Genomic DNA, 57,671 nt, shown 5'->3' with positions numbered 1-57,671 from the left:
TCAGTTGCTGGAGTGATCGGGTTTGTAGGTTTAATCGTTCCTCATCTTGTTCGTTTATTAGTAGGTTCAGATTATCGATTGATTTTACCGTTATCTGTTGTGTTTGGTGCTATTTATGTACTATGGGCGGATACGATTGCAAGGATGCTGCTTAGTCCGCAGGAGATTCCGCTCGGTGTGATCACTGCTCTTATAGGTGCCCCGTTTTTTGCTTATTTGTTATCTAAAAACAAGAAAGCTTCCAATACATAAAGTGCTTTGGAGTGAAACTGAAGGTAAAACAAAGAAACTTTTAGTAATATTAGGAAATAAAAAATCATCTAATGCTATAATGAGAGGGACTAGAAGGTAAAAAAATCATGATCCAAGTGAAATTAGTAAGTAAATCGTATGATAGCAGTCATGTTATCCAAAATATTTCATTCCATGTTAAAAAGGGAGAGAGCTTTGGCATCATCGGACCGAATGGAAGTGGTAAATCTACCTTGCTCAAGTTATGTTCTGGGATTGAAAAGGCAGAAGGAGGAACCATTCAATTTGCTAACAAAGAAATACATACATATTCAAGAAAGCATTTAGCTAAATGGGTTGCAGTTTTACAACAAGAAGCTTTACCTCCAGTGGGGTTTTCAGTTCGTGAAGTTGTTGAAATGGGAAGATATCCTTATCAAAATTGGATGGGAACAGAAGAGAAAGATCCAGAGCATCTGATCGTTGACATTCTGGAAAAGTTAGAAATTAAAGCTTTGCAAAACCGTTCCTTGGAACAGCTTAGTGGTGGAGAACGGCAAAGAGTGGCATTGGGCAAGGTGATGGCACAGCAGCCTCAAATTTTAATGCTGGATGAACCAACTACTTATTTGGATATTGGGCATCAACTGCAGATGATGGAATACATCCGTGAATGGCAGCAACAAATTGGTTTAACTGTAATTTCTGTTTTGCATGATCTAAATTTAGCTGCAATGTATTGTGACCGGTTATTGTTATTACATGAGGGAAGGTTAGTTAAAGTAGGGACAGCCGCTGAAATTATAAATCAAGAGTTGATTTCACAGGTTTATGGTACTGAACCTACCATCATTTCCCATCCACAGTTAAAAGTACCGCAAATATTGTTGAATTCCGATAGAGTACCTACAACAGTGAATGAGTGAACATGTGCTTTTCATTTTTAAGTAAATCATATTAATAATAGAGGTGAGTAAAATGCATCAACTAAATCAAGTTATCCAAGAAATTAAACCGTTGAATGAAAATGCTATTTTAAAAACATTAAATCATTTAAATCAATTAACCAAACCGCCTGGAAGTTTAGGTAGATTAGAAGACTTAGCGAAACAGATTTCTGGAATTAGTCATGAGACGGTACCTGATTTAAGTAAAAAAGCAGTTGTAGTGATGGCAGCGGATCATGGTGTATGTGAAGAAGGCATCAGCGCATTTCCACAAGAGGTTACTCCCCAAATGGTTTACAATTTCTTGAATAGTGGTGCGGCGATCAATGTGCTGGCAAGACAAGCAAATGCAGAAGTATTTTGTGTCGATATCGGTGTAAAAGGAAAACTTGACCACCCTAATCTTATTCAAAAAAAAGTGAAACCTGGCACGGATAATATGGCAAAACAGGCTGCAATGAGTATAGATGAGGCCTTACAAGCAGTCTTAGTAGGTGTAGAAGTAGTTGAAGAGCTGGTGGAAAAAGGATATAAAGTGGTTGCAACTGGAGAAATGGGCATAGGGAATACAACAGCGAGTGCAGCCATATTAACTGCTTTAACATCTCTAGAGATTGAGCATGCAGTAGGTAGAGGTACAGGAATTAATGATGAGATGTGGAAACATAAGCAAAATGTAGTGAAGAGTGCACTTGAAATCAACCAACCTAATCCAAAGAATGCATTAGATGTACTTGCAAAAGTGGGTGGATTAGAAATTGCAGGTTTAGTCGGCGTAATTTTAGGTGCTGCTAAAGCTCGTATTCCTGTTGTTATTGATGGATTCATTTCATCTGCAGCTGCATTGGTAGCTTATAAACTATGTTCAACTTCAGTTCAATTTATGATTCCTTCACATTTATCTCAGGAGCATGGTCATCAATTTATGCTGCAAGAGATGGGGCTAACGCCAATGCTGCATTTGGACATGAGATTAGGGGAAGGAACGGGTGCAGCTTTATGTTTCCAATTAATAGATGCTTCTCTTAACATCATGTCTGAAATGGCAACGTTTGAAAGTGCAGGTGTATCTGGAGCAACTGAGGAAGAAGTTGAATGAAGATTTTAGTGACAGGTGGGGCAAGAAGCGGAAAGAGTTCATTTGCAGAAAAGTACGCCACTACTTTTGCTGGTAGAGGAATTTATATTGCCACCTCAGAGGTACACGATCAAGAGATGAGAGATAGAGTAGATTTGCATCAATTAAAGAGGGGACAATATGCTTTTTCTTGGCAAACAATAGAGGAGCCTTACGATGTAAATGAATGTATTGATTCTATAGATGAAGATTTCGGTACAAACGTTATACTTATTGATTGTTTAACTCTATGGTTATCTAATTGGCTGTTGCGAGTTGAATACGATCAAAATACAGTTATGACTAGTCTTGAAGGTGAAAACGGGGAAAAAGAGTCTTATTCGGAAGTGCAGAAGAAAGTAATTGCAAAAATAGAACAATTAGTTGCTTCATTAAAAAGGTTTGATGGAACCATATTATTAGTTACCAATGAAGTTGGAAATGGAATTGTTCCTGAATATCCATTAGGGCGGATATATAGGGATTTATCCGGTATTATGAATCAAAAAATAGCGGAAGTATGCGATCAGGTGTTTTTAGTAACCGCAGGCATTCCAGTTGAGCTGAAAAGTAAACAGTTTTGCTTTAAGGAAGGCTAGTGATTCTCTCATTTTCCCATAAGGAGTGAAGCAAGTGTTATTTTATTCAATAGAAGAGATCCTTTGGATATTAGCTGCGGCTATGATTGTTGATTGGGTAATCGGTGATCCAGAGCGACTTCCTCATCCAGTTATCCTTATGGGAAAGGCAATTCAGTTAATAGAAAAACGTTCGTATAAACAGAACAAACGTAGAGGGATTGGGTTGTTAATATGCGTGTTGTTCTTATCCTTTTCTATAACTTTGATTATCACAGTTGGGCTTCATTATATCCATCCATGGTTAGGATATATTGCGAATGTATGGCTTATTTCTACTACCATTGCAATGAAGGGATTAAAAGAAGCAGCTTTGCTTGTATATGCTCCTTTACAACAGGCTGATTTATCTGAAGCACGTAAATACGTAGGGTACATCGTAGGAAGAGATACAACGAACTTATCCGAGTCGGAAATCACAAGGGCAACAGTAGAGACCGTTTCTGAAAATATAGTGGATGCTGTGATCTCACCATTATTTTATGCTCTATTTGGAGCTGCCCCCTTAGCTATGCTGTATCGTGCAACGAACACACTAGATTCAATGGTAGGTTATAAAAATGATAAGTATCAACACTATGGTTGGGCATCAGCTCGTTTTGATGATGTTTTGAATTGGATTCCAGCTAGGTTGACAGGTCTATTGATCGTGATCGTTTCCTTTCTTCATAAAAAGCTGGATAGTGAAAGGTCTTGGAAATCTATTCGAACGTTTGCACACCATCATCCTAGTCCCAACAGTGGTATACCAGAGTCTGCAGTAGCTGGAGCACTGGGAATACAATTGGGAGGAGTAAATGTATATGGAGGTATCATCAGTGAACGAGCTAGAATGGGTGTAGCTTTACGCAAGTTGGAATGTGATGATATTTTACATTCTATTCAGATCCTTTATGGTGTGAGTTTATTATGTGTAGGGGGAATTTTGTGCGGACTCTTGTTCATATATCTATAAGCTGGTTTTATGCCTTTATAAGTTCCCTTCAGTTTTTAACTAGATTACCTATACCTATAAACATTCCTTATGAGCGTAAAATCATTCAAAGAAGTGTTGTTTATTATCCTATCGCTGGATTGATCATTGGATTGTTTTTACTCATCTTGTCTAAATATCTCCCCCACGTACTTCCAGCTGCACCTGCTGCTGTATTCATATGCATATTTTGGATCATCAGTTCTGGAGGACTACATATGGACGGATTAATGGATACCGCAGACGGAATCTTAAGCTATCGTTCGAAGGATAAAATGTTAGAAATAATGAAGGATAGCCGGGTTGGAGCGATGGGCGTTATCGTATTTGTGTGTTCCCTTTTTTTTAAAACAGCACTTCTATTCTCTTTACTAGATAGTGACCCTCAGACAGCTTTACTAACATATTTGATTTTTATTCCTATTTGGAGTCGTTTAATGATGGTTTGGGCTGCGAGGTTATATCCTTATGCAAGACAAGAAAAAGGGTTTGGTACAGAAGTTAGTCGTATTCCTTTTTCATATGCTGTTTTAGCAACCGGCAATGCTTTGATGAGTTCGTTATTTATGTATGGTTTGTTGATAAAAGATGTGTCTTGGTCAGAAGATTTCATCATCATGCTCTTTTTATTTCTAATTTCGGGGATTACGATGTGGGGAATAGCTCATGTTCTAAATCGCAAGCTGGGTGGATTAACAGGGGATACATATGGAGCAATTAATGAATTAGTAGAGATTGTGCTTTTAATGAGTTTAGTGATTTATGGTCACGCATTTATGAATGGATAGTTATTAAAAAGGTTAGTTTACTTCAGAGAACGGATTGTCTCTACTCGTTGTTAAAATCAAAAATATCTTTATTTAGTAGTAAGGTATATTCTTGATTTTAAATGCGATCGTTGTACTTCTCCGACAATTCCTTTCTCTTCCGCAAACTTTTTGAAAGAAGAGGAGCAAAGTCATGCTTGAAAGATACGGACATGGTGGAGACTTAATTACAGCTGAGGAAACTTATGGATTAGCAAAAGAGCAATTTATTGATTTCAGTTCTAACATGAATCCCTTGGGGAGTCCTGACTGTGTAGAAACCATTTTAACAAATACATGGAAGGAATTAGTACATTATCCTGACCCCGCAGTACGTAAGCTTCGTCATGCAATAGCAGAATGTTATCAAATACCAATGGATAGCATTTTAGTAGGGAACGGGGCAGCAGAGTTAATAGATTTAACGGTGAGATTTCTCCAACCTGAAATGACAGCTTTAGCTAGACCCTGTTTTTCAGAGTATGACGAAGCGGTTTCGAAAATACAAGGGAAGACACTGGATATCTATTTAAAGGAAGAAAATCAATTTGAACTACAAACATCTGACATAGTAAAAGCTGCAGATCAATGTGATCTTTTCTTTTTAGGACACCCTAACAACCCGACAGGTAAATTAATTTCACAGCCTGTTTTACATTCCTTACTGGACACGAATCAACCTGTTGTCTTAGATGAAGCTTTTATAGATTTTGTACCATTTGAAAAACAAGTGAGCCTCATGAATCAAGCGTATCAGAGCAATAATCTTTTTGTGATTCGCTCAATGACCAAGTTTTTTGCCATTCCGGGTATTCGTTTAGGATTTATGATAGCACATCCTAATTGGATTAGAAAAATCCAATCTCTGCAGGTGCAATGGAGTGTTAATGCACTGGCTCAATCGATTGGGGCTTCAGTATTGCATGATCATGCTTATATAAAAAGGACTAAAAACTGGCTGGTACAGGAACGGAGTTGGTTTGAAAGCCAACTATCTGATCTGGGATTAAAGGTGTATTCAAGTGATACGAATTACTTGTTGGTTCAACTTCCTCCTTCAATCCATGTGAAAAAGCTACAAGAGCAATTAGCTCACAGAGGCATTTTAATACGTGATGCTTCTTTATTTAAGGGATTAAATACTTCCTTTTTTAGAATTGCTATTCGTTTGCGTGAACAAAATGAAATGTTTATATCTAAAATCAAGCAGGTGTTCATATGAAAAAATTAGCAAGTACGATTATGCTGCAAGGTACTGCATCAGATGTAGGGAAAAGTATACTAACTGCGGCATTGTGCCGTATTTTTTATCAAGATGGAAACAACGTGGCTCCGTTTAAATCACAAAATATGTCTCTCAATTCATATGTTACATTAGATGGAAAAGAAATTGGACGTGCACAGGGGATGCAGGCGGATGCTTGTTTCACTGTGGCCACTACGGACATGAACCCAATCTTGTTAAAACCAAAACAGGATATGGTGTCACAGGTTGTTGTACACGGTAAGCCTTATAAAGACTTAGATGCAAGAAGTTACAGAGAACTTTATTTACATACTGCCGAAGGCATTGTGAAGGAATCATTGCTTCATTTGAGAGAGAAATATGATTTGATTGCCATTGAAGGCGCTGGCAGTCCAGCTGAAGTCAATTTAAAAGATAGTGATATTGTAAATATGCGGTTGGCTAAATGGGCAGAAGCGCCAGTTATTCTTGTAGCGGATATAGACCGCGGTGGCGTGTTTGCCTCTATCGTAGGCACCTTAGAAATTTTAACCCCTGAGGAAAGAGATAGAGTATGTGGGTTTATCATTAACAAATTCCGCGGAGACGTCTCATTATTACAACCTGGCATTGATTGGTTGGAAGAACGTACAGGAAAACCAGTGTTAGGTGTCATTCCATTTCTGCATCATATAGGGCTAGAGGATGAGGATGGAGCTTCATTGGATACTAAAATAAAATCAACTGTAAAAGGAGAACATCAACTCGATATTGCAGTTATAAAATTACCAAGAATCTCTAATTTTACTGATTTTGATCCACTGCTTGATGAGCTAGATGTACATTTAAGATACGTTTCAAACTTAGAGGAGTGGGGTAACCCAGATGTGGTCATTATTCCAGGTAGTAAAAATACAATGCAGGACCTGCTCTTTTTACGTGAATTTGGTATAGAGGATAAAATATTGGAATATGTAGAACAAGGTGGCTTTCTTTTAGGCATATGCGCTGGATATCAAATGTTGGGGAAAAGATTGTTAGATCCTAATTTCTATGAATCAGATGTCTCCGAAATAGAGGGATTAGGTTTATTTCCAATGGAAACTACTTTTGTAGAAACGAAACGAACAGAAAGAGTGGAAGGGAACGCTTTGATTTTCACATCCATGTTAGGGGAGCAAGAGCACTCTGGAGAAAATGTAATCTCTAATGATGTTGAAGGGTATGAGATTCATATGGGCATCACACGATTTTTACAACCTGTTCAACATGCATTTGAAATTCGTTTAACTGGACACAAGGATCATTCCTTTCATAATGATGGAGTTTTGTCTGAGAATGAGAGAGTGATGGGCACGTATATCCATGGCATATTAGATAATGATATATTGCGTAGAAGCTGGTTGAATCGAGTAAGATGGAATAAAGGATGGGAAGCTAAAGAGGTCGAAAGTTCCTATCGTAATCAAAGAGAAGAGGCATTTGAAAGACTTGCAGAACATGTTCGGAAGTATTTAGATATGAAAAAGGTTTATCAAATCATTGAGGAGGGGTCTAAATGAACATTTATACAAGAACAGGTGATGAAGGGAAAACGGGTGTCATTGGGGGCAGAGTAGATAAGGATAATATTAGAGTTGAAGCTTATGGAACGGTGGATGAATTGAACTGCTTTGTGGGAAGCGCCATTAGTTTGATGGATGAAGAAAAATATGCAGACATGATACCTCATGTATTGCAAATTCAACATGAGCTTTTTGATTGTGCTTCAGACTTAGCCATTTATAAACCAGGTATTCGAGAATTTAAAGTCAAGAAAGAAATGGTAGAGCAGTTAGAAAAATGGATTGATTTGTATGATGAGGAAACACCAGATATTACTCGGTTTGTATTGCCTGGGGGAAGTGCTGTATCTTCAGCCTTGCATGTTTGCCGTACAGTGTGTCGCCGTGCAGAACGTCGGATTGTTTCCTTAGCAAAAGAACAAGAGATTAATCCTGAAGTAAGAAAGTACTTAAACCGTCTATCCGATTTGTTTTTTACGATTGCAAGAACTGCCAACGTTCGGGAAGGACAATCGGATGTAGAATACATTCGAAGTGCAGAGGTGTTTCGCAAGAGAAAATAGTCCACGGTATTATACAACTTACTCAATACTAGTTCGAACAGGTGTTTGTTTTTCTCGTGTCTCGTGTTATAATAATAGTCAGCAACCTCACTATTCTATATTGTTATATTGATGTGGGGAAGCTACTGTATTGAACATATCTATACTTGAAAGAGGAGTATAATTCATATTTCTCTTTTTGTTTCATTTGTTATGTGAAAAAAATCACAATTATAACAAGAACACGCTTATATAAATCTAGAAATCTTAAAGGAGAGTGGGCACAATGGAACCTGCAATTCATGTACAGTTAATGCAATGGGAATCCATGAGAAGTTATTCAGTAAGTTTTATTAAGGAATTAAGTGATGCTGATTTGGATCAAACTCTTCCCAGAAAAGGTCTAAATACACTACGAAATCATTTCGAAGAAATGGTTGAAGTTCAGAAAGATTTCGTTGATGCAATATCTAGTTCTGAAATCAACTGAAAGAAGTTTTGGATGATGTTAATGATCACAATGATGTAGTTTGGTTTGGAGTGAAACGCCTCTTATCATCTTTCCTCGATGATAGGTCATGAAGCTATGAACATAGGACAAGTTATTGCTTTTTGTTCAGTATTAAAAATTAATATACCAGAGCATGTAAACCGTAGCTGGGCTTTATCAGTCTTATAAAAGAATAAGAAAGGGCTGTAAAAATTATGATGTCTTCCTCCCTAAATACTTATGTTATCAATGAGGTTAAAATACAATTAAAGGGTCTGTCTAAAGAATCTGGTTTAACAACTGGTAAGGTTAGATCGGTTTCAGCTCGTGTCTTTAAACAAATACAAGATAAATCCATTGAAAATGTATTTACTTTATGTGAAAGATTGTTAGGTGAAAGAAAATGGGAATATGGAATAATTGCTTATGACTGGGCTTTTAGAGTGAGGGATCAATATAGAAATAGTACTTTTATTATTTTTGAGAACTGGCTGAAAACATATGTAACAGGTTGGGGAGACTGTGATGATTTTTGTACTCATGCATTTGGAGATTTGCTCAGTAGGTATAACTGCTTATTTCCTAAAGTGTTAAGATGGACTGATCATCCAGATTTCTGGGTAAGGAGAGCATCCGCAATTATCCTTATATATCCAATCAAAAAAATGAAATATCATGAATTAAAACCATTTGCAATTGCAGATAGATTAATGAACGATGATCATCACTTAGTATTAAAAGGATATGGATGGATGTTGAAGATACTTTCAGCCTCACAGCCCGAAGAGGTATATCATTATTTAATAAAAAATAAAGAGTTAATGCCAAGAATTTCATTTCGATACGCAATAGAAAAACTTGATAATAATTTAAAATTATCTCTAAAGATATAAAAAATTTCAGTGAAAGAAAGGTTCACTTTATGATGATTATCGACGGATATAAGCTGATGTGGTATCCTTAGCTCTGTACGTCAATTATTCAATATAACATAGAATAAACTGGTAATGCAGAGGTGTTTCGCAAGAGAAAATGAACTATTATAAACCAATTACATACATTGTACAACCTGAAGAAAATGGTTGGATTTTAAAAAGTGTATTAAGAGAAAAACTAAATATTTCAAGAAGACTGTTGTCCCGCATTAAGCTGACTGAAAAAGGGGTTATGGTGAATGGAAAAAGGGAATTCATCAGCATTAAGGTGTTCACTGGTGATCGTATAGAAATTCATATGGAGCAGGAGACTTCTGAATATATTGAGCCTCAGAATATTCCTTTGGATATTTTATTCGAAGATGATTATTTGTTGATTGTAAATAAACAGTCAGGCATCATCGTACACCCAACTCATGGACATTACGCAAATACACTTGCAAACGGAGTTGTATATCATTGGATGCAAAAAGGGGAGAATTATCGGTTTAGACCGATTCATCGTCTGGATGAGGAAACCTCAGGTGTACTAGCCATTGCTAAAAATCCTTATGTACACCAACAAATTTCCGAACAAATGATAAATAATCAAGTGAAAAAAGAATATGTTGCCATCGTAAATGGCCATTTACCAGATTTAGAAGGTACTGTGAATGCACCCATCGACAGAGACCCTGAACACCGACATTTAAGAATTGTGACAGAAGAGGGTTATTCGGCTGTTACCCATTATAAAGTGGAAGAGAAATATAAATCTGCATCCTTGGTAAGGTTATGGCTGGAAACTGGTCGTACACATCAGATTAGAGTACATATGAAGCATCTAGGGTGTCCTCTAATGGGAGATAAAATGTATGGAGAACAAAACGAGACCATGCCTAAAGTGGATCGGCAAGCATTACATGCCGCAAAATTAGGTTTTTTCCATCCTAATTCAAGAGAGTATACTGAGTTTACTGCACCTTTGCCAAGTGATATGCAGAGTACAATAGGATGTTTGAAAAGAGAATAGTGCAATATAAAATAAACCCGTAAACAGGACCATGAAATCCTATTTACGGGTACAGCCTGATTTCCCTGATAGGGTCTTCTAACGATTTATTCAATAAGGTAATCCTCATCATTAATGATAAAGGTATGCTTAACATCAATACCGATTGATGATAGGGTTGCATTGAAGGTAAGTGTATAAAAATTTGGATCTCTTTGTAGTTCATATTGCAGGCTATCCTCATGTTGTATAGTTGTTATGTTAAAATAATCATCGAAAGAAGATGTCACATAATAATCATTAACTTGATTGAAAAATAAATCAAAAATACCTGCTGAATGTTCTTCACTGTAATATTGGTTGAAAGCATTCATGATTTCATCTTTCCCATCTTCATCAATATTATATGCTTGTAAGGCACTAAACAATGTAAGTCGCCAATGATATAAATCTACAAACCACTGTATTATTTTTTCCTGATCCCCGCTCTCTATTAGCTCTTTGGTTAATAATTCAGGTCGTTCCATTGTATTCAAAATGATCTTGGTTTCATCTTGAGAAAGATAAAAGTTTGGGAAAAAGTAACTAGTAGTAGAGAGAAGATAATGATCCTCATCTACAAAATACATGATTTCAACATCTGTTGCCGTGTTAAAAGCAAAGGTCGTTGCATTAAAGACGAACTTATAGTTATAAGAAGTATTTAAGGTGTATTGAATGTTAGTTAAGCTTGTTGGATTGTAATAATCATCAAAGTCAGTTGTCAAATAATAACCAGCCTTATTGTAAAATAAACTCTTAAACACTTTTTTTGAATAATCATAGGTATAGTATTGTTTAAAAGCTTCTATAAGAGTTTCCTTGCCTTGACTATCAATGGCGTATGGAGATAGGACATCATGTATGTTCATTTTCCACTTTTCTAATTCTAAAAACCATTGAGTAATTTTGTCGTCATCCCCGTCCTCTAAAAGCTCCTTAGTTAATAATTCAGGTTTTTCAATTCCATTCACAAGGATATGTACAAATTCTGATGAAAGGATATTTTTAGTATGATCATTTGAAATCAGTTTGGTGGTATTTAATTTAATTTTGTTGTGTTCACCTATCCACTCTACGTCCACATTTAAAGCTTCACTAATCGCTCGCAGAGGCAAATAAGTCGTATTGTTATAGGAGATAGGATAAATGGCTTCTCCATCGGTCGTTGGTACCCAATCTTTATTATCAATCTTAAAGGATATGGATTTGTTTAAATATGCTTTAACTTGTTCATTACTGGGTTCTGCTTGTGCCCCCATATGAATAAATAAAATGCTAACCAAGATGAAACTGAGAAAAATACTGGTCAATTTTTTCATAAAAAGATCACCTCTCCAATCTCTTAAATAACAAAAATTTGCGATCAATCAAAGGTTGATGAATTAAAAATTGCTAATCGCATGAATGAGGAAGTTTTGATTATTAATGATAAAGATTCTATTCACACTTCCTGGGTTATTTGGATCAACAGTGGTTGGTCCTTCATATATGAATGGATCAGTAGATGTTCCACTAATGAACAAATCATAGTAGTATGAACCACTGAGAAGTTCTACGCGTACATCATTCACGTTTGGGTCTTTTAGTAGTTTTTCAACTTCTATCGAAGGAAAAGCATGCATTGGGTAAGAATCATAATAATTGCCTTCAACTGAATAAACTGGAGAATAATAAACATTAAATATCATTTCTGCGAATGAATCCTTGTAATATTGTTTCAACACTTCAATGACAATCTCCTTGGATTCACTGTCTATCGGAGATGCGTTCAACGATTTGAAAATTTCAAATGTTGATCGTTCCAGCTTAGAGAACCATTCAAGAATTTGCTCTTGATCTTTGCTTAGTAATAATTCTTTAGTTAATATAGCAGGTTTTTCGACATTATTTATAAGATTCTTGACTTCTTCTTTAGTAAGTATTATTGCAGGGGTATCTTGCTTTTCTTCAAAAGGTATAACGTTATAAGCGATAGGATGAATTTCTCCCCCTTTTGCACTAAAAGTAAAAATGAGGCTAAATAGAGTTAAACAAAAGATCGTATTCGTAATTTTTTTCATAAATTTCTGTCTCCTATCTTATTAAAAGAATTACTAGTATTTTACGTAATAATGTCCCTCTATATGATGAATTGAACGCGACAAAAAAGACGCATCCAATAATGGAATACGTCGTCTCAACTTCAAGAATGATATATGAATCATTACAATGCTTCTGCTTCGTCTATGACCTCTTTAGCAATTTGCAAAGCATTTAAAACTCTAGGGAACCCAACATATGGAATGCAATGAATGATAATTCCAAATATTTCTTTTGGAGTGATTCCTACGTTTAATGCTGCTTTGAAATGGAATTTAAGCTGATTTGCGGTATCTCCTAATGTAATTAAGCAGCTAATCGTGATCATTTCCTGTTGCTTTTTGTTAAGTTCGCTTCTAGAGTATATTTCACCAAAACCAAATTGAACCACATATTTATGAATATCGGGATGCAATTCTTGAATGGCTTCTACAGCATGAATACCATCGGCTCCAGCAATTTCTTTTATATTTGACATTCCTTTATCAAATGACACGATTTAACTTCACCTCTTATGATTATCTTTTTGATAGCTTTAACCTCTTTTTAAAGTAGGTGGAATTTCGTTAGGATCAACAATAAGTTCAACTACAGAACAGGAGAAATAATGGAGTGCATCTTGAATAGCAGATTTAACTTCTTGGAGATTTGTACAGCGAAATGCTTTTGCTCCTAGGGATTCAGCAAACTGTTTAACATCTACTGGTGTTTCAAATACGGTTCCATCTGTTCTGCCTAAATGATGCGACATCCCTTTATTCACCATGTCTAAACATCCATTGTTGAACACGATGTATGTAATGTTTACATTTTCGTTTACTGCTGCAGAAATTTCTGCTCCATGCATCATGAAACAACCGTCACCTGTAATACAGACAACATTTTCATTTGCTGCAGCCAACTTAGCTCCAAGAGCATAACTAATGGAATGACCCATCGCTCCAAAAACATCATCAAAATAAAAAGCACTTCCCTCTGAAAGCTCAAGATGTTTTATAGCATAAAAACTATGACTACCATCATCTGCAAAAAACACCGTTTTTTTGGGGATATATTTTTGCATTTCTAGGATAGCAGCTTTGGATGTCATAAATACTCCATTTTGTTGAATGGGTTCAGTCTGCATTTGGGCACATTGATCCTCTAGTTCGACTGAGGCTGCTACTTCGGCCATAGGAACTTGTTTCAGAAAATTAGAGGGAATTCGTGACTCTTTAAGTATGTATTTTATATTTGTCCGAATGTCCCCTCGTATACCTAAAGTAGGGACTTGAATTGTTTTACCCATAAATGTTCCCTCATAATCAAAGTGAATGACCTGTTTAGGCTGCATCTTTGGAGTAAATCCAGCAAGAGACATATCAGACAACTTACTTCCTATGACAATGAGTAAGTCAATTCCTGCTAACATGTACTCATCAGCTTGTGAACTTCCACCCAAACCAAATCCTCCTAAATTTAAAGGATGGTCTGTAGGGAGAGTGCCCTTGCCCCCTGGTGTTGTTATAACAGGGAGTTGATATATTTCAACAAACTGTTTAATTTCATCGTAAGCATTACTTAAGTGAACTCCTTTTCCTAATAGTACAACAGGGAGAATGCTTTTTCGGATAAGGGGTACGACTTTATCTATATGTGGTGATAGAAGTGAAGCTTGATCCACAGCAGGTAATTCAAATGGGGTGATTTTTTCAGTTAAAACATCGAGGGGAATAGACAAGTGAACAGGTCCCATTGGTCCTTGCAGTGCTTTAGTTACAGCGTGTGATAGATGAGTATGTAATAAATCGGCTCTCTCAATCCGTGAACTGAATAGTGTAACGGGTTCAAACATTTTAGTCACATCTGTTCCAAATGCAGTCGAGTCTTGCCCTTGTGCTTTTCCCGTATTTTTCATGGATGGGTGTCCTGTAATGAAAAGTACAGGTGCATGATATGTTTTGGCCTGTGCTGCTGAAGTAAGTAAATTTGTTGCACCTGGACCACTTGTTCCAATTGCAACACCCATTGTTTTTTTTCTTAACGCATATCCTGCCGCGGCAAATCCTGCACCAGATTCATGTCTGCATAAAACAAAACGAATTCCTTGATCTTCTGCTTCTAATATAAGCGGAACAACAGCTTTCCCCGGAATACCAAATATGTGAGTAATGCCTGCTTTACGGAGATTACTAACTAAAATGGATACTATACTTTTCACCATGAGCCTCCTTTACTGCTCCTAGGGAAGATTAATGTAAATGTGGTTCCCTTTCCGAGCTTAGATAACACGTCTATTTTTGCATTATGATTGTTTAAAATACGATAAGAAATAGACAATCCAAGACCTAATCCACTATCCTTTGTTGAAAAGAAGGGATTTAAGATTTGATTAATCTCCTTATCAGCAATCCCCTTTCCTTCATCTACTACATCTATAATAACGGAGTCTTGTTTTTCTTTAACTATAATTTGAATCGTCCCGTTTTGATCCATAGCTTCAATTGCATTCTGAATGAGATTAATAAAGACTTGTTTTATTTGAGCAGAATCGATAAGCAGATTTACCTCATGATCAAGCAATTTCTCTTCAATAGCAATGTTTTTTAAAATAGCCTGGCTTCTCATTATTTTTACTGTATCTTGAATTAATGTCTGAATATCAACTAGACGAAACTCTGGACTAGAAGGTTTGGCCATCAGGACAAATTGAGATACCATTTCATTCAAAGAAGATAGTTCATCAGAAATAATATTAATGTATCTTTCATCTGCCTCGTCTTCTGTATATTTTTGTTTTAATAAATGTGTAAATCCCATGATGGAGGTTAGAGGGTTTCTGATTTCATGAGCTAGTCCAGCTGCTAATTTACCTATTGCAGAAAATTTCTCTGATAAAATAACTTGTTTTTCTAAGTTGTACTTTTCTGTAATATCTCGTATATTTGCAAATGAACCTATAAGCTCATTATTGTCATCATATATTGGTAGTGCATCCAAAAGACATATTTTTGTATTACAATGTTGCGAATCAAAATAAATTTTATGATCCTGTACAATGGTTTCATTTTCTAATACATCATATAAATACTTACCAAAAGGATCTAAATCAAAAATCGAGTTCTCTAATAAATCCTCTTTACTGCGATTAAACAATTCTTGAACAAAATGATTGATTTCAGTAATTCTGCCGTACTTATTTGTAATAATGACACCATCTCTAATCGTATTGATTGTGATGTTATGGAAAAGATTCAGCTGATCATTTTTCTTTTTTAAGAGTAGCTCTCTTTCGATAGAGTCAACGATAGATGATAGCAAGGGAATTAAATAAGGATTATGTCGATCGATAGTAGTCATAATGGATATAGTACCAGATAAAAAATGAGATTCTGAAAAATAAAAAGGAACAGAATAACATGCAGTTTGGTGCAGCGCATGATGAAAATGTCCAGATCCAACGATCTGTACAGGATGTTTTTTGTTTAATGCAACATCCACAGAGTTTGTACCCATTTCTTTATCACATAAACAAACACCGTTTGTTATTCCAATATTATTAATGATGGATTTGAAAGACACATCTCCAAACATATCTAATATATACCCTTCATCATCTGTAATCACAATCAGCATATAATTTTCTTTTAGAGGGCCAATAATTTTCATCACATAAAAACTCATAATAGATAATATTTCTTCATAAGTTGCTTTTTTCTGTTTTAGCTGTTCATTTGATAATTTTGTTTTGCTTTTTGGCATTTTATTTGGATCCATTCCTTGTTCACGACATTTATTTTTTGATTCCGTTAAGTAGTATGGTTCATTCTCCATAAAATCACCTTTGTTGTAAAAAATTTGAAAAGTACTCACTAACATATTTCAACAATCATTGATAAAATCCTTCCTTTTTAATTATAAATATTTCTTATAGGACAAAAAAATATAAAAATAAACAAAATAATACCATTTTAAAATAAGAGGGGTTTTATTCATTGCACTTGACTTTACTATTTTTTTATTTGACAATTTATGAATAACCTCTAGTACAAACGATATATAAGGAGAGAATATAAATGTCACTAAAAGTTTATGAATATTCAAGATGTGGAACATGTCGCAAAGCGATTAAATGGTTTAAAGAAAAAAATTTAGACGTTCACTTAATACCAATAGTTGAGGAACCTCCATCAGCCTCAGAAATTTCTGATTTGATTGAAACAAGTGGATTAGATATTAAAAAGTTTTTTAATACCTCTGGTCAAGTTTATAAAGAAATGAGCTTAAAGGATAAACTTCCATCTATGTCTACTGAGGAAAAAATAGATTTGTTGGCTTCTAATGGGAAATTACTTAAACGTCCCATTGTAACAGATGGTGATAAAGTAACGGTTGGTTTTAAGGAAGAAACATATGATGAAGTATGGGGCATGAAATAAATCTTATTATTGATTGGTAGGTGTTGAAGTGTTGGATGCTCAAAATCAGAATGGAAGCCATAAAAAAAACAAACAAAATCCAATGTGGTTTTTGGGTGCAATAGGAGTATTCTTATTAGGTGCAGGAAAAAATATTTTAGTTGTTTTAAAATCAGTTAAATTTGCTGGACCTTTATTATCTATGCTTATTTCTGTAGGTGCCTATGCAGTGATCTTTCCTCTTGAATTTGCAGTTGGACTCGTTTTGATGTTATTAATTCATGAGTTAGGTCATGTAATAGCAGCAAAGCAGAAAGGTTTACCTGTATCTGCACCGTTTTTTATTCCTTTTTTAGGAGCATTGATTTCTATGAAAAGAAATCCAAGAGATGCTGTGACGGAGGCTTATATAGCCATAGGTGGTCCTGTTCTAGGGACAGCAGGTGCTGTTGCTGCATTTTTAATAGGATTGAATCTGGGTGGTGAATGGGGACAGTTGCTCCTTGTTATAGCCTATGTAGGATTTTTATTAAACTTGGTAAATTTACTGCCAATACATCCTTTGGATGGTGGTCGGATTTCCACAGCTGTAACTAGGTGGTTATGGTTGGTTGGTTTAATCGGAGGGCTAATCGTCATCATTTATTTCTTGCGAAGTCCTTTGTTCTTTATTATATGGGTATTATTTGCGTGGGAGTTATTCCAAAAGTATGTGAAAAGAAAAGGAAAAGGTAAAAAACTTGAGATTGGCGCTAAGCTTGAAATACCAGTTGAAACTTTGTTACAGCAAGGTTTTATAATTCCGTCTGGTTCAGAGCAATTCAATAATATATTATCTATCATTAAAAAAGAGCTGACTTTCAGTACATACTCAATACTGGATGGACAACAAAAGCTCAAATTAATTTGGGAAGAGTTAGATTTAAAGCAAACGATAGATCTTCCAATGCAAGGAATCATTCATAAGGTAGATGTCTCTCAAATTGAAACCGTTCAAAAGGAGTCAGGGAGATTTATAAAGATTCATTGTGTCATAGATCTCGAACAATTCGAGCCAGATAATTATTATAATGTGCCTAATGCAACAAGATGGAGATATGGTTTGGCTTACGGAGCTTTAGCAGTCTTTTTAGGATACATGTTATATATGACTTCTGTAGTAGGACAACAAACATTATCTAACTTATAGAGGATGTTCAAAAAGACCGAGATAATCATTTTTTGGGAACTCTTTGAACAATTAATTAGAGAAATCGAGGATAGATATATGAGAATTACAGGATCAAATCGGCTGAATAATTTAGGATCCGCTATATTTTCTGAATTAGCTGAGTGGAAAAAAGAAGTCATAGAATCAGGGGTGAATGTGATAGACCTAGGAATAGGCAGTCCTGATCTCCCACCTTCGAAAAAAGTGATTCAGAAATTGCATAAGGCAATTGACAATCCAAATGATTATGGCTATCCAACTTCTGAAGGGAGTTTAGCCTTTAGAAAGGCCGTATCCAACTGGTATCGTTATCGTTTTAATGTGAAACTGAATGCTGAATCTGAAGTCCTGACACTTATGGGTTCACAAGATGGATTGGCTCATTTGGCAATGTCCATTTGCAATCCTGGTGATATCGTATTAGTTCCTGATCCTGGTTATCCCATATACAGTGCGAGTTTGGAATTAGCAGGGGTTAAACCATATTTGGTTCCTCTTAAAGAGGAACATGATTTTTTACCTCAGTTAGATGAAATACCTGATCATATTTTAAAACAAGCTAAGTTTATGATATTAAATTATCCTAGTAATCCAATATCTGCAGTAGCTGATCGATCATTTTTTGAAAAATGGATTAAATGGTCGAAAAAACATGAAATTGTTGCAGTTCATGATTTAGCATATTCAGAAATGGCATTTGATGGATTTAAACCAAGCAGTGTACTTGAAGTAGAAGGTGCTAAAGAAATTGCTGTCGAATTCCATTCCATGTCAAAAGCGTTTAATATGGCTGGTTGTAGGATTGGTTACCTAGTAGGTCATGCTGATGTAATAAGTGCTCTAAGAATGATCAAATCTAACATTGATTATGGTGTGTTTCTTCCTATTCAGAAAGCGGCAATTACAGCATTGGAAGAGGATATGGAAAGCGATCATTCAGTTGCTCGAGTCTATGAAAATCGTAGAAATTTGATGGTAGAAGGTTTACGTGATATAGGTTGGAATGTTAAAAAGCCTAAAGCATCCATGTTTATTTGGGCTAAAATCCCTCAAGGTTGGACTTCTCGACAAATTTCCCAGGAAATACTATTCTCTGAAGGTGTAGTTGTCATTCCAGGTGATGCTTTTGGGAAAGAAGGGGAAGGGTATGTTCGTATTGCTTTGGTGCATGAAGAGAAAGTTTTAATAGAAGCGGTTGAGAGAATTGGTCGTTTTTTTAAAGAAAATGTTTGTAAATAATGTAGGAATTTCTATCGCAATATTGGTATTCAATTCTTATGATTTTAAAATTGATTAATTCATCCTTGAATTAATACTAGCCCTTTGTCTTCTTTTTAAGGCTTGCCAATCGGTATTTTCATGTTGTTTTGTCTAAAGGACATGAACACGAATAATAATCCGTTCATTGCTAGTAGAATAACCAATAAAATAGTTAGTAATGCAACATCGGCAGCAAATACTTTAATTGCATGCCATGGAACTCCAACGCCATAAATTAATAAGGGAATAATAGCAATAGACAGTAGTAATAGAATTATTCCTGTAACGCGCAATCCCATCACATTACGAACTTTTCCTATTCTAAACTTTATTAGGAAATAGATGAACATTACAATGAATTGAATATACATAAAATGATTATTGAAACCAGTTGAATCATAGATGTAAGTGGAGTTACAGCTACTGGTTCTTCTCCATTTAATATGTTCATAATACTTTCTTTAAGGGTTGCAAGTGCTACTTCCTCTAGAAAATGGTTTTTATTAGTTAAAATTACTCCGCCCCAGCCAGTATCTGGCATAAAAAACATCTCTGACCTTGAATCAGGGGTTGAACCAGAATGCCATATCATTTTGTTTATAGAATCTGGATTTGTTATTCTTAATCCAAAACCATAATACCGATTTTCAGAGGTTTGAATAAGAGGTGATAAATATAATTTCATGTTTTGATCAGATATCAGATTGTTACTGCTTTGTTGACTTATAAATTTGATATATTTGATCATATCTTCAGCACTTGCAGATATGTATCCGTAAGGAGCTCCAGAATCATCATATGTTATTGAACTTTTTCTAGGAAATCCTATCCAAGATTGATAACCAGTTAAATATCCTTTTCTATATGCTGATTCACTGTCAGCTGCAGAATTCTGCATATCTAATGGTGCAAACACTTGTTGTTCCATGTACTCAGAAAATTTTTGATTTGTAATTTCTTCAATAAGTGCACCTAGAATTAAATAGTTTGCATCACTATATTGATATTTTTCACCTGGTAAACTGTTTATATTAACATTTGAAAGTTTTTTTACCTGATTCTTAATCGCATTGAATTCTTTAGATCCTTGATCTGCTAAAAGTAATCCTGTATAAGTACTAATCCCGCTTGTATGTGAAAGTAAATGTTTAATTGTAATTTGAGAGGATTCTTGTTTGTTTTTAAGAGTAAACTATGGAATATGCTCTTGGACTGGGTCTTCAAGCTTAACCATTCCTTCTTCAATTAACTTTATGATGCCTAAACCTGTTAAAGATTTACTTATAGATCCTATAGTAAAGGGAGTTTCGATCGATACCTTTTGATTTGTGATGATAGGATAAATATAGTAAATGAAAATAGTAGTAAAGATACTATTATATATTTTGTCAAAGGTGTTATGATTCTCATGATTTGATTTCTCTTGTTTAAGTTTATTGTGTTCTGTATTTTTATACCACTGGTAGATTGATAGCATGCTCCTATTCTTTTTTATGTATTATTTCATCTCCTTTTCATTAATTTTGAAAATAAAAGAAGCAATTATCGGTATAGATATACTATAGAATTGAATAGGAATAGTCAATATCTTCCTTGAAAAGAATATTGATCCCATTAATTGTTTTTTTTTAAAGATTCTCTCCTATATAGGTGGTATCTTCCAAACGCGTGGAGTAGAGTCTATTCATCTGATTTCTCGATGTTTAAGATTTGCTTAAACAAGTTCTGTATGTTACATATTTAATCATATCATTTGGTATTTTTTAGACAGTAACCGAGGATATTCAGCCTTCCGTTATGTAATGAATTTATGTTATTCTTATTAAATATTAGAAACCAATTCTAGTAGAAAAAAAGGAGAATAAGATGGTAGGAGATAGCAGCAAAGAAGAAAATTCTATTTTAATTATTGATAGTTTTGCTTTATTATTTCGAGGGTTTTATGCTACAGCAGTGACTGGAAACTATATGAAAACCTCTCAAGGTCTTTATACGAACGGTATTTATCAATTTACTAGATATATGTTAGATGCTATTGAGCGATTTGAACCTACTCATGTAATCTGTGCTTTTGATATGGGAGAAAAAACGTTTCGTAATGAAATGTATTCAGATTATAAAGCAAATAGAGGAGCGCCACCTGATGAATTAATCCCACAATTTGACAAGTTATGGGAATTAGTAGAGGCGTTTGAAATTCCTTGTGTTGGGAAGGTAGGTTATGAAGCAGATGATATGATCGGCTCTATAGCAAAACATTATTCTGAACAAGGGATAAATGTAAATATACTAACAGGAGATAAAGATACATTACAATTAATTAATGAAAAAACAAATGTAACACTTATGAAAAAAGGGTTTGGTAATTATTTAACGATTGGTCTTGAAAACTTTAAAGAAGAAACAGGAGTCTCTTATCCATATCAAATTATTGAAATGAAAGCTTTGATGGGGGATGCTTCTGACAATATACCAGGATGTCCAAAAGTAGGACCAAAAACTGCGATCAAATTAATAGATGAGTTCGAAAACGTAGATCAACTGTTTGCAAATATAGAACAAGTAAAAGGAAAGTTGCAAGAAAGATTAATAGAAAATAAAGAATTAATCTATTTGTCAAAGGATCTGGCAACGATTCATACTGACATTGAATTTCAATGTGATTTAGAAGAATGCAACTATCAGATAAACAAAGAGAAACTGCTTCAGAAATTAGAGGAGTTTGAATTTAGATCTCTTATTAGAAAGTTTGCAGTATAGGGAAATTATCTAAGGTTATTTTCGGAGATGTCAGCTCTCCGTAAGCTGACAACTCGATTTTCTATCTGCTCTATAGAGGGCTGATTAAAATTATGCTAGGTGCATGTGACAAACACCTGCACCAATCATCATTGGCTGTTAAGTTAGTCTTCCCTATCTTGGGATTTTTCATCATGTGTAACGTGTGCTGGTGGGTCTTGACGTGGAAGTCCGGCGTGAAGTTCTCTATTTTCATAAGTGAATCGATTGGGTGGTCGCTGATTTGCTCTCCATGGAGAGCTTTTTCCTAAGGATTCGCTTAATAAATCCATACCGTAAGCACCTTCGGGAAATTCTTCAGCGGTTAGATCATTACGCTGGGATTCCACCGTTTTTAAATCAGTAAAATCACTTCTTCTTTCTTTTTGAAATGGTTTGTTGTTTTTGTTGTTGTTTTCCATAATATAAAACCTCCTAAGGAAGGGTGTGAATGACACACTTATATTTCCCTAGGAGGTTTGTTATTAGTCTTAAATATCGGAAAAATGCACGACACCTAATATTTGATCTAGAAAGGCATAGAGTGCCTTCGCCTCATCTTCACTTAATTTATATACATATTCTAAGTAACCTTCTTCTTCTAAATCGTCAGGTCCTAGAATAGCAGTTTTACCTGATTGTAAATCTGTAACTAATTTCTTTCCATAAAAACGTCCAGTGGTTGTAATTGCTAAATCAAAGCGTCGCAAGCTTTCCTCTCCAACAAATGTAACAAAACGTGTTGTTGTTTCTTCTGTACTATCTGATAAAAAGTCAAATGTGATATCAGACATGAAATCACCTCTTTTTTGTGTATATCTCTTTACATTATAACATATTATACGAATGCTAACGGTTTAAGAATCATGAATATAAAGATGATTAATATAAGTGCTATTGCAAAATAAAACAAGAAGTTGACCTTACTTCTTATTTGAATGATATCCTGAGGGATTGTAGTTTCATTTTTATGCTTTGGATCAAATAACCATAATGCTATTTTTTTCTGTTTCGGTGCAATAAAACCAAGTAGAATCACTTGAGCAGCAACGTACAAAATCAATGAACCAAACAACCATAATTGATAAAATGAACCGTAATCACTTAAAAGTATCAGTAAAATCCCAGTTAATACTGCAGTTAATCCTCCTGTTTTAGGGAACAAAAGCAGTTTTTTTGCTGTTTTCATAGAAAAACGTAGATTCTCTATTCCTTGATTTTTCCTTAACAAAATGGGGATGAAAAAGATGGGTCCTACACCTATAACAGCCGATAATACATGTACTAATATTAATAATTCCATTTTTATTTCCTCCGTAGTGTATTTTATATGTCTTAACTCGCTGAATATTTCTAATTAACTAAATCCTAATGAAAAACAGAATGTTTTTCAATAAAAATCATATTTAAGTCCTATTGAATGCAATATGAAACTCATGTATGATATGAATTATCAATGATAAAACATGAGGAAGCACCTCTTTTACAAATTTTGTAGAAGAGGTGCTTTTTTTTTATTTCATTACTAAATAGGTTGGAAAGGAAGTATGTATATGTATGAAAAATTAGTCTACATGAATACTTTGAAAAAGGAGAACGAAGAAATTAATGCGGTTGTGATAGCTCAAGTATATGTATTTAAACTTAAATCTTCTTGGCAAATGAATTGGAAGATGATAAGTGGTGATGGGGAGATGATCAAAGATTTAACGCTTGAAAAAAAACGTTTAGTTGATATCGCAAAAACATTAAGATCAGAGCTACAACAGCATATTGAATCAGGTTACCTTCCTTTATTTTCTGATTATTATCATCATTCAGATTCACTTTCTCCAAAAAATAAAAAAACTCAACTATTATATTTTTACAGCGAGCAAATGACGAATGATGAATTGTTTGAGCAGCTGCGTGGATGGAGGAGAGAGGAGTCAGATAAATTAGACAAACCTCCCTTTATTATTGCTTCTAATCGAGTATTAAAAATGTTAAGTTCCTTTGTACCAAAAACAAAGGAAGAGCTGATGCAGATACCTGGATTTGCGTCAGCTAAAACCGAACAATATGGCGATCCCATTTTAAATATTACAAAACAATTTGAACGTTCAACTTCCTTCCCTCTTACTTGGGTTGAAAATCATATAAATATGGAGCAATTTGATGATTGGTTGTATAAAAATCAAATGATGAAAAAACAAATTTAGCTGAATTAAAAATTTGAAATAAATAGGGTAGCAAGACCAAAATATACAACCAATGAAAAAATATCATTCAATGTTGTAATCAGTGGTCCAGAAGCAATAGCAGGATCGACCTTAAACTGATATAAAATTAAAGGAATGATTGTACCAGCCAATGTACCAATAATTAGTGTTAGAAATAGGGATGAGCTTATAACAAAACTAAGTATTAGACTTCCTTGCCAAATAAAAGAGATTGCAAAAATTAATATGCCACATACAGTACCAATGATAAGACCAACACCGATTTCTCGAATTAACAATTTGAAAAAGGATGTTTTATCCATATGCTGGGTTACTAAACCTCGAACTGCAATAGCTAATGATTGAGTCCCTGTATTTCCTGTCATTCCAGCAATCATAGGCATAAAAAAAGCTAGTGCAACTACAGTTTCCAACGTGGATTGAAAGCTATAAATGACGGTACCCGATATTAATCCAACAAATAATAAAAGAACCAACCATGGAAGTCGACGAAGTGAAGCAGAAAACACTCCAGTGTTGAAATCTATAGATTTACTGCTTGCAGATAGTTTTTGAATGTCCTCATTCGCCTCGGTGATCATGACATCAATAACATCATCTACTGTAATGATACCAGCTAGTCTGTGTTCTTCGTCTACAACCGGGACGGCAATAAAGTCGTATCTTTCAATAATGGTAGCCACATGCTCTTGGTCCATTGTAATCGGTACAGAAATGACTCTGTTATACATGATATCTTGCACTGTGTCTTGAATATCAGCCAGAAGTAAATCTCTATAAGAAACTACTCCAACTAATTTTTTCTGTTCATCCAACACATATAGGTAATAAATATTTTCAGCAATCTGAGCAAATGCTTTTATTTTATCTATGGCTTCACGAACAGAATAATAACTGCGAATCCACACGAATCTATTTGTCATGATTCCCCCTGCAGTTTCAGGCGGGTATTGCATTAAATCTTGCACTGTTTTGGATTCTTCTTTTTGCATAGAAGACAAAAATTCAGCCATTTTCTCTTCCGACAGCTCATTTAACAAATCGGCAAGATCGTCATTTTCCATTAAATCCATCACTTTTGATGATTTTTCTATGCCTAGTGCTTGTAATATTTCTAATTGTAGTTCGCTTTCCAATTCTTGTATAAGGACGGCTAGATGTTTTGGAGATAAACACAGTATAAATTTTATTCTGTGTTTATCTGGTAAAGCTTTATACAATTCAGCAATATCATAAGGTTGAAGCTCATCAAATAAATGTTGAACTTCTTCTTTTTTATAGTCTTTTATATATTTAATTACTGTTAAAAGCACATTTTCCATTTGTGAATGGTTCATATGTAAATCACCTAAATTCATTAATATATATTGTAAATTGCCCCATTATGAACAATAGCATAAACAAAAATTTAAAGAAATGAAATTTAACTCAATTTAATACATTATATTTATTTTTTTTCTTCTTGACTCTAATTCTTTTTTCAATTAAAGTAATAATAATTAAATAATCGTGAAACTCTTATCAAGAGCAGGTGGAGGGACTGGCCCAATGAAACCCGGCAACCGGCAATTAATTATTGCACGGTGCTAAATCTTGCAGAAGCAATTATGTGCTTCTGAGAGATGAGAGAGGATATCATTTTATGAATGATTATAAAACCTTTCTCAGTGAGAAAGGTTTTTTTCGATAATCTGACTCTGATGAAGTTTTATGGTTAAATACTTTCATTTAAAGGAGTGAAGTTGAGATGCCTGTTAAGATTCCTGATCATCTCCCTGCAAAAGAAGTACTGAATAAAGAGAATATATTTGTGATGGATGAATCTAGAGCGTTTCATCAAGATATACGTCCATTAAGGGTGATCATGTTAAATTTAATGCCTACGAAGGAAACAACCGAAACTCAGATCCTAAGATTGCTAAGTAATACACCACTTCAAGTCGAATTTGCACTTATTCATCCAAAAACACATGAAAGTAAAAATACATCAAAAGAACATTTAAAACAATTTTATAAAACTTTTGAAGAGATTAGGCACTTGCGTTTTGACGGTATGATTATAACAGGTGCCCCTGTTGAAACGCTGGAATTTGAAGATGTGAATTATTGGGAAGAATTAAAGGACATTATGGATTGGTCTAAAGATCACGTTACTTCAACGCTACACATTTGTTGGGCTTCACAAGCAGGATTGTTCCATCACTTTGGTGTTCCTAAGTATTTACTAGAAGATAAAATATTCGGAGTATTCCAACATCAAACGAATGTACAGAATGTAAAATTATTCAGAGGGTTTGATGAAATATTTAATGCACCTCAATCTAGACATACAGAGGTCCGCAGAGAAGACATTGAAAAACATGAAAATTTGGAAGTCTTATCTGAATCTGAGGAAGCAGGAGTTTATATCGTTGCTACTAAAGATGGAAAACAGATCTTTGTGACTGGCCATGCCGAATATGATTCAGAAACTTTAAAATGGGAGTACGATCGAGATATTAATAAAGGGATGCAGTGTGCCGTTCCTAAAAACTATTTTCCAAAAGATGATCCAGAACGAAAACCTTATAATACATGGAGAGCACATGGAAGCTTGCTCTTCTCAAATTGGTTGAATTATTATGTATATCAAGAAACAACCTTTGATTGGGTTATTTAAAAAGGAGGAAACTTATTATGAGAATAGAAAGTCGATTAGCTCAAATAGGGTCGCAAGCTGACCCTAAAACAGGAGCTGTCAATTATCCAATATATCATGCAACGGCTTTTAGGCATCCTAAATTAGGTGAAAGCACTGGTTTTGACTATGCAAGAACCAAAAGTCCTACCCGTACCATCTTAGAAGATGCAATTGCTGAATTAGAAAGCGGAGATGCAGGGTTTGCTTGCAGTTCAGGTATGGCTGCACTTCAGACAATATTTGCTTTGTTTTCACAAGGAGATCACTTGATTGTTTCATTAGATCTTTATGGTGGAACTTATAGATTATTAGAGCAAACCATGTCACGATTCGGAGTTATCTCAAGTTATGTTGACACAAATGATATCGAAGAGATGGAGAAGTTAATCACTCCAAATACAAAAGCGATTTTAATTGAAACGCCAACCAATCCATTAATGATGGTGACAGATCTTGAAAAAGTAAGCAGATGGGCTAAAACTAAAAACTTGCTAACGATCGTAGATAACACTTTGCTTTCACCTTATTTTCAACGGCCAATTGAATTAGGTGCAGACATTATTATACATAGTGCCTCTAAATATCTAGGTGGTCACAATGATGTAATAGCGGGATTAATTGTTACTAAAGGTGAAGAATTGTCGGAGAAGATGTTTGAATTACACAACTCCATCGGGGCTATTCTAGGTCCTCAGGATTGTTGGTTGTTGATGAGAGGGATGAAAACACTTGCTTTACGTATGGAAAGACATCAAGAAAATGCAACGAAAATAGCGGAGTATTTGCTTGAGCATCCAATGGTTGACGAGGTATTTTATCCAGCATTACCTTCACACCCTGGTCATGAAGTACAAAACAAACAATCCTCAGGCAACACCGGTATTTTTTCATTTAAAATGAAGGACGCTCGAACTATAGAACCTATTTTACGCCATATTAAAATTATTGCTTTTGCTGAAAGCTTAGGAGGAGTTGAATCATTAATGACATATCCTTCTGTTCAGACGCATGCAGATATTCCGAAGGAAATACGAGAAAAAGTCGGTGTAGATGATCGTTTGCTGCGTTATTCTGTTGGGATAGAACATGTTGAAGATTTAATAACGGATCTATCTCAAGCTTTTGAAAAAGCACGTATAGAGCTTGAAGGGAGATAATTTAGATGTCTGATAATAACCACAATAATCAAAGTAAAAAGTTTGCCACTAAGGTTATTCATTTTGGCGGAGAAATTGACAAACAAACAGGTGCATCTAGTGTACCTCTATATCAGGCCTCTACCTTTCATCATTTTTCTCTAGAGGATCTTCCTGATTATGATTATACGAGATCTGGAAATCCGACTCGTCAAATGTTAGAGGATTATATCGCTACTTTAGAAGATGGAATTAGAGGATTTGCTTTTGCATCAGGAATGGCAGCAATCTCATCTGCATTCATGCTTTTATCCAGTGGGGATCACGTCATTGTTACAGAGGATGTTTATGGTGGAACTTATCGTTTGCTAACAAGCATATTAAACCGAATGAATATTGAAACTACATTTGTAGATATGACTCAATTTGAGCAAGTAAAAGGCGCTTTAAAAGCCAACACAAAAGCTGTCTTTATGGAAACACCATCGAATCCTACTTTAAAGATTACAGACATTGGGCAAATTACGGATTGGGCTAAAGACCATAATTTGCTTACGATGGTAGACAATACGTTTATGACCCCATATCACCAACGTCCAATTGAATTAGGGGTGGATATTGTATTACATAGTGCAACTAAATTTTTAGGTGGACACAGTGATGTAGTTGCAGGTTTAGCGGTGGTTGCGACTGATGAGTTAGGAACAAAGATGAAACAAATTCAAAACGGTTTGGGTAATATTCTAGGTGTTCATGATTCTTGGCTGTTAATGAGAGGAATGAAAACATTACAGGCAAGAATGGAGCATTCTGAAAAGGGAGCTATCCGATTAGCAGAGTGGTTGTCAAACCATCCAAAAATAAAGAAAGTGTATTATCCGGGGTTAGAGAATCATCCGGGTAAAGAAATACATGAAAAGCAATCACGTGGTTACGGTGCAGTCGTATCCTTTGATGTTGAGTCTGGTACTGAAGCAAAAGGATTATTGTCTAGAGTGAAAATACCTCTAGTTGCGGTGAGTTTAGGAGCAGTGGAAAGTATATTGTCTTACCCAGCTATGATGTCACATGCCGCAATGCCTAGAGAAGTGCGTCTGGAACGTGGGATAACAGATGGAACATTACGTTATTCAGTAGGTTTGGAAGACATAGAGGATATTATTCAGGATTTAGAACAAGCACTTTATTGATAAATTAATCACGATTGAACATTCCGTAAAACTTCCTCTTCTACAAGAGGAAGTAGCGGAATGCAATCATCCACAATATGGTTTACATCTGAGTTCAGGTCACAATCTGTTTGTCATTAACTGCTACATCCTAAATTTCACTCATTTGCAATCACTTCGATTGATCATTCTGAAATCAATTCATCCACGAACTGGTAATTTCTGTTCTAGTACATCCATGTTTTTTATTTTTCTTTTTGTAATTTCAATAATTCATCTAATTTCTTAACAATTTCATTATTTGACTGTTCCATATGGTGAAAAAAATGTCTTTTTTGATTCATTAATTTAAGCTGTCCAATCAGATAAAAAACAAGTAGTGGATAAACAAAGATGAGGAAAAAAATGTCCATATTAAAAACGCTCCTACTCCATTATTTAAATAATAAGGAGAATTATACTAAAAATGAAAACAAAAAACTAGCATACAGTCATTCACAAGACTGCAAACTAGCTAATCAATTTTCCTTGTTTGAAATATATTATTAACTTTAGATACTGAGCGATTACTATTACTCCGTAACAAATTCTTTCTTCATTTTGTTATCTTTTCCTCTTTTCCAAATTGTAATGGATTTCTTTTTATCTCGTTTAATACGTCCATTTCCTACGCTAAGAGCCACAAATATACCTAGAGCAATAATACTCAAGCCTGTAAGAAATACAAAAGAAAATGATTGTGACCATGCCGTTTTAATCGCAAGTATGACCCCATTTAATGTTTCTTCTGGAATTGGAAATAATTCTTTAAGTTCATCAGGAGTTGCAATTAATATTCCGAACAATTGATTAGGTTCATCACCTATAGCAGTTAAAGTGGAAGTGACGTTGGAGTCTGTTTGCTGGCTCGTAACTTCCGTCATTCTGTCCCTCAACGTGTTATTCATCACAACATTAAATATTGTGACTCCAATGGTACCTCCAATAGATCTGAAAAATGTAGAGGCAGATGTTACAGCACCAAGTTTATCCCTTGGAAAAGCATTTTGAACAGCAATCATCAATGTTGGCATAACTAGCCCCATTCCAAATCCCATAATCATCATAAAACCATATGCTGTCTGCATAGTTGATTCCAATCCCATCGTGCTCATTAGGAAAAAACCAATACTTGTGATAATCATTCCTATAGTAAGGTTTGTTCTATATTGTATTCGTAACAACAATCTTCCACCTATGACACTGGCCACAATTAATGAAATCATCATCGGTGTCATTGTAGACCCAGCCTGTGTTGGTGATACGCCTAAGATGGCTTGCATAAACATCGGAACAAACATAATTGCGCCAAACATACCTAAACCTAATAGGAATCCTAGTCCGTTCGTTGCTGCAAAAACTCTATTTTTAAACAGACTAAGGTCCAGAATCGGCTCATCTGTTTTTCGCTCAATGAAAATGAAAAAAGTTAATAATAATAAAGAAATTCCAAAGATAAGATAACTAAAGAGGGACTGCCAAGCAAATTTATCTCCTCCAAATGTTAATCCAAGTAATAATAAAGTAAGTGCCGGGATTAATGTCATAATGCCAAAGAAATCAATATTTAATTCTTTACGTTTTATAAAACCAAATAAAATAAATATGATGAGTGGGATCCCAAATAACAAATAACTTTCTATTGAAATCCATTTAAAAGTGTCACCGCCAAGAATTAATCCGATTATAAACATGATACCAGCAGTAACTAAAGAGATTTTGCTTAATCGTCCTATAGATAATTTTTTTGATTGTTTTATCATTTCATTTTTCATACCTATAAAAATTAATGCAGCAGATAATATACCAAAAGGAACATTAATTAAAAAGATCCAATGCCAGCTGATTGTATCAACAAAAAAACCACCAACCAAAGGACCTATGACCGAACTTAAACCAAAAATGGCCCCAAAAACACCTTGCCACTTCGCACGTTGTTCAGCCGTAAATATATCTCCAACAATGGTTTGAGATAATGGCATAATCATTCCCCCACCTATTCCTTGTATACCCCGAAAAATGATTAGCTGCTCCATCGTAGTTGCGGTTGCACATAATGCAGAACCTAAGATGAAAATAAACATTCCAGTTAAGTATAAATAACGTCTGCCAAATAAATCAGATATTTTTCCAACGATTGGTATAACGGCTGTAGATGTAATTAAATAAGCCGTGGTTACCCATGCAAAAATCTCAAAGCCATTTAACTCTCCAATAATGGTTGGCATGGCTGTTCCAACTACTGTTTGTTCAAGAGCGCTAAAAAACATACCAATCATAAGGCCTAAAAGAACAATTTTTGTATTAATTTGTTTTTCTTGTACCATCTTAAGTCTTCTCCTTCTGTAAATCATATTTGTAATGACTGATAAGTCATATTATAATAAAACCAATAAGTCATAATAATTAATGACCACGTAGACACATTATATATAAAACCTAGTGACAGGTCAATTGGAAAACAAATATAATAAAACTAACTTATTTTTTTATAAAAGGATGTTTTTTATGAATGAAAAGAAAAAGAACATTATGGAATCAGCGATGATCTTAATTTCTCAAAAAGGGTATCACGCAACATCTATGAAAGAGATTGCTGATCATATTGGAATGGCTAAAGGTTCTATATACAATTATTTTGATTCTAAGGAAGATTTGATGATATCGCTGCTTCGATATTACTTTGATCCCATGTATGAAAAAGTTGAAAAAGTACGGGAAAATGAATGCAATCTTTCACCAAAGGAAATGTTTACAAGACAAATGATGGTTCAAATTGAACAGCAGTCAAAATACAAAGAATTTATTAAAATGATTATGAGAGAGCAGGTTTCTCAGATTAATGATGAAATTAAAGAATTTATGTTTAAAATTAGAGCAAAAACTATAAATTGGGCTACGAATCATGTTATTGAGATTTATGGTGACAACATTAAGAAATACGCTTATGATCTTGCAACGATATTAATTGGCATGATGAGAGAATTTATGATATACATCATTATTGATAAAAAGAATATTGAAATAGAGCGTCTTCCTAACCTTTTAATTTCTGTATTAGATCAAGCCGTAGACAGTTTTAAAGCTAATGATCATGTTCCTTTTCTATCTGAAGATATTATGGAAAACTATATTCATATGGAAAAAGAATTGAAAAAAGCTGCAATAATAAAAATCAAAAGTATTATAAACGAAATCAAATTACACACTTCAAAGCTTGATTTAAATATGAATTTAAAGGCAAAAGTTAGTTCTTCCTTGGAAGCTATTACTGAGGAGATAGAGCAAGAAGATCCTCGTTTGGTTGTTATAGAAGGATTAATGTTATATTTGCACAATACTGGAGTTTCTGAATTAGAAGACTTTTTAAAGGAAATAAATTCAGCGTTAATTTCTTTAAATTAATCTTTTCCAAATCAACCAAAACGTTCTTCTTTCGAAAATAATGACGCCCTATATATTTTGTGATATATTTTGTAGATAGGGGAGTGAACGTTATGAGTCAAATAGATCAAATTTTAAATAAAGCATTATCAGGTGAGAGGTTAACACTAGAGGATGGTGTGACTTTATTTGAATCCGATGAAATAGAAAAAATTGGACAAGCAGCGAATAAAAAAATGCTTCAATTTCATCCAGATCCAATCACTACTTTTGTCATTGGTAGAAATATAAACTATACAAATTTTTGCGATGTGTATTGTAAGTTTTGTGCTTTTTACCGACCACCTGGTCATGAGGATGGTTATGTACTTCCAAACGAAACGATCTTTCAAAAAATACAAGAAACCATAGACGTTGGTGGTACAGAGGTTTTGATGCAGGGCGGAGTAAATCCAGACCTTCCTTTTGATTATTATTTAAATTTATTACGAGAAATTAAACAAAGGTTTAAAATCCATATGCATTCACTTTCAACTGTTGAAGTTCGAAAAATGCATGAGATGTCAGGGTTACCTTACGAAGAAGTGCTTAGAAAGTTAAATGAAGCAGGTTTGGACTCCCTTCCTGGAGCAGGTGCAGAAATGCTGATTGATCGTATCCGCAACAAGGTAAGTCGGTTAAAAGGTTCTTGGCGTGAATGGATGGATATTCATCAAGCTGCCCATATGGTAGGTATGAATACTACAGGAACTATGGTTATTGGTTTTGGAGAAACAATGGAAGAACGTGTGCTGCATATGCTTAGAATTAGAGATGCACAGGATGATTGTATTCAAAATAAATGGGATTCAGCTGGATTTTTAGCGTTTATCATTTGGACGTTCCAACCGGAAAATACGAATTATAAACAAGAGAAAGCAACACCTGAGGATTATTTGAAAACATTAGCGATTAGTCGTTTAATGATTGACAACATACCGAACTTCCAAGCATCTTGGGTAACACTTGGTGCAGAAATCGGTAAAAAATCACTTGAATACGGCTGTAATGATTTTGGCAGTACAATGATGGAAGAAAATGTGGTATCTGCTGCAGGTACAACACATAAGGTGAACATTGAGACTATCTTAAAGTTAATTCGTGAAGCAGGTAAAGTTCCTGCACAAAGAAATACAGCTTATGAAACTTTACGTGTATTTAATGAAGGATCAAATATAGAAAAAGATTTTATTATGCAGAATTAGAATACATCAAATTTAAATTAAGATGCACCTCAATTGTTAGGCGAAAGGCCTAACCGTTGGAGGTGTATTTTTTAATTCTATAATATGATTTACAATAAATTATCTTTGTGGTTTATGTAAGGGTATTTATTGGTATTCCTTTTTTCGTATATCTGCTTTAGCTGAAACATATACTTTAGATGGCGGTTATTCGTGTGAAAGGAGTGTGAATATGAATCTAATTACAATTAGTATGGATCATTTTTCTGAAGAGGAAATTCGACAATGTTTATCAATGTTGCAATCAAACATCACCTTTCTACATAAAAAAAATAAACTTAAAAAACAAGTTTTTAAAATGAATAAAAATGATAGCAACCTAATCTGTACTGGAGTTCTACCACAATTTCAACTAACTAAACATGCAGCTTTGTTATATCAATCTGTAAGCAAAACATTTTCCGAATTCATTTTAACACACTTACAAAATAAGTTGATTCACAATTTGATTAAAAAGGAGCATCCTCATTTTAATCAAATTGAAATCTCAAGATTAAGTGAATATTGTACTGAGTTATTAAATGAACCATCACAATCATCCAATTTTATTCAAAAAAAACAACAAAAAATAGAAAAATTATTTTATCAATATGTAGAAAATAATACGTGGATTAATTTAGATGGTTTTATTCGGTTCAGACTCCAATTTTATCTTCAAGAACTTAATGAAGTGGTTGAATATGCCATTGAAGAGTATATTAGTGATCAACAATATAAAGATTTTATGACTTTATTAAAAACATTTGTATCCTCACAAGAACACAAAATACCAACAGTTCATATTATTCATAATGGAGAAAACGATTTTTTAGTTCTTGATGAGCAGTTAAAATGCATCGATGTGGATGGCAGCGCGGATTCAAATGATGGAATTCAAGATAAAAATTTTGATGATCTTATCATTACGAAATTAGTATCTATTTCACCTCAAAAAATAATCATTCATACTCGAAAGCCTGAGATGCAAGTGATTCACGTTATTCAACAAATTTTTGAAAAGCGGACTTTTATTTGCAAATACTGCAATGTCTGTGAAAAGATACTTTCTAACTACAGAAAAGCTGAAAAATGAGATGAGTTAGCCAAAATAACACTTGACAAAAAGAATGGCTCTAATATAATACAATTATAAAAGTTAAAAGTTAAAAGTTAAAAGTTAAAAGTTAAAAGTTAAATACATTTAAAAATAAAAGCAATGATCAAAGACACGAATCACATTTTAGAACTGATCAGAGAGAGGAAACAAGGCTGAGATTTCCTCCAGAATCCAATGTGATTTACCACTTTGCAGCTGTGAGAATGAACGTGTTTAGAGACTCATAAGAGTTTTTGTTACATAAAGTAGTTCACACCGAGTTATTCACGTTATGAATATAATGAAGGATCGATTGAAGGATCGGTTGCAGTAGGGTGGAACCACGAGATAAACGCACTCGTCCCTTTTTGGGATCAGTGCGTTTTTAGTTTGCAAAAAAATGGAGGATAAAACCAAATGTCAGTACAAATTACTTTTCCTGATGGTGCTAGTCGTTCATATGATAATGGAATTAATATCGAAGAGATTGCTGCATCCATCAGTCCAGGTTTAAGAAAGAAAGCCGTTGCAGGTAAAGTAGACGGTCAAGTTGTAGATTTAAGTTTTAGTTTAAATGAAGATGCAAAGATTGAAATTGTGACACTGGATAGTGAGGAAGGTCTCGAAGTTTACCGTCACAGTACAGCTCACTTAATGGCGCAAGCAATCAAAAGAATATATGGTGAGAAAAATGTAAAGTTAGGGATTGGTCCAGTCATAGAAAATGGTTTTTATTATGATATCGATCTTAAACACTCCATTACTCCGGAAGATTTGAGCAAAATTGAGAAAGAAATGAAAAAAATCATTAATGAGAATTTAAAAATCTCTAGAAGAGTAGTAAGCAGAGAAGAAGCACTAAAGATATATACTGAGCTTGAAGATCCATTAAAATTAGAATTAATTCAAGATTTGCCTGAAGACTCTACAATTACAATATATGATCAAGGTGAGTTTTTTGATTTATGTAGGGGACCTCATTTGCCGTCAACAGGTAAAATAAAAGCATATAAGTTGCTCAGCGTAGCTGGTGCTTATTGGCGAGGAGATTCTAAAAACAAAATGCTTCAGCGTATATATGGGACAGCATTTCCTAAAAAAGCTGAATTGGATGAGCATTTGCATTTATTAGAGGAAGCAAAAAAACGTGATCATCGTAAATTAGGAAAACAGTTTAAAATGTTTACTTTTTCACAAGAAGTTGGACAAGGGTTACCGTTGTGGCTCCCTAATGGTGCAAAGTTAAGAAGAACTTTAGAAAGATACATCGTCGATTTGGAAGAAAGATTAGGTTATAATCACGTATATACTCCTGTATTAGCTAATGTTGACTTATATAAAACATCAGGACATTGGGAGCATTATCATGAAGATATGTTTCCAAAAATGGAACTTGATAATGAAGAGTTAGTGTTAAGACCTATGAACTGTCCTCATCACATGATGGTATTTAAAGATGAAATGCGCAGTTATCGTGACCTGCCTTTACGTATTGCAGAGTTGGGTACAATGCACAGATATGAAATGTCTGGTGCATTAACAGGATTGCACCGTGTTAGAGCAATGACTTTAAATGATGCACATATTTTCTGTCGACCTGATCAAATTAAAGAAGAGTTTGCCAGAGTGATTCAATTGATAACTCAGGTATATAAAGATATCGGAATAAACGATTATCGCTTCAGACTTTCATATCGTGATCCAGAAGATAAAGAAAAATATTTTCCTGATGACAACATGTGGGAACTTTCTCAAAGAATGCTTAGGGAAGTAGCAGAGGAGTTAGAGCTTGAGTTCTTTGAAGCTGAAGGTGAAGCTGCATTTTATGGTCCAAAGCTGGATGTGCAAATTAAAACAGCACTTGGCAAAGAAGAGACTTTATCCACGGCTCAGATTGATTTCCTATTGCCTGAAAGATTTGAACTTGAATATATAGCAGAAGATGGAAATAAACATCGTCCTGTTGTTATTCACAGAGGAATTATTAGTACTATGGAAAGAATGACTGCTTTCTTATTGGAAAACTTCGCAGGTGATTTGCCAACATGGTTAGCGCCTGTACAAGCCAAAGTGATTCCAGTTTCAAATTCTTATGATGATTATGCAAAGGAGGTAGCTGAAAAACTGCAGCTTGGAGGAATCCGAGTAGAGTCTGATTTAAGAAATGAAAAACTAGGTTATAAAATTAGAGAAGCTCAGCTTGAAAAAGTGAAATATATGTTCGTTGTAGGAGAGAATGAGAAAAATTCAGAAAGTGTATCCGTGCGTATTCGTGGTAAAGGCGACGTAGGAGCAAAATCAATAACAGAAGTGATCCAACAAATCACAGAAGAGGTCAATAACAAGGTGATTAACTAAATTAGATCTTTTGTGATAGCAAGTTTCTCTTTATAAGCAGTAACGGTTCAGAATATGACCGTTACTGCTTTTTTTGCGAGTTCTTATCACAAGGGTATCTTTTATTCCATAGGGTATATATTTTATTATTTTTGGAAAGCCTCCTATACTAGGGGAGGTTTTTAAAAATGTTTTTGAAAAAGTATCGTTTAAAATTGATTTCCATTTTACTTTTACCTGTTTTTACGCTTATCATAGCGACATTCATTACTCAGATAGTGGAAAAGGATGAAATTCAAATTACTGAAGTATTAAAATATGAAAGATCTTATACAAGTGTACCTGCAGATATAAATATAGAGTCGATAAAGTATGAAAGTAATAAAGAAAGTTTAACTTCTGATCACGGTATGGATATCATTGATGTTGAACAACTAAAGACAGTGAAGAAAGCCAGTTTAAAAAATGAACATGAGCAGGTTAAACAACCAACTAAAACAATGAGTAAGAATCAATCCGTTAAACATTCGATTGAGGGATTGGATGAAAACCAAATACGTCAAAATTATAAAGCTGTGGAAGTGATTGCAACAGGATATTATGCAGGGGTTGAATCGACTGGAAAAACGCCTGAACATCCAGAGTATGGAATTACTTATTCTGGTGTTAAGGTTCAAAGAGCTCCAGATTCAATATCCACAATTGCAGCGGATTTGAATTTATTTCCATTAGGTACAGTGCTGTATATCCCGGGATATGGTTACGGAATTGTTGCCGATATTGGCTCAGCTATTAAAGGAAATGTAATAGATTTATATTTCAACTCAAAAGAAGATGTTTATAATTTATGGGGTAAGAAAAAGTTAGATGTTTTTATTATTGAAGAAGGGAACGGTCAAATCACAGAGGCTATCCTAAGACAAAAAATGGAATTTTTTAGAAGTTAATTATCAAATAGCTACCCGCAAAATTTAAATGCATAAAATGTTTTTTATGTGAAATAATACTATCGTGTTCGAAGAAAGTATTGTGGCGGGAGGTGAATTCAAGTGGCTAAAAATAGAAACAACAAAAATAATCCAAACAATCAAAATAACCAGCAATATAATGCTGAATTTGCAGAAGAAGTAACTGCTAAGAATACTAAAAGAGCAGGTCAAAATGCAAGAAATCAAGAAGCAAATAAGTAAATGTATTTCATTCGAAAGGGAAGTGGTTTGCATATTAGCAAATCACTTTCTTTTTCATAACATAAGAATTTATGATTACAAATTCAATGTTTAATGAAGGACTCGATGGACTGGAGGCTGAATGAATTGAAACAAATTAAATCTGAGATTGAGAACAAAGAAGATTTATTTTCAAACCTATATAAAGGACTAAAAACGTTAGATTTTTCTCTTGGTGCGAATTGGGATTACGAACATGGATATTTTGATCGTGCTTTGGACGAAAAGTCACAGGTTTGGCTGCGTATTCCATTTCAAGTGACAAGTGGACAGTTGGATGGAGAGATTATGAATCAATCAACAATGATTCAACTAGGTACCCCCTTTGCACTCAAACATGTATATAATGAAGGGACAGATCCAAATGCACATATGCAAGTGTATGCATCCTTAATCAATCAATTTCAAACTCCTCTAGACAAAGATGCTGAATTAGAGCAGGAATGGATCGCAAAAGCGGAGGAACTAATCAAAAAAGTAGAGCTTCAAATATAATTCACCCCAAAAATTGAATACAACCATACATAAGAAAATGTACTACATTCCCCCATGAATTACTTTTTAATTCTATTTTATTTATTTTTAAGGTTTATTTAATGTTTATGATGCATGATATAGATAACAATAAATGATATAATGATTTTTCGTCATTATTCATATATAAATCTTAAATGCTCTGAGGGAGGTTTTCTTATGGATGATAAGAACAAAGGTACTAATAATGAAAGTGATTTTTTCAACGATGATAAAACGAAAGAAAATACGAAACAAGATAAATCGAAAACGAATCAAAGTGAATATTATTCATATGGTTCTTTTAAACCAACAGAACCGTCAAAGGAAGCTGAATACACATCCTATTCATCTCATTTAGGAGAATCTTCAGATGTTGAAATCAACAAACCTAAAGAAGTTTCTATTTACGGAAATCAAGTACAAAACGATATACCTAATAAAGAATACACTCAGCAAGAATGGACTTATTCAACTAGAAAAAAACGATCTTCATTCAAAAGTATGTTTGCTGCATTTATGTCAGGGGTACTTATTGTTGGTGGTCTCATGGTTGCTTCAGATAAATTGAATCTTTTCTCTTCAGATAATCCTCCTCCTGATCAAGCAGTATCACAAAATATAGTGTCAGCTATTGGGAGTGAAAGTCAGGCTTCAATAGATTTTGAGAATAGACCAGATAATATAGCAGATATTGTGGAGCAAGCATCGCCTGCCGTTGTTAAGATTGAAACCTATACAACACAAAGTAGTAATAGTATAAATCGCAATGAAGATATATTCAGATATTTTTTTGGAGATGAATTGAATTCAACACCTGATGGTGGACCAGAACCTTCAGGCTTAGGTTCGGGTTTTATATTTGATGAAGAAGGATATATTTTAACGAATGAACATGTTGTTTCAGGTTCTGATGAAATATATGTTGAGCTTGAAGGTTATGAGGAAAAGTTTAAAGCTGAGCTGCTAGGTTCTTCATATGATTTAGACCTTGCTGTATTAAAAATCGAAGGTAGCGAAACTTTTCCGACTCTGGAAATAGGAAACTCTGATGAATTAAGAGTAGGGGATTGGGTAACTGCTATAGGGAATCCAGTTGGGTTTGATCATTCAGTGAGTGTTGGTGTGCTTAGTGCCAATGAAAGAGAGATTTCAATACCAGACTCTCAAGGTACTAGAACCTATGAGCACTTATTGCAAACCGATGCTTCCATCAATCCAGGTAATTCAGGAGGACCATTAATTGATTTGAACGGTGAGGTAATTGGCATTAATACTGCTGTTAGTACAGATGCACAGGGTATTGGATTTGCAATACCTACAAGCACAATTGATGAAGTTTTGGATGATTTGAAGAATAATGTAACCATTCCAAAACCATATATTGGTGTTGGGTTAAACAATATTAATGATGATATTCAACGTGGATTAAATTTAGAAAGTAAAGATGGTGTACACATCAACCAAGTTGAGAGACAAAGCCCAGCCCACCTTGCAGGACTGCAACCTAACGATGTCATCATTGAATTTAATGGAGAGAGCATTAAAAATGCGGATGATCTCATAGGAAAAGTGAAAGAAACCGAAGTTGGTGAGTCAGTAAATTTAACATTTATAAGACAAGGTAAAACCTTTGACACAATCATTACCATTGGTGATAGAAATGCTGATTAAACTTTAATCTAATGAATAGAATATTAACATCTTAGAAAGTAGAGGATAAGCAGTGCTGTACACTATGCACAAACAAATTCTCTACTTTCTTCTTGTACTCTAAATTAAACCTAAATTTGAAGTTGAGGAGAGCAAAATATGAGAAAAAAGATATTAATCATAGATGATGATGAAAAAATTACTTCTATGTTGAAAAGAAATCTTGCATTTGAAGGTTATTTGATACAAACTGCAAATCATGTGAATGATGGTTTAATGATATTAAGAGATGAAGAGCCTGATCTTCTTATTTTAGATGTTATGATGCCTGTCATGGATGGATGGGAGGTTTGCAGCAGGATTCGAGAGGGAGGCAGTCAACTGCCAATTCTGATGTTAACAGCAAAGGATGAAGTGAGTGACCGTGTTAAAGGTTTGGATACTGGAGCTGATGATTATTTAGTTAAACCATTTGCACTAGAGGAGCTGTTGGCTAGGGTTAGGGCATTGCTTCGCAGAAACCAAATTACTGCAGAAGAAGATAAACAACAGCTCAATTTTGAGGATGTTGTTCTCGATATTGATACTAGGGAAGTTTTTCGTAATGGTAGATCCATTGAACTAACAACAAAAGAGTTTGAATTAATGCATTTGTTTTTAAGCAATCCTAACAAAGTACTATCTCGTGATGTCATAATGGATAAAATCTGGGGTTATGATTATAGCGGTGAATCCAATGTAATAGAGGTTTACATCGCCTTGCTTAGACAAAAAACAGAAGAAGAGGGAGAAAAAAGAATCATTCACACCAAAAGAGGCGCTGGTTATGTCTTAAGATAGAGGGTGGATTTTTTAAAACAGAGGTGAAACTTGATGTCAATTCGATTGCGGTTAACTTTATGGTATACAGGAATTCTCGCAGTAATGATTATTGTTTTAGGTATTGTATTATTTTTAGTATTAGAGAACAATTTATTTAATTCGGAAAAAGATAACTTAAAAACACAAGGGGATGAGGTCTATAAAGAAATGCTTGAGAGTTTAGATCGAACTTTTTATTTGAGACCTGATGGAACACTGGGATACCAGTATGAATTGCCTAATTTGAATTTTTTAAGTACTTCTTATTTTTTACAGGTAGTGAACAAATACGGGGAGCTTGAGGATAAATCCTTTGCTCTTTTTGATTATGAAATTCCAATGGATGAAGAGACATTTGATGCTGTTTTAAATGGAAATCAAGTCATAAAAACTACCAACATTAATAATGTATCCTTATTAACACTTTACAAACCAATTATTCTACAGAATGAAGTGGTTGGCGTCTTGCAGGTAGCCACTATTATAGATGATATTTATACTTACTTAAATACTTTCCAATGGATTTATATATTTTCAAGTTTAATATTGATAGGGATAGCGGCTACTGTTGGATTATTTATGGCGCGTAAAACATTAAAACCCATTGAAAATGTGATTCTAGCTGCAAATCAAATCGAAAAAAGCACGGACCTTGACAATCGTATTTTATATGAAGGTCCTAATGATGAGATAGGTCGCCTGATTCATACGATCAATGGAATGTTGTCACGGATACAAATTATTTATGCTGAGTTGGAGGATGCTTATCGTCTACAACGAAGATTTGTTTCGGATGCCTCTCATGAATTGAGGACTCCTTTAACAACAATCAGAGGGAATATAGAGTTTTTAGAAAAAATGTGGCAGTCAAATAATGAACATAAGATGTCAGAACAAGAAAAAATGAATTTAACAAAAGAATCTGTAATTGACATTTCCTCTGAAGCGGAAAGAATGAGTCTTCTTGTGAATGATTTACTTTCTCTTGCTAGAGCAGATGCAGGTTATGAGATGGAAAAAGAAAATATTTCTATTAAACCAATTATTGAGCAGGTAATTAGAAAGGCTCAGTATTTACCGAAAAGCGTTGATTTTATAGTCGATGATCTGGAACTATTAAAAGATATTCAAGTGTTTGGAAATAACGAATATTTGCAGCAAATGCTGTTTATTTTTATTGAAAATGCTTTTAAATATACTGAGAAAGGTTATGTAGAGTTAAAGGTGAAAACAGTTGAGAATCAAGTGGGTATCGAAATTACAGACACTGGAATAGGGATGAAAAAAGAAGATATCCCTCATATTTTCAATCGATTCTATCGTGCAGATGTGTCAAGAGGGATCAAACCTGGTACAGGTTTAGGATTATCGATTGCAAAGTGGATTATTGAAGAGCATAGTGGCTCTGTAGAAGTTCTAACAAGTTTAGAATCGGGTACAACCTTTATTATTTGGATCCCATTGGTTGAATAGATCACTCTGGTAAATAAGGCATATTCATTTCTAAAAAGAAAAAAGTGTTATAATGAGATTAAGAACTTATGTATTTTATTTTATCTGAGGTGATTTTAATGGATGTAATCAAAATCTCTCCTAGAGGTTATTGTTACGGTGTAGTTGATGCTATGGTTCTTGCCATGCAAACTGCCAAAAACTTAGATTTACCAAGACCTATATATATATTGGGGATGATTGTCCACAATCGACATGTTACAGATGCTTTCTTAGATGAAGGTATCATTACACTCGATGGGGAAAATCGTTTGGAGATTTTAGAAAAAGTAGATAAAGGGACTGTAATTTTTACGGCTCATGGTGTTTCGCCAGAAGTTCGTAAAAAAACCAGAGCAAGAGGACTTACGGTTGTAGATGCGACTTGTCCAGATGTGACGAGAACACATGATTTAATAAGAGAAAAAACAGCGGAAGGTTATAAAGTGATTTACATTGGGAAAAAAGGTCATCCTGAACCAGAAGGCGCAATGGGAATCGCTCCTGATCACGTAACTTTAATAGAAAAAGTAGAAGAAATAGATCATTTAAATATAAATACAGAACGAATTATTATTACGAATCAGACCACAATGAGTCAATGGGATATCAAACATATTATTAATCGATTAATTGAAAAATATCCATCCGCTGAAATCCATAATGAAATTTGTTTGGCTACTCAAGTAAGGCAAGAAGCAGTCGCTGATCAAGCAAGGGATGCAGATTTATTGATTGTTGTGGGTGATCCGAGAAGTAATAATTCTAATCGTTTAGCACAAGTTTCCCAAGAAATATCAGGAGTTAAAGCATATAGAATTGCAGATATATCAGAGATTAAACAGGAATGGCTGAAACATATTAGAAATGTAGCTGTAACGTCAGGAGCTTCTACTCCAACGTTGATTACGAAAGAAGTTATCGAATACTTGGAACAATATGATCCAGCAGATGAACAAACTTGGGAGATCCAAAGAACGATTAAAAGAGATAAATTATTGCCTAAAGCAAAGATTAAAACAGCTAAATAAAGAAAGTCTAACTTTCAGACGAGAGGTGTAATACTAACAATAATGTTTACATCTAAGTTCAGGTCACGTCCTGTGACCAACGATGCATCAGTACATCCTGTACTAGTCTGAAAGTTAGCTAATATAGCATGTAGAAGGTGAAAAACCATTTTATTCAAATCACTTGACTATCAAGGGAAAATAATATATAGTAACTTTAACACTTAAAAGCGTATAAGCGTTGAAGCACGTTAGTGCTTTAGTAAATAAAAGTAAATCATATTAAATTGGAGAGTGGAAATCATGATCGTTATCACATCAAATAAAATTAGTGAAGATCGTCTTAGTGAAATTGTAGGACATATTGAAACACAAGGGGTAAAAACACATATTTCAAAAGGAACGGATCGCACTGTTATTGGAATCGTTGGGAAAGCAGATCCAACATTAGCAGAGCAAATTCGTCAAATGAAGGACGTAGAAGATGTAATTAAAATTACTAAATCATATAAACTTGCAAGTCGTGACTTCCAGCCTAATGATACGATCATCGATATCAAAGGTGTTAAAATTGGTGGAGAAAACTTAGTCATCATGGGTGGTCCATGTGCGGTTGAATCTGCTCAGCAAATGGATGAAATTGCCGCGATTGTAAAAGCATCAGGAGGACAAGTACTTCGTGGTGGAGCGTTCAAACCTAGAACAGGTCCTTACAGCTTCCAAGGTGTTGGAGTAGAAGGATTAGAAATGATGGCAGAAGCAGGTAGAAAACATGATCTATTAACGATTACAGAAGTTATGACTCCAGAATATGTCGACGTGATTGCAGAGCATGCAGATATTTTACAAATTGGTACTCGCAATATGCAAAACTTTGATTTATTACGTAAACTAGGAGAAATTGATACTCCTGTACTATTAAAAAGAGGATTTTCTGCAACATATGATGAGTTATTAAATGCAGCGGAATATATTTTAGCAGGTGGAAACCCGAACGTTATGTTATGTGAGCGAGGAATCCGTACGTTTGAAACATACACAAGAAACACACTTGATTTGACTGCAATTCCAGTATTGCAGCAGCTAAGTCATTTGCCTGTTATTTCTGACCCAAGTCATGGTACAGGACGTAGAGAATTAGTAGAAACGATGTCTAAAGCTTCTGTAGCTGCAGGAGCAAATGGTTTAATTGTCGAAATGCATACAGATCCTGATAACTCAATGACAGGTGATGGAGTGCAATCCTTATTCCCTGATCAATTTGCTTCACTGTTACAAGATATTGAAAAACTAGCTCCACTAATGGGGAAAAAGTTTGATACTAAAAAAGAATTAGTTTTAAAATAATAAATATAGTTTTTTTAAAAAGCGCCCTATAGAGTAGACTATTTGATGTCTATCTTCTGTAGGGCGCTTTATGTAGTGAAGTTTCAGAATCTAACAATTCTAACTACATGATACTAGTTGATCATTTTTGTTTTTGATCACTTCCTTATCCAATGTGAGCAGCATAAATGATATGTCTGTGGAAATAAAAACCAAAGCTATGAAATAAATGTGAGCATATCTGACATTAATATTAAAAATACCTTACATGGCTATTGACTATAGTAGTGCCAAGTTTTATAATAACGATAGCATAAAAACTTGAACGTTAACACATAATAGTTAAGTTAATGTTCGGAAATTTCGGAAAAATGGAGGAAATAAGATGTCTGTTGAAAATGTATTAGCGAAAATCAAAGAAGAAAACATAGAATTCGTGGATTTTAGATTTGTAGATTTATCTGGTAAGGCTCACCATATTACGGTGCCTGCTTCAGCAGTTGATGCAGATACTTTTAAGAATGGAGTAGCTTTTGATGGTTCTTCCATCCCTGGTTTTAGAGGAATTGAAGAATCTGACATGGTTATGATGCCAGATCCTGAGTCTGTTTTTGTAGATGCTTTTGCAGCGCATAACACATTAAACATTATGTGTAACATTTTTTCACCTGAAGGGGATCGTTATGAGCGTGATCCAAGAAATATTGCTCAGAAAGCTGAAGAATATTTGAAATCAACAGGTGTAGGTACATCAGCATTTTTTGCTCCAGAATCAGAATTCTTTGTATTTGATGATGTAAGGTATGAAAGTGGCCAAAATGTATCTTCTTATTCAGTAGATTCAGAAGAAGGCATTTGGAACACTGGACGTGAAGAAGAAGGTGGAAACTTAGGTTTCAAAATCCGCAACAAAGGTGGATATGTACCTGTATCTCCAGCAGATTCAACACAAGATCTTCGCAGTGAAATTTGCCGTGTATTAGAAGAAGCTGGTTTAGTTATTGAACGTCATCACCATGAGGTTGCTACGGCTGGTCAGCAAGAAATCAACTTCCGTTTCAGTACTTTAGTTGATACTGCTGATAACTTAATGAAATATAAATATATTGTTCATAATACAGCAATTAAATTTGGTAAAACTGCTACATTCATGCCAAAACCTTTGTTCGGAGATAATGGTAGCGGCATGCATGTTCACCAAAGTATTTTTAACGGTGATACTCCTTTATTTTATGAAGAAGGTGCATATGCAAACATCAGTGAGCTAGGACTTTATTACATCGGTGGGATTTTGAAGCATGCTCCTGCACTTATCGCATTAACTAATCCAAGTACTAACTCATACAAACGTTTGGTACCAGGATATGAAGCTCCTGTAAACTTAGTATTCTCAAAAGGTAACCGTTCTGCTGCAGTTCGTATTCCTGTAGCTGCTGTAACTCCAAAAGGTGCTCGTATTGAGTTCCGTACACCGGATTCAACGGCTAATCCTTACCTTTCATTTGCTGCAATGTTAATGGCTGGTTTAGACGGAATCAAAAATAAAATTGATCCTCGTCAAGAAGGATACGGACCATTAGATAAAAACATTTATGATTTATCAGATGTTGAGAAAAACGAAATTCGCAGCGTACCTGCTAGCTTAGAAGAAGCTTTAGATGCTTTAGAAGCAGATTATAGTTTCTTAACAGAAGGTGGAGTATTCTCTGAAGAATTCATTAAGCATTACATTGGTTTAAAACGTGAAGAAGCCAAAGAAATCGCAATCCGCACTCATCCACATGAGTTTTCTCTATACTACGATTGCTAATTCATATTTATAATACAAGGAGGTCACCAATCAAGGTGATCTTCTTTTTTTGAGCAAATCTTTGAACATTCTTCACTTTTTGGGGTGTATTAAGGCTTGAATCGTGGTTAGAATACTGCTATTATATGCATAAATAAAATAAAAAACTAATAATTACACCGTTTGCTAAGCTGAATATTCGGAAAAAGGAGTGGATTCCAAACATGAGCAAGAGAGCGTATAATTTTAATGCGGGTCCTGCTGCACTACCATTAGAGGTACTAGAAAGAGCTCAAGAAGAATTGGTTGAATATCAGGGGATTGGAATGTCTGTTATGGAGATATCCCACCGCAGTGCAGAATACGAACAATTAAATGCAGAGACACAAGAGTTGCTGGCAGATTTATTAAATATCCCAGCTGGGTATAAAACATTGTTTTTACAAGGTGGCGCAAGCACTCAATTTGCAATGATACCTTTAAATTTTTTGACTTCTGAAAAAGTTGCTAATTATGTGATCACTGGAAGTTGGGGGAAAAAAGCTTTAAAAGAATCTAAATTAATAGGTGAAACAAGGGTAGTTGCACAACCAGAAAAGTTTTCACATGTTCCTGATTTGTCTGAGTTACAGTTAGATAATTCAAGTGCATATTTACATATTACTTCCAATGAAACGATTGAAGGCATTCAATTTCAGCAGTTTCCGAACATTGGGGATATACCTCTTATTGCTGACATGTCTAGTGATATATTGTGTAAACCAATTGATGTATCAAAGTTTGGATTAATCTATGCAGGAGCTCAAAAAAATCTTGGTCCTTCAGGAGTCACTTTGGTGATTGTTAAAGAAGATTTACTGGAAAACACACCAGATCATATCCCATCTATGTTGCGATATGATACACATATTAAGGCAAATTCTCTGTACAATACACCACCGGTTTATTCAGTTTATATGGTGAATTTAGTGCTTAAATGGCTGAAGGAAAAGGGCGGTTTAGATCAAGTTGAGAAATTCAACCAAGAAAAAACAAAGTTGATTTATGATGTCATTGATGAGAGTCAAGGTTTTTATGTAGGTACGGTTGAGAAGCAGGATCGTTCTATTATGAACATTCCTTTTAGATTAAAAGATGAGGCATTAGAGAAGGAGTTTCTTAAACAGACTCAGGAGAACGGATTTGTAGGTTTGAAAGGACATCGCAGCGTTGGGGGAATGAGGGCTTCAACTTACAATGCGGTTCCGTATGAAAGCTGTAAGGCGTTAAGTGAGTTTATGATAGACTTTCAAAAACGAAACGGATAAAGAGAATATTGCTTTCATCAATACATAGGAAGAACGTCTGAAACGGACGTTTCTTCCTAATTAATTGGCGACACCTAAGAAGGTCAACTATTGGGGAGTTTCTGCTCAATTAATGTTTCTACACGTGTCACTGCACAAGTAGATAAAGCTACTTGAAATTCCTGAGTACCAAATGTAATACTGAACACTACTATTCCCTCGCCAACATCTTCAATAAATTCAACTGAATTTTCGAATAAGAATAATGGGACGAGCGCACTTAAACTAACGCTCTCTTCAATGTTCTCTTCTAATAATCTAGTAGCTGGGTCTTCGATACATTTACAAGTACAGTTGCTTTTTTTGATTGGAAGCAGTTTAATATCGGGAAATATAGCATTGACTGAAACAGCCTTGACTTGGGATATAGGAAAAGAAACTGCTGATAAGGGCATTTCTTTTCTTTTTAATCATTAATCATTTTTCCTTTCTATTAATATAGTATTCTTACTTGGGTTGAATAGATTGTACTTAAGTACAGCTACAAATGTGGATTTTCCCTCTATTTCCAAGCATTTGTTTGAAAATCTAATAAGTAATTCATTTAAATATGTGTTAAAATACTGTTTAGTTTAGAATAAAGGTGAGGATATATGATACACATAGTACTAGTAGAACCTGAAATTCCTTCTAATACAGGGAATATTGGGAGAACCTGCGCGGCGACAGGAGTTCGGTTGCATTTAGTTCATCCCTTAGGTTTTGAGACAGGTGATAAAGCTTTAAAAAGAGCAGGATTAGATTATTGGCATGAAGTGGATGTAGAACATCATGATTCATTTGAAAAGCTGCAAGCAAAATATGCAGAGCATAGGTTTTTCTTTGTAGAAACGAAAACAGATCATTTATATACTGATTTTGAGTACCAGGATGGAGATTTTTTTGTTCTAGGAAAAGAATCAGCGGGTTTACCTAAGGAAATGTTAGAGGCTAATAAGGATACTTGTATGAGGCTGCCTATGACAGGGGCTGTTAGATCATTGAATTTATCGAATGTGGCAGCAGTGATAGTATATGAAGCCTTAAGGCAAGTTGGTTTTTCAAACATGGATTGATAGAATGAGTATATTTGATTTTAAATAACACAAACAAACAATATTTTCAATATGCTAAAAAATATAAAAATTAGCGAAATTAGAAGGAATTTATCGATTTATGTCGAATATTATCCTAGATAAATATAAAATGAGGTGAATATGCATGAAGCCAATGGGTGTTGTTCGCAAGGTGGATCAACTAGGACGTATCGTATTACCAAAATCTTTGCGAAAAAGGTATATGATGAATGAAGGAGACCCAGTTGAGATATTAGTTCAAGGTGATCATATCATTTTGGAAAAATATAAACCAAGATGTGTTTTTTGTACATCTTCTGATAATGTGGTTGAGTATAGGGAAAAATATATTTGCTCTTCTTGTTTGAGTGAAATGTCTCAATTTGCATAAATCAAATCATGATCATAAAAAAACAAACTCCTTTAAGATGTGAATTAAGGAGTTTGTTTTTTGTTTTGATATTATTATTTCCCATCTTGCTTACGTTTAATGAATCTTTTAGTTCTAAAGTCCTTTTGTTTTATCGTCACTAAATGAAGATGTTAAAATAGCTGTTAAAAACATTGCAAACACAATGATAACTAACCAAAATGTTGTAGATGATAAAAACCAAAACATCTCTTCAAACATCAAATTTAACCTCCTAGCGGTAACATGTACAGTTACGTTTATTATACCCAAATCGCTATAAAAAACCAATGTCAAATTCGAATATTTTTTGAAAGTTTATTTGAAAAACAAAAAATGTGTTGGTAATGGTCTCAACTTTCCATCACTTGGACGATTTATCGTGCTACCATTGATTACTAATGATGTAGATCCCCCACCATCAAGATTATAAGCATCTATAACTCCTAGTTCTAATAGTTTATCTTGTAACTCAGGTAATGATGCGCCATATTTTCCAATTGAATCTTGACCTTCCGTCACTATAAATAGTAGGTGGTCATTTTTATAGTTCGCAATTACAGTACGAGCTGCTCGTTTAGGTGATGTTAACCATTTACTAGGAATGGATTGTTTAGTTTGGTTTTGGATTAAGATAGGTACAAATGTAGCTCCAAATTGTGGTGATAGGTTGTCTAAGTCAGCACGATTATAAAAATTGCCGCCTATCAGCTTTCCCTCATCATCCAATCCAACAAAAAATAAATCTTTAAAACTAGCTTCAAAGCCTGTGACATAACTTCCATCAACAATTGTAGTACTTAATGGATAACGTTTCCCTGTCCGCCAATCATCTGCAAATCCCCCTGCATTAATTCCTGCAATGGCACCTGTTCTTTGTACAGCCTGCAAGGTAGTTTCGCTCTTACCAAGTTCATCCTTTGCTAATACCATATCCATAGCATCATCTGTTTTAAGATCAATTTTGACAGCATATCCCTTATATGTGTCTTCTGTAATGTTAAAAAGTTTTAAATCGATGTTTTCAGATTGAATATGTTTAGTGGGAGTCCCAAGCTTGCTAATGATTCTATTGTCATAAATAATTCCTGGTTTATCTACTTGAGCTGAAGCAGTATTAACAAGTTGATTTGCCGTATCTGCACTTTTATTATAGATATCGAATAAATTAGATAATGAAGATTCGATTTCCTGAATGTGGCTTTCAGCAGTATTTAAATCTATCAATAAGTCATTTGCTTGTTGATTAATAGAAACTGAAGGAACCGGTGACAAATTCGGCTGAGAAATTTCCATAAGAATTGTTGTAGAATACAGCCAAACCATTATACCAATAAATGGAGCTAAGGTAAGAATCAATAATCTATTCATATATGAATAACTCATTTGATGAGATCCAATTCTTTTTGTAATTGACTTAATTGTTCTTGAAGCTCAACCAACTGAGAATAAAGCTGGTTGCTGTTGTCGGTCTGATCGTTTGTGCTGTCCTTTGCGAAATTTAATAATTGATTAAAGGATGTAATCTGCTCTTGAAGTGTCTCAATATCGGATAAGATGTTGATTTCTACCTCGTCAATTTGTTCCGCAACATCAACTTGCACATCGGATAGCTTCTCTTCCATCTGAGTTGAGAGATCAGCTAATATTTGCTCTTTTAAATGTTCAACATACATTTTGCTTCCATATAATCCACCACTGATTAATAAGGCCCAAACTAAAATAAAACCAAGAAATTGAATCCATTTTTTTCGTTTTATTTTTTTCGTTTTCTTTTTGGACATAGGATGAATAGTCTGTTCTGTTTCTAGAGAAGTATTCATGATAGTTCACCTCGGATGTCTATGATTTTTAGTCAGTCTATTTACTAGTATACTAGATTTTAGTCACCCCAAAAAGTGAAGAATAGTCATAGAGAAACAAATAGAATATATTACTAGTACTAATGCGGTTTTTTTGAAAAAATACTTTACTTATTTAACCTATTACCTTATAATCCTATGTAAATACTCGGAATTACTTCATGAGGTGTATGTTATGGGATTTGGAATTGAAATGACTGTACTTGGACTCGTTGTTGGGTTTTTAGTAGGGTTAACGGGTGTTGGGGGAGCTGCCTTATTAACCCCTATCATGATTATGCTCGGAGTGCCTGCTACAATTGCAATCGGGACCGACTTATTTTATAATTCGATCACAAAATTATTTGGAGCAATCCAACATTATCGGCAGAAAACAATTAATTTAAAATTAGTGAAATACTTTGCAATAGGAAGTATCCCTGGAGCAATCACTGCAATTGGTACTCTAAGTATGTTTGAGAGTTTTTTTCAAAATCAAGAATCAATTATGAAAAGTGCTTTGGGAGTAATGTTAATTGTCATCGCGATTGCAACGATTTTCAGACAAATTTTTGATAAAAAATGGAGAGAAAATCGTTGGCAGAAAAAACCGCTGGAAGAGAAAAAAGCATTAACAATTACGATTGGATTTATTTTAGGGTTTTTAGTTGGATTAACTTCTATAGGATCAGGCTCTCTTTTTGCTCTTGCTCTCCTATATTTGTATAGATTAAAAGGATCTGAGATTGTTGGAACGGATATAGCCCATGCATTATTACTGGTTACAGTAGCTGGATTTTTACATGCAGGTTTAGGAAATGTGGACTACCTTCTAACTTTTAAACTGCTACTAGGTTCTATTCCTGGGGTATTACTTGGAAGCACGCTGTCAGCAAAGGTCCCAACAAAACCATTAAGAGCGATTCTTGCTACAATCATATTATTTAGTGGAATAAAAATGATATAGATTAAAAACACTGATTAAAGAAAAACTAATGTCAGTGTTTTTTTTATGCAAAATATGATGAAGAAGGGAAGTCACCAAATATGTTATATGATTGTATTATTATTGGTGGTGGAATTGCTGGGTTGCAGGCTGCAATACAATTAGGCAGGTATGAACATGAGGTGCTTGTCATAGACAAAGGGTATGGAAGATCAACTTTATGCAGAAGTTATCACAATTTATTGGGCTGGCCGAACGGGATATCAGGACAAAAATTAAGGGAACTTGGAAAGAGTCATGCAGAAAGTTTAAATGTAGAATTTATACATGGTGAAGTTGTTCAAGCTATAAAAAAATCTGAAGAGTTACATATTCATATAAAAGAAGACAATCAAGTATATAAAGCAAAAACTTTATTGATAGCCACAGGTATATTGGATCGTATGCCGAAAATGCCAGAATTAATCTCATGTCTAGGCTTATCTGTTTATGTTTGCCCTGATTGTGATGGTTATGAAGTGAAGAATAAAAGAACTGTTGTTTTAGGTGCTGGTGATATAGGAGCCAAAATGGCGCTCGCATTAAAATATTGGACAAATGATTTAGTATATATCAATCATGAACAAAAACAAGTCAGTTCGCATATCAAAGAAAAAATGGAGCAGGAGCAGATTGAATATTCAAGCGAACCCATTGAAAAAGTGTTAGAAGTAAAAGGAATGATTTACAGTGTTGTTTTGAGGAATGGGGATGTGAAAAAGTGTGAAAAAGGTTTTATTGCATTTGGTGGAAATGAAGTAAACTCTTTGATTGCAAAACAGTTAGGCGTTGAAAGATTAGAAAATAAGCATATCATAACAGATCCACGTACAAAAATGACGAATATAAAAAATGTGTGGTCTGCTGGAGATATTAACGTACACTCTGAGCAGGTATCTATCGCTATGGGAGAAGGATCACAATCAGCAATATGGATACATAAAACGCTACTGAATAATTCCAAATGAGAATTGACAATCTAAAATAGAACTATCCATATGATCGTTCATATCACATCATAGGAGGTACTTAAAATGAAAAATCATAATGAAGGACAAGAAAGAGAAAACAATAAATTTAATAAAAATGAAGGAGCTAAAAAAAACCAGGAAGATGAAGCTATTCAGGCTTTGAAAGCAGAAATTCAGGAAAATGACGACAATCCAAATGAATGTTAGTTAAATTTCTCGTCAACATCCCCTCACTTACTGCATAAATATTAATACGAATCATTTTTTTCCTTTCGTGAATGTTAACTATTTATTGCATTGCCCATGATGAGTTGGGAGGAGTGAAACATGGATATTTTTAAAAGGATCACTAGCCATCGGGCAGAAGAGGAGAAGTTGACTTGGTCAGGAACCTTCAAGGACTATACTGAAATTGTACGAAAAAATCCAAGCGTATGTAGAACTGCACATGCAAGAGTTTATGACATGATTGCATCACATGGCGTGACAGAAGAGAATGGAAAGAGAATATATACATTTTTTGAGCAAGAAATATATGGATTAAACAATACATTAGAAAAATTAACAGAAGAGTATTTTCATTCAGCTGCGCGTAGATTAGATGTAAGGAAAAGAATATTGCTGCTTATGGGACCTGTGAGTGGAGGGAAATCCACACTCGTAATGATGTTGAAACGTGGATTAGAACAATACTCACGTACAGAAGAGGGCGCTTTATATGGAATTAAAGGATGCCCTATGTATGAAGAACCCTTACATTTAATCCCTCATGAACTTAGACCTGAAATTGAAAAAGCATTGGATGTAAGAATTGAAGGTAATTTATGCCCATCATGTCAGATGCGCTTGAAAACGGAATACGGTGGCAAAATTGAAGATGTAGAGGTTGAAAGAATTACTTTGTCAGAGGATAAACGTGTTGGTATTGGTACTTTTAGTCCATCTGATCCAAAATCTCAAGACATTGCAGATTTAACAGGAAGTATCGATTTTTCGACTATTACGGAGTATGGATCAGAATCAGATCCTAGGGCCTACCGTTTTGATGGAGAACTGAATAAAGCCAATCGAGGAATGATGGAGTTTCAAGAAATGTTGAAGTGTGATGAGAAGTTTTTATGGAACTTACTTTCACTCACACAGGAAGGTAATTTTAAAGCAGGAAGGTTTGCATTAATATCAGCTGATGAATTGATTGTAGCTCATACAAATGAAGCAGAGTATAAAGGCTTTATTGCCAATAAAAAGAATGAAGCACTCCAATCTAGAATGATCATTATGCCTATTCCTTATAATTTACAGGTCACTCAAGAGGAAAAAATATATCAAAAATTAATTAAGCAAGGTGATGTAAATCATATTCACATTGCACCACATACTTTAAAAACAGCAAGTATATTTTCCATTCTGACAAGATTAAAAGAAACAAAAAAACAGGGTATGGACTTTATTAAAAAAATGAGAATGTATGACGGAGAATCTGTTGAAGGGTTTAAAGATGCGGATTTGAAGGAAATGCAGAATGAATATGAAGAAGAAGGAATGTCGGGTATAGATCCAAGATATGTTGTGAATCGCATTTCAAGTGCCCTTATACGACAAGATATTGACTGCATTAATGCATTGGATGTGCTTAGATCATTAAAAGATGGATTAGATCAGCATTCATCTATCACCAAAGAAGAAAAAGAAAGTTATCTTAACTTTATTTCTTTAGCTAGAAAAGAATATGATGAGCTCGCCAAAAAAGAATTACAAAAAGCCTTTGTTTATTCCTTTGAGGAATCTGCCAAAACATTGTTTGAGAACTATTTAGATAATATTGAAGCCTTTTGCAATCATAATAAAATGAAAGATCCAATTACAGACGAAGAAATGGATCCAGACGAACGTTTAATGAGATCGATTGAAGAACAGATTGGTATTTCTGAAAATGCAAAAAAAGCATTTCGTGAAGAAATATTAATTCGAATGTCTTCTTATTCTAGAAAAAATAAAAAATTTGATTACAGCAGTCATGAGAGATTGAAGGAAGCCATTGAGAAAAAATTATTTGCAGATTTGAAGGATATAGTCAAAATTACAACCTCAACAAAAACACCAAATGAAAAACAGCTGAAAAAGATAAATGAGGTATCCAAAAGGTTAATTGAAGAACATGGTTATTGTTCAATATGTGCAAATGAGATGTTGAGGTATGTGGGAAGTTTATTAAATCGATAAAGAGAATCTTACTTCTCAGATGATGAAAACTGTCCTTGGATTTGATGAAGGACAGTTTTTGTTATGCACGAATAGACTTGTATAATATTTGACAGAAATATAGACAAGGACTAAGCTAATATTATATATTTTAGAGGTTGTTCAAAAAGTCCAATTTTACCAGCATAGGACGTGTTGGTATTAAAATAGTCACATGGATGTGACTGGTTTTCAATAGATCATGAACTTTTACGTAAATTCAATTTGTAATGTATACTGAATACGATTTCATTTGCAATTAGGGGTGAGCATCAATTTGAATAAAAAAATACCGATCGTAGTTCAGCTGATGGTGGTTTTTTCAACGATTCTGCTCATCACAATAAGTCTAATAAGTTACTTTTCTATTAAAAACTCTTCAGAGGTTGTTTTAGTGAAAACTTCAGAGTATTTACAGGAATCTGTCATCCAATTAAAAGGGAAAATTGATGTTAATTTAATGGAGTTTGACAAAGTATCACAAACGGTAGCTTTTCATCCTGTTTTACAAGAATACCTTATTTACATACAAAGTATGTTAGAGTTTCATCCAAATTTACAAGAACATTTTGCAAACATTATAAAAGAAGAAAGCTCTAAAAGAAATTTTGAAATTGATAGGATTATTGGAGAACAAAGCCGCTTTATTAAAGAGGATTATTTTATTCAAGTTATAGATAATGCGGGAATTGATTTCGATGCAAATAACACTTTGTTTTTACCTCAAACATTACATGAAATGAAAAACAAACCTTGGTTTGATACTGTAGATGAATTTACTGGCAGGATGGTATGGATAGCAGGTGATTCTTGGAGAAATGAAAAAATATTGCCGTCTGTCATCGGGGCAAGACAAATCAATGATGTAAACCAACTTGATCATATCGGTTATTTGTTTACAGTATTTCCAATTCAAACCCTTGAAAGACTTGTCGGTGAGGTCAATTTTGGTACAAGTGGCAAGGTACAGATTGTTGACCGATTTGGAAACGTCATATACTCTGAAGATAAAAGTCAAATTGGAACTCAAGTAGAAGCTGGTTTGCTGAATATGATGAAAATGCATCAAGATCGTATGATTGAATGGGAAGTAGACGGCGAAATTACATATATCTCTCATACACAATCTGACTACAGCGGTTGGACCTTTATGGTTTATGTTGACATAGAAGAGGCTTTTAAAGATTTAGAGAATATTGAAGACAGCTTATTTCTTATTGGAATGACGGGTATCATATCTGCACTGATTTTTATTTTATTTTTCTCATGGAGTATATCGAAACCGATTAGTAAACTTGCTGTTAGATTAAATAGACTAGGTCATGGACCATTAGAGCCTTATAAAGGGTTTATGGAAAATAAAGAAATAGATATGCTGTATCATAGTTATAATCAGATGC

Annotated in this window: 57 protein-coding genes, 1 pseudogene and 1 riboswitch (2 of these 59 cut by a window edge); of the genes and pseudogenes, 41 read left to right on the top strand and 17 right to left on the bottom strand. The window is 34.4% G+C overall.

Features of this window, described 5'->3' with window-relative positions; all coding sequences use genetic code 11:
* The 12 genes from Q5Y73_RS13950 to Q5Y73_RS13895 all read left to right on the top strand — a co-directional run.
* Window positions 1-252: the 3' end of a FecCD family ABC transporter permease gene (locus Q5Y73_RS13950; protein WP_305992526.1), read on the top strand. It extends 786 nt beyond the left edge of the window; the window shows 252 of its 1,038 coding nt (coding positions 787-1,038); its start codon lies beyond the left edge, outside the window; the stop codon is at window positions 250-252.
* A gap of 107 nt (window positions 253-359) precedes the next feature.
* Window positions 360-1,157: a heme ABC transporter ATP-binding protein gene (locus tag Q5Y73_RS13945; RefSeq protein WP_305992525.1), complete on the top strand. Its 798-nt coding sequence runs from the start codon at window positions 360-362 to the stop codon at window positions 1,155-1,157.
* Window positions 1,158-1,209: 52 nt separating this feature from the next.
* Window positions 1,210-2,277 (top strand): nicotinate-nucleotide--dimethylbenzimidazole phosphoribosyltransferase, encoded by a 1,068-nt coding sequence (gene cobT, locus Q5Y73_RS13940; protein ID WP_305992524.1) that lies wholly within the window; start codon window positions 1,210-1,212, stop codon window positions 2,275-2,277.
* The gene (cobU, locus tag Q5Y73_RS13935; protein WP_305992523.1) at window positions 2,274-2,894 is read left to right on the top strand and encodes a bifunctional adenosylcobinamide kinase/adenosylcobinamide-phosphate guanylyltransferase; all 621 of its coding nucleotides are present in this window, start codon (window positions 2,274-2,276) and stop codon (window positions 2,892-2,894) included. The genes cobT and cobU overlap by 4 nt, the downstream gene beginning before the upstream one ends.
* A gap of 34 nt (window positions 2,895-2,928) precedes the next feature.
* A complete protein-coding gene (cbiB, locus tag Q5Y73_RS13930; RefSeq protein ID WP_305992522.1) occupies window positions 2,929-3,888 on the top strand; it encodes an adenosylcobinamide-phosphate synthase CbiB in 960 nt (319 codons plus the stop codon).
* On the top strand, window positions 3,861-4,694 hold the full coding sequence (gene cobS / locus Q5Y73_RS13925) for an adenosylcobinamide-GDP ribazoletransferase (RefSeq protein WP_305992521.1): 834 nt from the start codon (window positions 3,861-3,863) through the stop codon (window positions 4,692-4,694). Before cbiB ends, cobS begins: the two co-directional genes overlap by 28 nt.
* Before the next feature lie 172 nt (window positions 4,695-4,866).
* Window positions 4,867-5,934 carry a threonine-phosphate decarboxylase CobD gene (gene cobD, locus Q5Y73_RS13920; RefSeq protein WP_305992520.1) on the top strand — a complete coding sequence of 356 codons (1,068 nt, stop codon included), beginning with the start codon at window positions 4,867-4,869 and terminating at the stop codon, window positions 5,932-5,934.
* Window positions 5,931-7,499: a cobyric acid synthase gene (locus tag Q5Y73_RS13915; RefSeq protein ID WP_305992519.1), complete on the top strand. Its 1,569-nt coding sequence runs from the start codon at window positions 5,931-5,933 to the stop codon at window positions 7,497-7,499. The genes cobD and Q5Y73_RS13915 overlap by 4 nt, the downstream gene beginning before the upstream one ends.
* Window positions 7,496-8,065, top strand: coding sequence for a cob(I)yrinic acid a,c-diamide adenosyltransferase (locus Q5Y73_RS13910; RefSeq protein ID WP_305992518.1), 570 nt, complete (start codon window positions 7,496-7,498; stop codon window positions 8,063-8,065). Before Q5Y73_RS13915 ends, Q5Y73_RS13910 begins: the two co-directional genes overlap by 4 nt.
* 265 nt (window positions 8,066-8,330) lie before the next feature.
* Window positions 8,331-8,534 carry a hypothetical protein gene (locus tag Q5Y73_RS13905; protein ID WP_305992517.1) on the top strand — a complete coding sequence of 68 codons (204 nt, stop codon included), beginning with the start codon at window positions 8,331-8,333 and terminating at the stop codon, window positions 8,532-8,534.
* 215 nt (window positions 8,535-8,749) lie between these two features.
* Entirely contained in the window at window positions 8,750-9,427 is a 678-nt protein-coding gene (locus tag Q5Y73_RS13900; protein WP_305992516.1) for a DNA alkylation repair protein, read from the top strand.
* Window positions 9,428-9,566: 139 nt separating this feature from the next.
* Window positions 9,567-10,481, top strand: a complete 915-nt coding sequence (locus tag Q5Y73_RS13895) for an RluA family pseudouridine synthase (protein ID WP_305992515.1) — start codon at window positions 9,567-9,569, stop codon at window positions 10,479-10,481.
* 86 nt (window positions 10,482-10,567) lie between these two features.
* Here Q5Y73_RS13895 and Q5Y73_RS13890 read toward each other — a convergent pair whose 3' ends face one another.
* The 5 genes from Q5Y73_RS13890 to Q5Y73_RS13870 form a co-directional block, all read right to left on the bottom strand.
* Window positions 10,568-11,821 (bottom strand): stalk domain-containing protein, encoded by a 1,254-nt coding sequence (locus tag Q5Y73_RS13890; protein ID WP_305992514.1) that lies wholly within the window; start codon window positions 11,819-11,821, stop codon window positions 10,568-10,570.
* A 63-nt stretch (window positions 11,822-11,884) separates the two neighbouring features.
* Window positions 11,885-12,562 (bottom strand): hypothetical protein, encoded by a 678-nt coding sequence (locus Q5Y73_RS13885; RefSeq protein ID WP_305992513.1) that lies wholly within the window; start codon window positions 12,560-12,562, stop codon window positions 11,885-11,887.
* 143 nt (window positions 12,563-12,705) lie between these two features.
* The gene (locus tag Q5Y73_RS13880; RefSeq protein WP_305992512.1) at window positions 12,706-13,077 is read right to left on the bottom strand and encodes a carboxymuconolactone decarboxylase family protein; all 372 of its coding nucleotides are present in this window, start codon (window positions 13,075-13,077) and stop codon (window positions 12,706-12,708) included.
* Window positions 13,078-13,116: 39 nt separating this feature from the next.
* Window positions 13,117-14,784, bottom strand: coding sequence for a thiamine pyrophosphate-binding protein (locus Q5Y73_RS13875; RefSeq protein ID WP_305992511.1), 1,668 nt, complete (start codon window positions 14,782-14,784; stop codon window positions 13,117-13,119).
* Window positions 14,778-16,394, bottom strand: a complete 1,617-nt coding sequence (locus Q5Y73_RS13870) for an ATP-binding protein (protein ID WP_305992510.1) — start codon at window positions 16,392-16,394, stop codon at window positions 14,778-14,780. Before Q5Y73_RS13870 ends, Q5Y73_RS13875 begins: the two co-directional genes overlap by 7 nt.
* 242 nt (window positions 16,395-16,636) lie before the next feature.
* Between Q5Y73_RS13870 and Q5Y73_RS13865 the strand changes: the two genes are divergently transcribed.
* From Q5Y73_RS13865 to Q5Y73_RS13855, 3 genes are all read left to right on the top strand, one after another.
* On the top strand, window positions 16,637-16,999 hold the full coding sequence (locus Q5Y73_RS13865; RefSeq protein WP_305992509.1) for an arsenate reductase family protein: 363 nt from the start codon (window positions 16,637-16,639) through the stop codon (window positions 16,997-16,999).
* 82 nt (window positions 17,000-17,081) lie between these two features.
* Window positions 17,082-18,167 carry a site-2 protease family protein gene (locus tag Q5Y73_RS13860; RefSeq protein ID WP_305992577.1) on the top strand — a complete coding sequence of 362 codons (1,086 nt, stop codon included), beginning with the start codon at window positions 17,082-17,084 and terminating at the stop codon, window positions 18,165-18,167.
* Window positions 18,168-18,245: 78 nt separating this feature from the next.
* On the top strand, window positions 18,246-19,427 hold the full coding sequence (locus Q5Y73_RS13855; protein ID WP_305992508.1) for an aminotransferase class I/II-fold pyridoxal phosphate-dependent enzyme: 1,182 nt from the start codon (window positions 18,246-18,248) through the stop codon (window positions 19,425-19,427).
* A 95-nt stretch (window positions 19,428-19,522) separates the two neighbouring features.
* On the opposite strand, the gene Q5Y73_RS13850 is transcribed toward Q5Y73_RS13855, so the two are convergent.
* Both Q5Y73_RS13850 and Q5Y73_RS13845 read right to left on the bottom strand, forming a co-directional pair.
* The gene (locus Q5Y73_RS13850; RefSeq protein WP_305992507.1) at window positions 19,523-19,750 is read right to left on the bottom strand and encodes a hypothetical protein; all 228 of its coding nucleotides are present in this window, start codon (window positions 19,748-19,750) and stop codon (window positions 19,523-19,525) included.
* A gap of 47 nt (window positions 19,751-19,797) precedes the next feature.
* Window positions 19,798-20,925: pseudogene (locus tag Q5Y73_RS13845) on the bottom strand (serine hydrolase domain-containing protein).
* A gap of 389 nt (window positions 20,926-21,314) precedes the next feature.
* Between Q5Y73_RS13845 and Q5Y73_RS13840 the strand changes: the two are divergent.
* Entirely contained in the window at window positions 21,315-22,208 is an 894-nt protein-coding gene (locus tag Q5Y73_RS13840; RefSeq protein WP_305992506.1) for a 5'-3' exonuclease, read from the top strand.
* Between the two features lie 143 nt (window positions 22,209-22,351).
* Here the strand turns inward: Q5Y73_RS13840 and Q5Y73_RS13835 are convergent, their stop codons facing one another.
* From Q5Y73_RS13835 to Q5Y73_RS13825, 3 genes are all read right to left on the bottom strand, one after another.
* On the bottom strand, window positions 22,352-22,648 hold the full coding sequence (locus tag Q5Y73_RS13835; RefSeq protein ID WP_305992505.1) for a hypothetical protein: 297 nt from the start codon (window positions 22,646-22,648) through the stop codon (window positions 22,352-22,354).
* A gap of 69 nt (window positions 22,649-22,717) precedes the next feature.
* Window positions 22,718-23,020 carry a DUF3055 domain-containing protein gene (locus Q5Y73_RS13830; RefSeq protein ID WP_305992504.1) on the bottom strand — a complete coding sequence of 101 codons (303 nt, stop codon included), beginning with the start codon at window positions 23,018-23,020 and terminating at the stop codon, window positions 22,718-22,720.
* Window positions 23,021-23,064: 44 nt separating this feature from the next.
* Window positions 23,065-23,529, bottom strand: a complete 465-nt coding sequence (locus Q5Y73_RS13825) for a DUF2269 family protein (protein ID WP_305992503.1) — start codon at window positions 23,527-23,529, stop codon at window positions 23,065-23,067.
* Window positions 23,530-23,779: 250 nt separating this feature from the next.
* Here Q5Y73_RS13825 and Q5Y73_RS13820 point away from each other — a divergent pair, with 250 nt between their 5' ends.
* Complete coding sequence (locus Q5Y73_RS13820) at window positions 23,780-24,427, top strand: HRDC domain-containing protein (RefSeq protein WP_305992502.1); 648 nt, start codon at window positions 23,780-23,782, stop codon at window positions 24,425-24,427.
* Between the two features lie 5 nt (window positions 24,428-24,432).
* On the opposite strand, the gene mgtE is transcribed toward Q5Y73_RS13820, so the two are convergent.
* Window positions 24,433-25,785, bottom strand: a complete 1,353-nt coding sequence (gene mgtE / locus Q5Y73_RS13815; protein WP_305992501.1) for a magnesium transporter — start codon at window positions 25,783-25,785, stop codon at window positions 24,433-24,435.
* 178 nt (window positions 25,786-25,963) lie between these two features.
* Window positions 25,964-26,077: riboswitch (SAM riboswitch) on the top strand.
* A 118-nt stretch (window positions 26,078-26,195) separates the two neighbouring features.
* Between mgtE and metA the strand changes: the two genes are divergently transcribed.
* The 3 genes from metA to Q5Y73_RS13800 are packed head-to-tail and all read left to right on the top strand — an operon-like array spanning window position 26,196 to window position 29,454.
* Entirely contained in the window at window positions 26,196-27,107 is a 912-nt protein-coding gene (gene metA, locus Q5Y73_RS13810) for a homoserine O-acetyltransferase MetA (protein WP_305992500.1), read from the top strand.
* 17 nt (window positions 27,108-27,124) lie between these two features.
* Window positions 27,125-28,285 carry an aminotransferase class I/II-fold pyridoxal phosphate-dependent enzyme gene (locus Q5Y73_RS13805; RefSeq protein WP_305992499.1) on the top strand — a complete coding sequence of 387 codons (1,161 nt, stop codon included), beginning with the start codon at window positions 27,125-27,127 and terminating at the stop codon, window positions 28,283-28,285.
* 5 nt (window positions 28,286-28,290) lie between these two features.
* Window positions 28,291-29,454 carry a trans-sulfuration enzyme family protein gene (locus Q5Y73_RS13800; protein ID WP_305992498.1) on the top strand — a complete coding sequence of 388 codons (1,164 nt, stop codon included), beginning with the start codon at window positions 28,291-28,293 and terminating at the stop codon, window positions 29,452-29,454.
* A gap of 224 nt (window positions 29,455-29,678) precedes the next feature.
* On the opposite strand, the gene Q5Y73_RS13795 is transcribed toward Q5Y73_RS13800, so the two are convergent.
* A complete protein-coding gene (locus Q5Y73_RS13795; RefSeq protein ID WP_305992497.1) occupies window positions 29,679-29,846 on the bottom strand; it encodes a hypothetical protein in 168 nt (55 codons plus the stop codon).
* Window positions 29,847-30,005: 159 nt separating this feature from the next.
* Window positions 30,006-31,799, bottom strand: coding sequence for an MDR family MFS transporter (locus Q5Y73_RS13790; RefSeq protein WP_305992496.1), 1,794 nt, complete (start codon window positions 31,797-31,799; stop codon window positions 30,006-30,008).
* Between the two features lie 181 nt (window positions 31,800-31,980).
* Between Q5Y73_RS13790 and Q5Y73_RS13785 the strand changes: the two genes are divergently transcribed.
* From Q5Y73_RS13785 to serC, 14 genes are all read left to right on the top strand, one after another.
* On the top strand, window positions 31,981-32,877 hold the full coding sequence (locus Q5Y73_RS13785) for a TetR/AcrR family transcriptional regulator (protein ID WP_305992495.1): 897 nt from the start codon (window positions 31,981-31,983) through the stop codon (window positions 32,875-32,877).
* Between the two features lie 92 nt (window positions 32,878-32,969).
* The gene (gene mqnC / locus Q5Y73_RS13780; protein WP_305992494.1) at window positions 32,970-34,100 is read left to right on the top strand and encodes a cyclic dehypoxanthinyl futalosine synthase; all 1,131 of its coding nucleotides are present in this window, start codon (window positions 32,970-32,972) and stop codon (window positions 34,098-34,100) included.
* Between the two features lie 211 nt (window positions 34,101-34,311).
* On the top strand, window positions 34,312-35,211 hold the full coding sequence (gene ytxC, locus Q5Y73_RS13775) for a putative sporulation protein YtxC (protein ID WP_305992493.1): 900 nt from the start codon (window positions 34,312-34,314) through the stop codon (window positions 35,209-35,211).
* Between the two features lie 420 nt (window positions 35,212-35,631).
* Entirely contained in the window at window positions 35,632-37,572 is a 1,941-nt protein-coding gene (gene thrS / locus Q5Y73_RS13770; RefSeq protein WP_305992492.1) for a threonine--tRNA ligase, read from the top strand.
* 167 nt (window positions 37,573-37,739) lie between these two features.
* Window positions 37,740-38,498: a 3D domain-containing protein gene (locus Q5Y73_RS13765; protein ID WP_305992491.1), complete on the top strand. Its 759-nt coding sequence runs from the start codon at window positions 37,740-37,742 to the stop codon at window positions 38,496-38,498.
* A 102-nt stretch (window positions 38,499-38,600) separates the two neighbouring features.
* Complete coding sequence (locus Q5Y73_RS13760; RefSeq protein WP_305992490.1) at window positions 38,601-38,741, top strand: hypothetical protein; 141 nt, start codon at window positions 38,601-38,603, stop codon at window positions 38,739-38,741.
* A 126-nt stretch (window positions 38,742-38,867) separates the two neighbouring features.
* Window positions 38,868-39,275, top strand: coding sequence for a YugN family protein (locus Q5Y73_RS13755; RefSeq protein ID WP_305992489.1), 408 nt, complete (start codon window positions 38,868-38,870; stop codon window positions 39,273-39,275).
* A gap of 198 nt (window positions 39,276-39,473) precedes the next feature.
* Window positions 39,474-40,967, top strand: a complete 1,494-nt coding sequence (locus Q5Y73_RS13750) for a S1C family serine protease (protein ID WP_305992488.1) — start codon at window positions 39,474-39,476, stop codon at window positions 40,965-40,967.
* Window positions 40,968-41,105: 138 nt separating this feature from the next.
* Window positions 41,106-41,786: a response regulator transcription factor gene (locus Q5Y73_RS13745; protein ID WP_305992487.1), complete on the top strand. Its 681-nt coding sequence runs from the start codon at window positions 41,106-41,108 to the stop codon at window positions 41,784-41,786.
* 33 nt (window positions 41,787-41,819) lie between these two features.
* The gene (locus tag Q5Y73_RS13740) at window positions 41,820-43,280 is read left to right on the top strand and encodes a sensor histidine kinase (protein WP_305992486.1); all 1,461 of its coding nucleotides are present in this window, start codon (window positions 41,820-41,822) and stop codon (window positions 43,278-43,280) included.
* 98 nt (window positions 43,281-43,378) lie between these two features.
* Window positions 43,379-44,329, top strand: coding sequence for a 4-hydroxy-3-methylbut-2-enyl diphosphate reductase (locus Q5Y73_RS13735; protein WP_305992485.1), 951 nt, complete (start codon window positions 43,379-43,381; stop codon window positions 44,327-44,329).
* Between the two features lie 282 nt (window positions 44,330-44,611).
* Window positions 44,612-45,655 carry a 3-deoxy-7-phosphoheptulonate synthase gene (aroF, locus tag Q5Y73_RS13730; RefSeq protein ID WP_305992484.1) on the top strand — a complete coding sequence of 348 codons (1,044 nt, stop codon included), beginning with the start codon at window positions 44,612-44,614 and terminating at the stop codon, window positions 45,653-45,655.
* Window positions 45,656-46,019: 364 nt separating this feature from the next.
* Entirely contained in the window at window positions 46,020-47,444 is a 1,425-nt protein-coding gene (gene glnA / locus Q5Y73_RS13725) for a type I glutamate--ammonia ligase (protein WP_305992483.1), read from the top strand.
* Between the two features lie 203 nt (window positions 47,445-47,647).
* On the top strand, window positions 47,648-48,730 hold the full coding sequence (gene serC, locus Q5Y73_RS13720; RefSeq protein ID WP_305992482.1) for a 3-phosphoserine/phosphohydroxythreonine transaminase: 1,083 nt from the start codon (window positions 47,648-47,650) through the stop codon (window positions 48,728-48,730).
* Window positions 48,731-48,813: 83 nt separating this feature from the next.
* Here serC and Q5Y73_RS13715 read toward each other — a convergent pair whose 3' ends face one another.
* The gene (locus Q5Y73_RS13715) at window positions 48,814-49,164 is read right to left on the bottom strand and encodes a hypothetical protein (protein ID WP_305992481.1); all 351 of its coding nucleotides are present in this window, start codon (window positions 49,162-49,164) and stop codon (window positions 48,814-48,816) included.
* A 198-nt stretch (window positions 49,165-49,362) separates the two neighbouring features.
* Here Q5Y73_RS13715 and trmL point away from each other — a divergent pair, with 198 nt between their 5' ends.
* Together trmL and Q5Y73_RS13705 are read left to right on the top strand one after the other, a co-directional pair.
* A complete protein-coding gene (gene trmL, locus Q5Y73_RS13710; RefSeq protein ID WP_305992480.1) occupies window positions 49,363-49,824 on the top strand; it encodes a tRNA (uridine(34)/cytosine(34)/5-carboxymethylaminomethyluridine(34)-2'-O)-methyltransferase TrmL in 462 nt (153 codons plus the stop codon).
* A 145-nt stretch (window positions 49,825-49,969) separates the two neighbouring features.
* The gene (locus tag Q5Y73_RS13705; RefSeq protein WP_305992479.1) at window positions 49,970-50,215 is read left to right on the top strand and encodes an AbrB/MazE/SpoVT family DNA-binding domain-containing protein; all 246 of its coding nucleotides are present in this window, start codon (window positions 49,970-49,972) and stop codon (window positions 50,213-50,215) included.
* A 114-nt stretch (window positions 50,216-50,329) separates the two neighbouring features.
* On the opposite strand, the gene Q5Y73_RS13700 is transcribed toward Q5Y73_RS13705, so the two are convergent.
* From Q5Y73_RS13700 to Q5Y73_RS13690, 3 genes are all read right to left on the bottom strand, one after another.
* Window positions 50,330-50,455 (bottom strand): hypothetical protein, encoded by a 126-nt coding sequence (locus tag Q5Y73_RS13700; protein WP_305992478.1) that lies wholly within the window; start codon window positions 50,453-50,455, stop codon window positions 50,330-50,332.
* Window positions 50,456-50,551: 96 nt separating this feature from the next.
* Window positions 50,552-51,604, bottom strand: a complete 1,053-nt coding sequence (locus tag Q5Y73_RS13695; RefSeq protein WP_305992477.1) for a phosphodiester glycosidase family protein — start codon at window positions 51,602-51,604, stop codon at window positions 50,552-50,554.
* 11 nt (window positions 51,605-51,615) lie between these two features.
* Entirely contained in the window at window positions 51,616-52,056 is a 441-nt protein-coding gene (locus Q5Y73_RS13690) for a hypothetical protein (protein WP_305992476.1), read from the bottom strand.
* A 214-nt stretch (window positions 52,057-52,270) separates the two neighbouring features.
* Between Q5Y73_RS13690 and Q5Y73_RS13685 the strand changes: the two genes are divergently transcribed.
* From Q5Y73_RS13685 to Q5Y73_RS13665, 5 genes are all read left to right on the top strand, one after another.
* On the top strand, window positions 52,271-53,041 hold the full coding sequence (locus Q5Y73_RS13685; protein ID WP_305992475.1) for a sulfite exporter TauE/SafE family protein: 771 nt from the start codon (window positions 52,271-52,273) through the stop codon (window positions 53,039-53,041).
* Between the two features lie 80 nt (window positions 53,042-53,121).
* Window positions 53,122-54,027 (top strand): NAD(P)/FAD-dependent oxidoreductase, encoded by a 906-nt coding sequence (locus Q5Y73_RS13680; protein WP_305992474.1) that lies wholly within the window; start codon window positions 53,122-53,124, stop codon window positions 54,025-54,027.
* 66 nt (window positions 54,028-54,093) lie between these two features.
* On the top strand, window positions 54,094-54,237 hold the full coding sequence (locus tag Q5Y73_RS13675; RefSeq protein ID WP_305992473.1) for a hypothetical protein: 144 nt from the start codon (window positions 54,094-54,096) through the stop codon (window positions 54,235-54,237).
* A 120-nt stretch (window positions 54,238-54,357) separates the two neighbouring features.
* Window positions 54,358-56,253: a PrkA family serine protein kinase gene (locus tag Q5Y73_RS13670; RefSeq protein ID WP_305992472.1), complete on the top strand. Its 1,896-nt coding sequence runs from the start codon at window positions 54,358-54,360 to the stop codon at window positions 56,251-56,253.
* Window positions 56,254-56,548: 295 nt separating this feature from the next.
* Window positions 56,549-57,671, top strand: the 5' portion of a protein-coding gene (locus Q5Y73_RS13665; protein WP_305992471.1) for a sensor histidine kinase. Its footprint extends 704 nt past the window's final position; the window shows 1,123 of its 1,827 coding nt (coding positions 1-1,123); the start codon lies at window positions 56,549-56,551; the stop codon falls past the right edge of the window.

The organism is Chengkuizengella axinellae (genome assembly GCF_030730905.1).
GTDB classification, from domain to species: Bacteria; Bacillota; Bacilli; order Paenibacillales; family KCTC-33759; genus Chengkuizengella; species Chengkuizengella axinellae.
This window is presented reverse-complemented; position numbering and strand designations above follow the sequence as displayed.

Coding starts and splice junctions, on each gene's coding strand:
- Q5Y73_RS13790 (WP_305992496.1), bottom strand. CDS start 31,799: ATGGTACAAGAAAAACAAATTAATACAAAAATTGTTCTTTTAGGCCTT.
- Q5Y73_RS13900 (WP_305992516.1), top strand. CDS start 8,750: ATGATGTCTTCCTCCCTAAATACTTATGTTATCAATGAGGTTAAAATA.
- Q5Y73_RS13915 (WP_305992519.1), top strand. CDS start 5,931: ATGAAAAAATTAGCAAGTACGATTATGCTGCAAGGTACTGCATCAGAT.
- ytxC (WP_305992493.1), top strand. CDS start 34,312: ATGAATCTAATTACAATTAGTATGGATCATTTTTCTGAAGAGGAAATT.
- Q5Y73_RS13870 (WP_305992510.1), bottom strand. CDS start 16,394: ATGGAGAATGAACCATACTACTTAACGGAATCAAAAAATAAATGTCGT.
- Q5Y73_RS13750 (WP_305992488.1), top strand. CDS start 39,474: ATGGATGATAAGAACAAAGGTACTAATAATGAAAGTGATTTTTTCAAC.
- Q5Y73_RS13800 (WP_305992498.1), top strand. CDS start 28,291: ATGTCTGATAATAACCACAATAATCAAAGTAAAAAGTTTGCCACTAAG.
- Q5Y73_RS13825 (WP_305992503.1), bottom strand. CDS start 23,529: ATGGAATTATTAATATTAGTACATGTATTATCGGCTGTTATAGGTGTA.
- Q5Y73_RS13910 (WP_305992518.1), top strand. CDS start 7,496: ATGAACATTTATACAAGAACAGGTGATGAAGGGAAAACGGGTGTCATT.
- glnA (WP_305992483.1), top strand. CDS start 46,020: ATGTCTGTTGAAAATGTATTAGCGAAAATCAAAGAAGAAAACATAGAA.
- Q5Y73_RS13895 (WP_305992515.1), top strand. CDS start 9,567: ATGAACTATTATAAACCAATTACATACATTGTACAACCTGAAGAAAAT.
- Q5Y73_RS13805 (WP_305992499.1), top strand. CDS start 27,125: ATGAGAATAGAAAGTCGATTAGCTCAAATAGGGTCGCAAGCTGACCCT.
- Q5Y73_RS13905 (WP_305992517.1), top strand. CDS start 8,331: ATGGAACCTGCAATTCATGTACAGTTAATGCAATGGGAATCCATGAGA.
- Q5Y73_RS13765 (WP_305992491.1), top strand. CDS start 37,740: ATGTTTTTGAAAAAGTATCGTTTAAAATTGATTTCCATTTTACTTTTA.
- aroF (WP_305992484.1), top strand. CDS start 44,612: ATGATCGTTATCACATCAAATAAAATTAGTGAAGATCGTCTTAGTGAA.
- Q5Y73_RS13745 (WP_305992487.1), top strand. CDS start 41,106: ATGAGAAAAAAGATATTAATCATAGATGATGATGAAAAAATTACTTCT.
- Q5Y73_RS13680 (WP_305992474.1), top strand. CDS start 53,122: ATGTTATATGATTGTATTATTATTGGTGGTGGAATTGCTGGGTTGCAG.
- Q5Y73_RS13860 (WP_305992577.1), top strand. CDS start 17,082: ATGTGGTTTTTGGGTGCAATAGGAGTATTCTTATTAGGTGCAGGAAAA.
- Q5Y73_RS13865 (WP_305992509.1), top strand. CDS start 16,637: ATGTCACTAAAAGTTTATGAATATTCAAGATGTGGAACATGTCGCAAA.
- Q5Y73_RS13705 (WP_305992479.1), top strand. CDS start 49,970: ATGAAGCCAATGGGTGTTGTTCGCAAGGTGGATCAACTAGGACGTATC.
- Q5Y73_RS13840 (WP_305992506.1), top strand. CDS start 21,315: ATGGTAGGAGATAGCAGCAAAGAAGAAAATTCTATTTTAATTATTGAT.
- mgtE (WP_305992501.1), bottom strand. CDS start 25,785: ATGAACCATTCACAAATGGAAAATGTGCTTTTAACAGTAATTAAATAT.
- Q5Y73_RS13675 (WP_305992473.1), top strand. CDS start 54,094: ATGAAAAATCATAATGAAGGACAAGAAAGAGAAAACAATAAATTTAAT.
- Q5Y73_RS13795 (WP_305992497.1), bottom strand. CDS start 29,846: ATGGACATTTTTTTCCTCATCTTTGTTTATCCACTACTTGTTTTTTAT.
- Q5Y73_RS13690 (WP_305992476.1), bottom strand. CDS start 52,056: ATGAATACTTCTCTAGAAACAGAACAGACTATTCATCCTATGTCCAAA.
- Q5Y73_RS13890 (WP_305992514.1), bottom strand. CDS start 11,821: ATGAAAAAATTGACCAGTATTTTTCTCAGTTTCATCTTGGTTAGCATT.
- metA (WP_305992500.1), top strand. CDS start 26,196: ATGCCTGTTAAGATTCCTGATCATCTCCCTGCAAAAGAAGTACTGAAT.
- Q5Y73_RS13700 (WP_305992478.1), bottom strand. CDS start 50,455: ATGTTTGAAGAGATGTTTTGGTTTTTATCATCTACAACATTTTGGTTA.
- mqnC (WP_305992494.1), top strand. CDS start 32,970: ATGAGTCAAATAGATCAAATTTTAAATAAAGCATTATCAGGTGAGAGG.
- Q5Y73_RS13740 (WP_305992486.1), top strand. CDS start 41,820: ATGTCAATTCGATTGCGGTTAACTTTATGGTATACAGGAATTCTCGCA.
- cobU (WP_305992523.1), top strand. CDS start 2,274: ATGAAGATTTTAGTGACAGGTGGGGCAAGAAGCGGAAAGAGTTCATTT.
- Q5Y73_RS13945 (WP_305992525.1), top strand. CDS start 360: ATGATCCAAGTGAAATTAGTAAGTAAATCGTATGATAGCAGTCATGTT.
- Q5Y73_RS13715 (WP_305992481.1), bottom strand. CDS start 49,164: ATGCCCTTATCAGCAGTTTCTTTTCCTATATCCCAAGTCAAGGCTGTT.
- Q5Y73_RS13785 (WP_305992495.1), top strand. CDS start 31,981: ATGAATGAAAAGAAAAAGAACATTATGGAATCAGCGATGATCTTAATT.
- serC (WP_305992482.1), top strand. CDS start 47,648: ATGAGCAAGAGAGCGTATAATTTTAATGCGGGTCCTGCTGCACTACCA.
- thrS (WP_305992492.1), top strand. CDS start 35,632: ATGTCAGTACAAATTACTTTTCCTGATGGTGCTAGTCGTTCATATGAT.
- Q5Y73_RS13735 (WP_305992485.1), top strand. CDS start 43,379: ATGGATGTAATCAAAATCTCTCCTAGAGGTTATTGTTACGGTGTAGTT.
- Q5Y73_RS13855 (WP_305992508.1), top strand. CDS start 18,246: ATGAGAATTACAGGATCAAATCGGCTGAATAATTTAGGATCCGCTATA.
- Q5Y73_RS13835 (WP_305992505.1), bottom strand. CDS start 22,648: ATGGAAAACAACAACAAAAACAACAAACCATTTCAAAAAGAAAGAAGA.
- Q5Y73_RS13695 (WP_305992477.1), bottom strand. CDS start 51,604: ATGAATAGATTATTGATTCTTACCTTAGCTCCATTTATTGGTATAATG.
- Q5Y73_RS13885 (WP_305992513.1), bottom strand. CDS start 12,562: ATGAAAAAAATTACGAATACGATCTTTTGTTTAACTCTATTTAGCCTC.
- Q5Y73_RS13875 (WP_305992511.1), bottom strand. CDS start 14,784: ATGGTGAAAAGTATAGTATCCATTTTAGTTAGTAATCTCCGTAAAGCA.
- Q5Y73_RS13685 (WP_305992475.1), top strand. CDS start 52,271: ATGGGATTTGGAATTGAAATGACTGTACTTGGACTCGTTGTTGGGTTT.
- Q5Y73_RS13830 (WP_305992504.1), bottom strand. CDS start 23,020: ATGTCTGATATCACATTTGACTTTTTATCAGATAGTACAGAAGAAACA.
- Q5Y73_RS13670 (WP_305992472.1), top strand. CDS start 54,358: ATGGATATTTTTAAAAGGATCACTAGCCATCGGGCAGAAGAGGAGAAG.
- trmL (WP_305992480.1), top strand. CDS start 49,363: ATGATACACATAGTACTAGTAGAACCTGAAATTCCTTCTAATACAGGG.
- cobD (WP_305992520.1), top strand. CDS start 4,867: ATGCTTGAAAGATACGGACATGGTGGAGACTTAATTACAGCTGAGGAA.
- Q5Y73_RS13820 (WP_305992502.1), top strand. CDS start 23,780: ATGTATGAAAAATTAGTCTACATGAATACTTTGAAAAAGGAGAACGAA.
- cobT (WP_305992524.1), top strand. CDS start 1,210: ATGCATCAACTAAATCAAGTTATCCAAGAAATTAAACCGTTGAATGAA.